The sequence below is a fragment of the Pusillimonas sp. MFBS29 genome (assembly GCF_020687695.1).
Taxonomy (GTDB): Bacteria; Pseudomonadota; Gammaproteobacteria; order Burkholderiales; family Burkholderiaceae_B; genus Pusillimonas_C.
Genome location: NZ_JAJEWL010000007.1, coordinates 55,167 through 110,646, shown reverse-complemented (window position 1 = coordinate 110,646; position 55,480 = coordinate 55,167). Strand labels below are relative to the sequence as shown.

General features: G+C 58.7%; 57 protein-coding genes (2 of these 57 only partly in view). 21 read left to right on the top strand and 36 right to left on the bottom strand.

Annotation, left to right across the window (positions count from 1 at the left end):
* From LKR43_RS11595 to LKR43_RS11575, 5 genes are all read left to right on the top strand, one after another.
* A protein-coding gene (locus LKR43_RS11595) for a CaiB/BaiF CoA-transferase family protein (protein WP_227684225.1) crosses the window boundary here: on the top strand, positions 1 to 164 show its final stretch. Its footprint begins 1,015 nt before the window's first position; only the last 164 of its 1,179 coding nucleotides appear in the window; its start codon lies beyond the left edge, outside the window; the stop codon is at positions 162 to 164.
* A 133-nt stretch (positions 165 to 297) separates the two neighbouring features.
* A complete protein-coding gene (locus tag LKR43_RS11590) occupies positions 298 to 1,731 on the top strand; it encodes a 3-oxoacyl-[acyl-carrier-protein] synthase III C-terminal domain-containing protein (RefSeq protein ID WP_227684224.1) in 1,434 nt (477 codons plus the stop codon).
* Between the two features lie 9 nt (positions 1,732 to 1,740).
* Complete coding sequence (locus LKR43_RS11585; RefSeq protein WP_227684223.1) at positions 1,741 to 2,937, top strand: acetyl-CoA acetyltransferase; 1,197 nt, start codon at positions 1,741 to 1,743, stop codon at positions 2,935 to 2,937.
* A 108-nt stretch (positions 2,938 to 3,045) separates the two neighbouring features.
* Positions 3,046 to 4,365 carry a phenylacetate--CoA ligase family protein gene (locus LKR43_RS11580; protein ID WP_370632113.1) on the top strand — a complete coding sequence of 440 codons (1,320 nt, stop codon included), beginning with the start codon at positions 3,046 to 3,048 and terminating at the stop codon, positions 4,363 to 4,365.
* Positions 4,365 to 5,249 carry an alpha/beta hydrolase gene (locus LKR43_RS11575; protein WP_227684221.1) on the top strand — a complete coding sequence of 295 codons (885 nt, stop codon included), beginning with the start codon at positions 4,365 to 4,367 and terminating at the stop codon, positions 5,247 to 5,249. The genes LKR43_RS11580 and LKR43_RS11575 overlap by 1 nt, the downstream gene beginning before the upstream one ends.
* Positions 5,250 to 5,486: 237 nt before the next feature.
* On the opposite strand, the gene LKR43_RS11570 is transcribed toward LKR43_RS11575, so the two are convergent.
* From LKR43_RS11570 to LKR43_RS11540, 7 genes are all read right to left on the bottom strand, one after another.
* Positions 5,487 to 6,731: a S9 family peptidase gene (locus LKR43_RS11570; RefSeq protein ID WP_227684220.1), complete on the bottom strand. Its 1,245-nt coding sequence runs from the start codon at positions 6,729 to 6,731 to the stop codon at positions 5,487 to 5,489.
* A 113-nt stretch (positions 6,732 to 6,844) separates the two neighbouring features.
* Positions 6,845 to 7,282 (bottom strand): D-aminoacyl-tRNA deacylase, encoded by a 438-nt coding sequence (dtd, locus tag LKR43_RS11565; protein WP_227684219.1) that lies wholly within the window; start codon positions 7,280 to 7,282, stop codon positions 6,845 to 6,847.
* Between the two features lie 135 nt (positions 7,283 to 7,417).
* Positions 7,418 to 9,205 carry a CocE/NonD family hydrolase gene (locus LKR43_RS11560; RefSeq protein WP_227684218.1) on the bottom strand — a complete coding sequence of 596 codons (1,788 nt, stop codon included), beginning with the start codon at positions 9,203 to 9,205 and terminating at the stop codon, positions 7,418 to 7,420.
* Between the two features lie 126 nt (positions 9,206 to 9,331).
* Positions 9,332 to 10,303 carry a nitronate monooxygenase family protein gene (locus tag LKR43_RS11555; RefSeq protein WP_227684217.1) on the bottom strand — a complete coding sequence of 324 codons (972 nt, stop codon included), beginning with the start codon at positions 10,301 to 10,303 and terminating at the stop codon, positions 9,332 to 9,334.
* Positions 10,300 to 11,100, bottom strand: coding sequence for an oxepin-CoA hydrolase, alternative type (locus LKR43_RS11550; RefSeq protein WP_227684216.1), 801 nt, complete (start codon positions 11,098 to 11,100; stop codon positions 10,300 to 10,302). Before LKR43_RS11550 ends, LKR43_RS11555 begins: the two co-directional genes overlap by 4 nt.
* A gap of 12 nt (positions 11,101 to 11,112) precedes the next feature.
* Entirely contained in the window at positions 11,113 to 12,108 is a 996-nt protein-coding gene (locus tag LKR43_RS11545) for a tripartite tricarboxylate transporter substrate binding protein (protein ID WP_227684215.1), read from the bottom strand.
* Between the two features lie 46 nt (positions 12,109 to 12,154).
* Complete coding sequence (locus tag LKR43_RS11540) at positions 12,155 to 13,354, bottom strand: CaiB/BaiF CoA-transferase family protein (protein WP_227684214.1); 1,200 nt, start codon at positions 13,352 to 13,354, stop codon at positions 12,155 to 12,157.
* Positions 13,355 to 13,481: 127 nt separating this feature from the next.
* On the opposite strand from LKR43_RS11540, the gene LKR43_RS11535 reads away from it, so the two are divergent.
* Entirely contained in the window at positions 13,482 to 14,393 is a 912-nt protein-coding gene (locus tag LKR43_RS11535) for a LysR family transcriptional regulator (protein ID WP_227684213.1), read from the top strand.
* 16 nt (positions 14,394 to 14,409) lie between these two features.
* On the opposite strand, the gene LKR43_RS11530 is transcribed toward LKR43_RS11535, so the two are convergent.
* Positions 14,410 to 15,972: a sulfatase-like hydrolase/transferase gene (locus LKR43_RS11530; RefSeq protein WP_227684212.1), complete on the bottom strand. Its 1,563-nt coding sequence runs from the start codon at positions 15,970 to 15,972 to the stop codon at positions 14,410 to 14,412.
* A gap of 23 nt (positions 15,973 to 15,995) precedes the next feature.
* Positions 15,996 to 16,979, bottom strand: coding sequence for a tripartite tricarboxylate transporter substrate-binding protein (locus tag LKR43_RS11525; RefSeq protein ID WP_227684211.1), 984 nt, complete (start codon positions 16,977 to 16,979; stop codon positions 15,996 to 15,998).
* 108 nt (positions 16,980 to 17,087) lie between these two features.
* Here LKR43_RS11525 and LKR43_RS11520 point away from each other — a divergent pair, with 108 nt between their 5' ends.
* The gene (locus tag LKR43_RS11520) at positions 17,088 to 17,666 is read left to right on the top strand and encodes a MarR family winged helix-turn-helix transcriptional regulator (RefSeq protein ID WP_227684210.1); all 579 of its coding nucleotides are present in this window, start codon (positions 17,088 to 17,090) and stop codon (positions 17,664 to 17,666) included.
* A complete protein-coding gene (locus LKR43_RS11515; protein WP_227684209.1) occupies positions 17,663 to 18,400 on the top strand; it encodes an ABC transporter substrate-binding protein in 738 nt (245 codons plus the stop codon). The genes LKR43_RS11520 and LKR43_RS11515 overlap by 4 nt, the downstream gene beginning before the upstream one ends.
* 37 nt (positions 18,401 to 18,437) lie before the next feature.
* Here the strand turns inward: LKR43_RS11515 and LKR43_RS11510 are convergent, their stop codons facing one another.
* Positions 18,438 to 19,097, bottom strand: a complete 660-nt coding sequence (locus LKR43_RS11510; protein ID WP_227684208.1) for a dienelactone hydrolase family protein — start codon at positions 19,095 to 19,097, stop codon at positions 18,438 to 18,440.
* Between the two features lie 164 nt (positions 19,098 to 19,261).
* On the opposite strand from LKR43_RS11510, the gene LKR43_RS11505 reads away from it, so the two are divergent.
* The gene (locus LKR43_RS11505) at positions 19,262 to 20,404 is read left to right on the top strand and encodes a hypothetical protein (protein WP_227684207.1); all 1,143 of its coding nucleotides are present in this window, start codon (positions 19,262 to 19,264) and stop codon (positions 20,402 to 20,404) included.
* 46 nt (positions 20,405 to 20,450) lie between these two features.
* Here the strand turns inward: LKR43_RS11505 and rssA are convergent, their stop codons facing one another.
* The 11 genes from rssA to LKR43_RS11450 form a co-directional block, all read right to left on the bottom strand.
* Positions 20,451 to 21,362 (bottom strand): patatin-like phospholipase RssA, encoded by a 912-nt coding sequence (gene rssA, locus LKR43_RS11500; protein WP_227684206.1) that lies wholly within the window; start codon positions 21,360 to 21,362, stop codon positions 20,451 to 20,453.
* A gap of 48 nt (positions 21,363 to 21,410) precedes the next feature.
* A complete protein-coding gene (locus LKR43_RS11495) occupies positions 21,411 to 22,412 on the bottom strand; it encodes an amidohydrolase family protein (protein ID WP_227684205.1) in 1,002 nt (333 codons plus the stop codon).
* Positions 22,409 to 22,945: a 3-hydroxyanthranilate 3,4-dioxygenase gene (locus tag LKR43_RS11490; RefSeq protein ID WP_227684204.1), complete on the bottom strand. Its 537-nt coding sequence runs from the start codon at positions 22,943 to 22,945 to the stop codon at positions 22,409 to 22,411. The genes LKR43_RS11495 and LKR43_RS11490 overlap by 4 nt, the downstream gene beginning before the upstream one ends.
* Positions 22,946 to 22,988: 43 nt before the next feature.
* The gene (locus LKR43_RS11485) at positions 22,989 to 23,411 is read right to left on the bottom strand and encodes a RidA family protein (RefSeq protein ID WP_227684203.1); all 423 of its coding nucleotides are present in this window, start codon (positions 23,409 to 23,411) and stop codon (positions 22,989 to 22,991) included.
* A gap of 21 nt (positions 23,412 to 23,432) precedes the next feature.
* Positions 23,433 to 24,896: a 2-hydroxymuconic semialdehyde dehydrogenase gene (locus tag LKR43_RS11480; protein WP_227684202.1), complete on the bottom strand. Its 1,464-nt coding sequence runs from the start codon at positions 24,894 to 24,896 to the stop codon at positions 23,433 to 23,435.
* A gap of 69 nt (positions 24,897 to 24,965) precedes the next feature.
* The gene (locus tag LKR43_RS11475; RefSeq protein ID WP_370632103.1) at positions 24,966 to 25,805 is read right to left on the bottom strand and encodes an ABC transporter permease; all 840 of its coding nucleotides are present in this window, start codon (positions 25,803 to 25,805) and stop codon (positions 24,966 to 24,968) included.
* Between the two features lie 22 nt (positions 25,806 to 25,827).
* Complete coding sequence (locus LKR43_RS11470; RefSeq protein ID WP_227684201.1) at positions 25,828 to 27,030, bottom strand: ABC transporter substrate-binding protein; 1,203 nt, start codon at positions 27,028 to 27,030, stop codon at positions 25,828 to 25,830.
* 51 nt (positions 27,031 to 27,081) lie between these two features.
* The gene (locus tag LKR43_RS11465) at positions 27,082 to 27,876 is read right to left on the bottom strand and encodes an ABC transporter ATP-binding protein (protein WP_227684200.1); all 795 of its coding nucleotides are present in this window, start codon (positions 27,874 to 27,876) and stop codon (positions 27,082 to 27,084) included.
* 6 nt (positions 27,877 to 27,882) lie between these two features.
* A complete protein-coding gene (locus LKR43_RS11460) occupies positions 27,883 to 28,050 on the bottom strand; it encodes a rubredoxin (protein WP_227684199.1) in 168 nt (55 codons plus the stop codon).
* A complete protein-coding gene (locus LKR43_RS11455) occupies positions 28,047 to 29,168 on the bottom strand; it encodes an acyl-CoA dehydrogenase family protein (RefSeq protein WP_227684198.1) in 1,122 nt (373 codons plus the stop codon). The genes LKR43_RS11460 and LKR43_RS11455 overlap by 4 nt, the downstream gene beginning before the upstream one ends.
* A gap of 18 nt (positions 29,169 to 29,186) precedes the next feature.
* Positions 29,187 to 29,753, bottom strand: a complete 567-nt coding sequence (locus LKR43_RS11450) for a carboxymuconolactone decarboxylase family protein (RefSeq protein ID WP_227684197.1) — start codon at positions 29,751 to 29,753, stop codon at positions 29,187 to 29,189.
* A gap of 267 nt (positions 29,754 to 30,020) precedes the next feature.
* Here LKR43_RS11450 and LKR43_RS11445 point away from each other — a divergent pair, with 267 nt between their 5' ends.
* The gene (locus LKR43_RS11445) at positions 30,021 to 32,153 is read left to right on the top strand and encodes a TonB-dependent siderophore receptor (protein WP_227684196.1); all 2,133 of its coding nucleotides are present in this window, start codon (positions 30,021 to 30,023) and stop codon (positions 32,151 to 32,153) included.
* A gap of 5 nt (positions 32,154 to 32,158) precedes the next feature.
* Positions 32,159 to 33,211, top strand: coding sequence for a serine hydrolase domain-containing protein (locus tag LKR43_RS11440; RefSeq protein WP_227684195.1), 1,053 nt, complete (start codon positions 32,159 to 32,161; stop codon positions 33,209 to 33,211).
* A gap of 12 nt (positions 33,212 to 33,223) precedes the next feature.
* Here LKR43_RS11440 and LKR43_RS11435 read toward each other — a convergent pair whose 3' ends face one another.
* Genes LKR43_RS11435 through LKR43_RS11415 form a run of 5 tightly spaced genes read right to left on the bottom strand, consistent with a single transcriptional unit; the run spans position 33,224 to position 37,667 of the window.
* Positions 33,224 to 33,883 (bottom strand): thiopurine S-methyltransferase, encoded by a 660-nt coding sequence (locus LKR43_RS11435; protein ID WP_227684194.1) that lies wholly within the window; start codon positions 33,881 to 33,883, stop codon positions 33,224 to 33,226.
* A complete protein-coding gene (lhpI, locus tag LKR43_RS11430; protein ID WP_227684193.1) occupies positions 33,883 to 34,809 on the bottom strand; it encodes a bifunctional Delta(1)-pyrroline-2-carboxylate/Delta(1)-piperideine-2-carboxylate reductase in 927 nt (308 codons plus the stop codon). Before lhpI ends, LKR43_RS11435 begins: the two co-directional genes overlap by 1 nt.
* A complete protein-coding gene (locus tag LKR43_RS11425; RefSeq protein ID WP_227684192.1) occupies positions 34,802 to 36,238 on the bottom strand; it encodes an NAD(P)(+) transhydrogenase (Re/Si-specific) subunit beta in 1,437 nt (478 codons plus the stop codon). Before LKR43_RS11425 ends, lhpI begins: the two co-directional genes overlap by 8 nt.
* On the bottom strand, positions 36,235 to 36,549 hold the full coding sequence (locus LKR43_RS11420) for an NAD(P) transhydrogenase subunit alpha (protein WP_227684191.1): 315 nt from the start codon (positions 36,547 to 36,549) through the stop codon (positions 36,235 to 36,237). Before LKR43_RS11420 ends, LKR43_RS11425 begins: the two co-directional genes overlap by 4 nt.
* Positions 36,549 to 37,667, bottom strand: a complete 1,119-nt coding sequence (locus LKR43_RS11415; protein ID WP_227684190.1) for a Re/Si-specific NAD(P)(+) transhydrogenase subunit alpha — start codon at positions 37,665 to 37,667, stop codon at positions 36,549 to 36,551. The genes LKR43_RS11420 and LKR43_RS11415 overlap by 1 nt, the downstream gene beginning before the upstream one ends.
* 129 nt (positions 37,668 to 37,796) lie before the next feature.
* On the opposite strand from LKR43_RS11415, the gene LKR43_RS11410 reads away from it, so the two are divergent.
* Positions 37,797 to 38,210, top strand: a complete 414-nt coding sequence (locus tag LKR43_RS11410; protein WP_227684189.1) for a YidB family protein — start codon at positions 37,797 to 37,799, stop codon at positions 38,208 to 38,210.
* Positions 38,211 to 38,274: 64 nt separating this feature from the next.
* On the opposite strand, the gene LKR43_RS11405 is transcribed toward LKR43_RS11410, so the two are convergent.
* A complete protein-coding gene (locus tag LKR43_RS11405; RefSeq protein ID WP_227684188.1) occupies positions 38,275 to 39,552 on the bottom strand; it encodes a bifunctional O-acetylhomoserine aminocarboxypropyltransferase/cysteine synthase in 1,278 nt (425 codons plus the stop codon).
* 263 nt (positions 39,553 to 39,815) lie between these two features.
* Between LKR43_RS11405 and LKR43_RS11400 the strand changes: the two genes are divergently transcribed.
* Positions 39,816 to 42,419 carry an AsmA family protein gene (locus tag LKR43_RS11400; protein WP_227684187.1) on the top strand — a complete coding sequence of 868 codons (2,604 nt, stop codon included), beginning with the start codon at positions 39,816 to 39,818 and terminating at the stop codon, positions 42,417 to 42,419.
* Positions 42,416 to 42,802: an MOSC N-terminal beta barrel domain-containing protein gene (locus LKR43_RS11395; protein ID WP_227684186.1), complete on the top strand. Its 387-nt coding sequence runs from the start codon at positions 42,416 to 42,418 to the stop codon at positions 42,800 to 42,802. The genes LKR43_RS11400 and LKR43_RS11395 overlap by 4 nt, the downstream gene beginning before the upstream one ends.
* Before the next feature lie 39 nt (positions 42,803 to 42,841).
* Here the strand turns inward: LKR43_RS11395 and LKR43_RS11390 are convergent, their stop codons facing one another.
* From LKR43_RS11390 to rsmD, 3 genes are all read right to left on the bottom strand, one after another.
* Positions 42,842 to 43,087, bottom strand: coding sequence for a YfhL family 4Fe-4S dicluster ferredoxin (locus LKR43_RS11390; RefSeq protein ID WP_227684185.1), 246 nt, complete (start codon positions 43,085 to 43,087; stop codon positions 42,842 to 42,844).
* 99 nt (positions 43,088 to 43,186) lie between these two features.
* A complete protein-coding gene (coaD, locus tag LKR43_RS11385) occupies positions 43,187 to 43,699 on the bottom strand; it encodes a pantetheine-phosphate adenylyltransferase (protein ID WP_227684184.1) in 513 nt (170 codons plus the stop codon).
* Positions 43,700 to 43,774: 75 nt separating this feature from the next.
* Positions 43,775 to 44,362 (bottom strand): 16S rRNA (guanine(966)-N(2))-methyltransferase RsmD, encoded by a 588-nt coding sequence (gene rsmD, locus LKR43_RS11380; protein WP_227684183.1) that lies wholly within the window; start codon positions 44,360 to 44,362, stop codon positions 43,775 to 43,777.
* A gap of 61 nt (positions 44,363 to 44,423) precedes the next feature.
* Here rsmD and ftsY point away from each other — a divergent pair, with 61 nt between their 5' ends.
* Entirely contained in the window at positions 44,424 to 45,716 is a 1,293-nt protein-coding gene (gene ftsY / locus LKR43_RS11375; protein WP_227684182.1) for a signal recognition particle-docking protein FtsY, read from the top strand.
* A gap of 17 nt (positions 45,717 to 45,733) precedes the next feature.
* Here the strand turns inward: ftsY and LKR43_RS11370 are convergent, their stop codons facing one another.
* From LKR43_RS11370 to LKR43_RS11345, 6 genes are all read right to left on the bottom strand, one after another.
* Positions 45,734 to 46,729, bottom strand: coding sequence for an inorganic triphosphatase (locus LKR43_RS11370; protein WP_227684181.1), 996 nt, complete (start codon positions 46,727 to 46,729; stop codon positions 45,734 to 45,736).
* A 103-nt stretch (positions 46,730 to 46,832) separates the two neighbouring features.
* Positions 46,833 to 47,642 (bottom strand): phosphonate ABC transporter, permease protein PhnE, encoded by an 810-nt coding sequence (phnE, locus tag LKR43_RS11365; RefSeq protein ID WP_227684180.1) that lies wholly within the window; start codon positions 47,640 to 47,642, stop codon positions 46,833 to 46,835.
* On the bottom strand, positions 47,639 to 48,511 hold the full coding sequence (gene phnE / locus LKR43_RS11360; RefSeq protein ID WP_227684355.1) for a phosphonate ABC transporter, permease protein PhnE: 873 nt from the start codon (positions 48,509 to 48,511) through the stop codon (positions 47,639 to 47,641). Before phnE (LKR43_RS11360) ends, phnE (LKR43_RS11365) begins: the two co-directional genes overlap by 4 nt.
* Complete coding sequence (phnC, locus tag LKR43_RS11355) at positions 48,508 to 49,278, bottom strand: phosphonate ABC transporter ATP-binding protein (RefSeq protein WP_227684179.1); 771 nt, start codon at positions 49,276 to 49,278, stop codon at positions 48,508 to 48,510. The genes phnE (LKR43_RS11360) and phnC overlap by 4 nt, the downstream gene beginning before the upstream one ends.
* 5 nt (positions 49,279 to 49,283) lie before the next feature.
* Positions 49,284 to 50,216, bottom strand: a complete 933-nt coding sequence (gene phnD / locus LKR43_RS11350) for a phosphate/phosphite/phosphonate ABC transporter substrate-binding protein (protein ID WP_370632112.1) — start codon at positions 50,214 to 50,216, stop codon at positions 49,284 to 49,286.
* Positions 50,217 to 50,403: 187 nt separating this feature from the next.
* Positions 50,404 to 51,225 (bottom strand): IclR family transcriptional regulator, encoded by an 822-nt coding sequence (locus tag LKR43_RS11345; protein ID WP_227684177.1) that lies wholly within the window; start codon positions 51,223 to 51,225, stop codon positions 50,404 to 50,406.
* Positions 51,226 to 51,354: 129 nt separating this feature from the next.
* Here LKR43_RS11345 and ribBA point away from each other — a divergent pair, with 129 nt between their 5' ends.
* The 6 genes in view from ribBA to LKR43_RS11315 are tightly spaced (at most 19 nt apart) and all read left to right on the top strand, a layout consistent with a single transcriptional unit that may run on beyond the window.
* The gene (ribBA, locus tag LKR43_RS11340) at positions 51,355 to 52,524 is read left to right on the top strand and encodes a bifunctional 3,4-dihydroxy-2-butanone-4-phosphate synthase/GTP cyclohydrolase II (protein WP_227684354.1); all 1,170 of its coding nucleotides are present in this window, start codon (positions 51,355 to 51,357) and stop codon (positions 52,522 to 52,524) included.
* A gap of 15 nt (positions 52,525 to 52,539) precedes the next feature.
* Positions 52,540 to 53,064: a 6,7-dimethyl-8-ribityllumazine synthase gene (ribH, locus tag LKR43_RS11335; protein WP_227684176.1), complete on the top strand. Its 525-nt coding sequence runs from the start codon at positions 52,540 to 52,542 to the stop codon at positions 53,062 to 53,064.
* Positions 53,045 to 53,557 carry a transcription antitermination factor NusB gene (gene nusB, locus LKR43_RS11330; protein WP_370632102.1) on the top strand — a complete coding sequence of 171 codons (513 nt, stop codon included), beginning with the start codon at positions 53,045 to 53,047 and terminating at the stop codon, positions 53,555 to 53,557. Before ribH ends, nusB begins: the two co-directional genes overlap by 20 nt.
* Positions 53,558 to 53,576: 19 nt before the next feature.
* Complete coding sequence (thiL, locus tag LKR43_RS11325; protein WP_227684174.1) at positions 53,577 to 54,545, top strand: thiamine-phosphate kinase; 969 nt, start codon at positions 53,577 to 53,579, stop codon at positions 54,543 to 54,545.
* A gap of 15 nt (positions 54,546 to 54,560) precedes the next feature.
* Entirely contained in the window at positions 54,561 to 55,082 is a 522-nt protein-coding gene (locus LKR43_RS11320; RefSeq protein WP_227684173.1) for a phosphatidylglycerophosphatase A, read from the top strand.
* Position 55,083: 1 nt separating this feature from the next.
* On the top strand, positions 55,084 to 55,480 hold the 5' portion of the coding sequence (locus tag LKR43_RS11315) for a CinA family protein (RefSeq protein WP_227684172.1). Its footprint extends 110 nt past the window's final position; 397 of the gene's 507 nt are visible here — the first part of the coding sequence; its start codon is at positions 55,084 to 55,086; its stop codon lies beyond the right edge, outside the window.

The window sequence follows — 55,480 nt, the reverse complement described above, 5'->3', positions numbered from 1 at the left end:
TCAGTGCGACTCCGGCGCCTATGCCTACGGCCGCGCCCAGGGCGGGGGCGCACTCCTTGGAAACGCTGCATGCTTGGGGCGTGTCAGCGAGACGCATAAGCGACGCGCTCGCGCAGGGTGTGATTGTTCAGGCGGAAAGCGAGGCGAGCCACAGTGAAGCATGAAACGTTAAGCATGAAGGTATTTTTTCAAAACGCGTTTTTCGGTACTATTAATAGACCGATTATTCTAACTATTAAATCGAGTTCTCAGCGGTATGCCGGGTGCCCCGGCTGCACACATGGGAGGAGGTAATTCATGGCCTATATCCAGGCGATTGGAGTATATCTGCCCCGGCTGCGTCTTTCGCGCGCAGCCATGGGAAAGGCGCTCGGCTGGCTTACGCCCGGGGCGGGTTCAGGGGGCAAGGGAAACCGTACCCTGGCTTATTGGGATGAAGACAGCCTAACCATGGCGGTCGCCGCTGCGCGGCGCGCTCTGCCGCGTAGCCGTGGCGTTGATGTCGACACGCTTTACTTTGCCAGCACCTCGCCTCCCTACGCGGAACCGCAGAATGCGGCGTTTGTACGTGCCGCTTTGGGTTTATCGCAGACGGTTCGTACGCAAGATGTACATGGCTCGGTTCGCGCCGGGCTGCTCGCGCTGCATCAGGCGCTGGAAACCGGTGACCGCACCTTGATCACGGCCGGGGAAGTGCCGGTAGCGGTGCCCGGCAGCGTGGCGGAAGGCCGTTCCGGCGACGGCGGCGCAGCCGTGCTGACTGGTGGTGAGCCGGGCATGCTGCGCTACCTCGGGGGCGCGTCGATAAGTGCGCCCTTCACCGATCGCTATCGCGCCGCCGACCACGCGCACCCGCAAGAGTGGGAAGAGCGTTGGGTGCGTGAAGTGGGCTATATGGAACTCGTTCGCGACGCCATCGTTCAGGCGCTCAAGAATGCGCGGGTCACTCCGGCAGACATTGATCATTTCGTGATGCCCTGCGCCATGCCCGGCGTCACCAGGGCGCTCACGGCCAAGTTGGGCTTGGGCGAGGCCAGAGAAACGTCGGCGCTGGTGGAAGGGTGTGGCGACACGGGTGTCGCACATGCGCTCGTCATGTTGGGCCACGCCCTTGAAGGTGGCGAGCCCGGCCAGAAGATTCTGGTGGCGCAGTTCGGGCAAGGCGCAACCGCGCTTGTGTTCGAAGCCGGCGCGTCGGTTGCAGCGCCCACGCCCACCGTGTCGGCGCAGTTACAGCAGGGCGTTGACGAAGACAACTATATGAAGCTGCTGGCGTTTCGCGGCAAGGTCGATTGGGATAGAGGCCTGCGCGGCCGCTACCTGGTAAATGAGGCGCTCAGCACTTCGTGGCGTAACGCTGATACGCTACTGGGTTTTGTGGGGGGGCGCTGCCGCGAGACGGGCCGCGTGCAGTTTCCACCCACCCGATTAGCGGTCGGCCAAGGCTTTCATCTGGATATGCAGGAGCCAGTAGCGCTGGCTGATGAGCCTGCCAGAATCATGACCTTTACGGCAGATAGGCTGGCGTTCTCGCCCTGCCCACCTAACTGTTACGGATTGGTCGACTTCGATTGCGGCGCCCGCGTATTGATGGAGTTCACCGACCCTGAAGCCGATTTACTCGAGCAGGGCGACGCGGTGGGCTTCACATTTCGCATCAAAGATCTCGACCCTACAACGGGTTACCGCCGCTATTTCTGGAAAGCGATCGCAGCCGCAGGCAACACTTAAGGAGCACACATGGTATCAGGACTCAAGGATCGTGTCGCGGTATTGGCAATGGGCTGTTCGCGTTATGGTGAACGCTGGGATGTCGGACAGGAAGAGCTGATGGTCGAAGCCTATGGTGAAGCACTGCAAGCAGCAGGAATCGACCCGACCGACATTGGTGCTGCTTGGTATTCCTCGCATTATGACGATATTGGTGCTGGCAAATCGGGTATGCCCATGGCGCAAGCCCTGCGGCTGCCCGATATCGGTGTGACACGGGTCGAGAACTTTTGCGCCGGAGGCACAGAGGCCTTTCGTGGTGCAGTCTACGCGGTGGCATCAGGCGCAGTCGATATTGCGCTGGCGATGGGCGTGGAGAAGCTCAAGGACACAGGCTTTGCAGGTCTGCCGGCCGCCTCACGTGGCACGCTGGTTCCTCTGTACGCGCCGTTACACAGCAACCCAGGCAACTTCGCGCAATTGGCGCGAGCCTACGAAGCCAAGCACGGCATCGCGCGCGATGATTTGAAGCGCGCCATGGGACATACCTCAGTAAAGAGTCATGCCAACGCCTTGCATAACCCCAAGGCACATCTGCGTAAGGCCATTACCGTTGATCAGGCCTTAAACGCGCCGATGGTAGCAGATCCGCTGGGCTTGCTCGATTGTTGTCCTGTCTCTGATGGTGCGGCTTGCGCCATCGTCACCAGACCAGAAATCGCTAGAAAACTCGGCAAGGGAGCGCTGGTAACGGTCAAGGCCATTCAACTGGTGAGCTCCAATGGTTGGGAGGCACAACAATCGGAATGGGATGGCTCCTACGTACACACTACCCGCGTGGCCGCGCAGCGGGCTTATGCGGAAGCCGGTATTGACAATCCGCGCAAGCAACTTAGCTTCACCGAGCTGCACGACTGCTTTTCGATTACCGAGCTGGTCACGTTGGAGGATATTGGCTTGTCGGAACCCGGTAGGGCCTGGCGCGATATGCTTGATGGCCGTTTCGATGCAGACGGTGTGCTGCCCTGTCAGATCGACGGCGGCCTGAAATGCTTTGGACATCCGGTTGGCGCTTCCGGCTTGCGCATGCTTTACGAAGCTTGGTTGCAACTGGCTGGGCAGGCCGGCAGTCGGCAGCTCGGCTCGCCTTCCTACGCGCTGACGCACAATCTAGGTGGTGCGCCGGCGCAGAACGTAAGTGCCATAACGATACTGGGTGCGGCCTGAATCCATGACGGGTTGAGGAAATATCAACATCAAGAGAGAAGAGAGGAAACAATGTACGCAATCCACACTCCGAAAAAAACTGCTCCTGTCGAAGAGGCGGCTCCCCCAATGCTGAATCCTGAGGTCGAACTACTTGACCGTGACGGCATCCTCAAGCTGCAACAAGAGCGACTCGCTAAGCTCGGCGCGCGTCTTCAAAAGAATGAGCAGTGGTGCGAGCACTTCGCGAAAGCCGGCCTGAAACCATCAGATCTTGCCGCGCCCGACGCGCTGCAGCATGTGCCGTTCCTTGAGAAATCTGACCTGCATAAGTGCTACCCCTACCCATATCTGACAGTACCGTTGGTTGACGTCGAGCGTTTCGTCGCTACCTCTGGTACTACGGGCATGCCCGTGATGTTCGGTCTCACAAAGAATGACCTGAACAACTTGCTGCCTTCCCAGACAGCCCGCTTGCTCACGGCAGCCGGCGTGAGGCCCGGCTCCCGTGCCTATCAGGGCTACGGGTATGGCCTCTGGATCGGTGGCCTCGCGCTTGATCAAGGTTTCAAGGAAATGGGCTGTGTGAATTTTCCCCTTGGCCCGGGCCGAGGTGAATTGGCTGCACGCTGGATGCACGATCACGCCTACGAAGTGGCGTCTATGTCACCGCTCTGGCTGATGAGCCTAGTGCAGCTCGCCCGTTCGCAAGGCATCGATCCTAAGACAGACTGGAAACTGAAAGTCGGTGTCTTGGGCGGTCAATCGGTTTCCGCTGAGTTCCGTAACCAGTTGGAAGCACAACTGCCCGACGGCTTCATGGCGCATAACATATACGGCACGACGGAAGCGGGCGGTCCCATTCTGGCGGTCTCTACTCCTTATACACACGGCGACGATGAGTTGCATCTACTCAACGAAGACACGGTGCTCACAGAGATTCTTGACCCGCAGACTCTCAAGCCGGTGTCGGAAGGCGAGGTTGGGGAGATCGTCATTACGACACTGAGCAAGGAAGCTTCGCCCGTCGTCAGGTGGCGAACCCGCGACCTCGTGCGGCTCTCGCCGCGCCCGTATGACTGCCCATCCGGTCGCCGCGGCATGCGCAAAATCGGACGCATCATCGGGCGTTCCGATGACATGATCAAGTTCAAAGGCGTCATAGTCTTTCCTTCTCAGATCGAAGACATCATTGCAGGTGTGAACGGCGTGGTGAAGGAAGCCTGGCAGATTTATATAGATAAGGAATGCATGACTATTGGGACGCTGACCGTAGCCATCGAAGCATCGGCCCAAGCGGGAGTACCGTTTGAGCAGTTGATCACGCAGGTTTCCCGCGAAATTAACGCGCGCTTCGGTATGAAGGTGAACGTTGAGTGCCATCACGAGGGCACGCTGCCCCGCTATGAGTCGAAGGCGGTGCGTGTGTTGCATCGTCCGGAGTCCTGATGGTCGAAGACCGTCTGGCACTTATCCGTGAGCGACTCAGCGAAGTGTCGATGACGTGGCAGTCAGGGTCTACGTTGGATGAAATTCGCCGCAGTTTCGAGGCCTATCTCGCCGAGGTCGGCCCAAGAGGAGCCGCCATGGCCGAGCCTTGCTGTCAAGCAATACCGCCCGGTATAGATGGCGCATGGATTGGTCAAGGCGAACGCTGCGCCTTGTATTGCCATGGAGGAGGCTTCCAGATCGGTGGCGTCGCCTCGCATGCAAGCCTGATAACAAGGCTCGCTGTCGCCGCGAGCATGCGGATGCTTGCGTTCGATTATCGGCTTGCGCCGGAACATCGGTATCCGGCAGCCATCGAGGATGCTTTCACCGCGTATCAATGGCTGCTCGACATAGGTGAAAAACCGGCCGCTATCGTAGGCGACTCAGCTGGCGGTGCACTGGCCTTGCAAACGGCACAGCGCGCCCGTGACGCCGGGTTGCCATTGCCAAGTCGTATCGTGTTGATCTCGCCTTGGCTCGACCTTTCTATGCAAAGTGATAGCTACATTGAACTGGCTAAAGTCGATCCGTTCTCAAAGCCTGCACAGCTGCGGTTGATGGCCAAGGCCTATGTTGGGCGTGAAGGGCCGGCCCTCGATTCGCCGCTCGTCTCGCCGCTATGGGGTGATTTGTCGGGGTTGCCGCCCATCGTGGCACATTCCGGCGAGGCCGATATTACCGTGGGTGACTCGTTCAAGTTGACCGAGCGGGTGCTAGAGGCGGGTGGGCAGATCGACCTTCAGGTTTTCCCGGGCATGTGCCATCACTTTCAGATTTACGAGGCGCTGCCCGAGGCGAAGGAGTCGATTGATGCACTGGGGCACGCTTTACGGGCTGCCTGACAGCGCATTTTGGGAGGCTTGGTCAGGCGCTGGGCGGAATCGTCCGGCAAACGTATGGTCAGTGTGCTCATTACAGATTCTCCAAACACTGTGCGTAATAACGGCTTGCACTCCACCGGCAATGGCCAGTTCAATGAGATGACTATCGCCTCCGGGCTCTTGTCCATTTTCGAGGTATCAGCACGCTCGTCAAACTCGGCTAATCACACCATTTCAGCCAGTCTTCCCGATTTGAACCTATTGCTCGTCAAACCACTGCTTCCACTGGGGCACGGCAGCGGCGAACGTGCCGCGGTGTGTCGTGGGGCCGGTAGAGATGGCGGACACCTTGGGATTGCCACGGCCCATGGCTTGTTGATAATGCATGGCCAATTGGCCCATACCCGAACTGATGACTTCATCCGCCTCGCCGTAATAGTTGTGTACAGGCGTTTGCACGACCCAGCGATAAGCATGGGTATGAGATGCCAATAAACGTCCATAGGCAGACTCGGCAAAGAATTGCGGATCGAAATACTCGGGGCGCAGGAGCTTTTGCATGGTCATTGGAACATCGGCCTCGTTCACCGGTTCGCGCGCATACACTTTCCGCGAAACCTCATAGACGTCGTCATTGATGACTGAACGCGCCAAGCCAGGCACACTGTAGTAGTTTTCAAAGGCGAAGGCCGACAGGATGATGGTGGTGGTGGCCCAACCTGCGTCAATTTCTCGGGGAAACTGTATCAGGCCGTTCAGGTTCAGCAAGACATCCACGGGTGCGCTGGCTGTTGCGGCGGCATCAACCTTCATGCCGATGCTTTCCAGCTTTTCCAGCATGGCCATGGTGACAAAGCCGCCCTGCGACCAGCCGCTGAGAAAGAGTTTTGTGCCGCTGCGCTTTAGATCACGGAGCACGGCTTGGCTTGCGATCAGCATGTCATGGGTGGCCTGCTGGTGGCTTTGCTTGACCATATAGCCTTCGGGCTCTGTGGATTTCCCCATGCCGAAATAATCAGCTGCAACCAGAATATAGCCTTGGCCGGCAAACTGGGCGATCATGAGCTGGGTTTCATCGGAGTTCTCCGGAAAAGAGGGCACTTGCTGTTTGCCATAGACGGTGCCATGCTGGTAAGACACTATCGGTAAAGACATGTCCGTAACGTCGGGAACGGCGAGCAGACCAGTCGCCGTAATGGGCCTGTTGCCGCGCTCAGGTATTACGGAACTGTAGGTGACCCGGTACAAATCGACGGCGTTATCAGCGGGTGTATAGGCTTGCGTAACGCCAGAAAACGCAGCTGCTCCCGTGGTAAGAATTTGGTCAAGACGGGACTTGTCCCAGCGACCCAGCCATTCATATTGCAGCTGCTGCGATAGCTGGACAGCCACGCCCGGAGAATTGCCGGCGGAGCTTGACGCGTGGGCATTGAAGGGAACGCTGGCAAGCACCAAAGTTATGCAGATTGCCAGCATGATCGCGAATCGTTTGAAGCACGGCATGAAGACTCCCTTTGTTTTGTTTGGTCAAATTTTGTAGCAGCTCTAGAATACCAGTTGTGCAAGTGCCGCTATCGGCGTTGGCTTTTCGTGCCTCATCATGCTGCCGATGGCCGCTACAGCTGGATCGGAATCGTGACGGGTCCGTCGTTGGTCAGGTTGACTTGCATGTCTGCGCCAAAGACACCGGTTTCCACAATCGGATGCAGTTTGCGGGCTGCCTGCACAAAATGGTTGTAGAGTCTTTCTCCGGTTTCAGGGTCGGCCGCACCGCTGAATCCGGGCCTGTTGCCGCTCCAGACGTCGGCGGCCAGCGTGAACTGGCTGACAATCAACAAGCCGCCTTCAACGTCCTGAATGCTGCGGTTCATCTTGCCCGCCTCATCGCTGAAAATTCGCAACTTGAGCAGCTTGGCCAGCAAGCGGTCGGAGGTCGATTCGGTATCTGTCGCTTCAGCACAGATCAGTACCAGCAGTCCATTGCCGATGCGGCCCACGACATGGCCATCAATTGAGACCGAGGCTTGGCTGACACGTTGGATGACTGCTTTCATGGTTATAGATCAGATAAATTAGTCGAGCGTCGCGACCCGGCGCAAGGTGCTATTTTTCGAACTTGGCTCGAGAATCATGTTTTGCCAGCCTTCGCCGGTCGTATTCTGCCGGTGAATAAAGGCATATAAGAAATTCTACGCCACCCGTCTCACCTCAATATAGCTTTCGGGTCCGTAATGAATGGTGTTCCGGGAATAGTAGGGCGGTACCTGCATGTCAAACTGAGCATGATCATGGCTCTGGTCACTGCGCAGCAGGTCAGTACGGCTGCCGATATCAAGCCGCAACTTTTCGCCTGACCCAAGCCGCACTGGCTGAGGCGTGAGGCTGAACTTCAGTGTCACGGCTTTCCCCGGTATCAGTGGCTCGGGCTGGTCGATGTTGATGGCAATCTCGGTTTGGGTGCTGCGTCCGATGTCAATCGTGCGGCAAGCGGGCCGGATTGTTCCGAGTGACAGCAGATGATAGGCCCCGTTTCCATCCACGCGGCCTAGCCGTGCGACCACTTGCGAGTCGATTTCATTGCTGCTGAAAGAAAGGCTTGCTGTCACCGGTCCCGAGAACTCGACATCTTGTGTGATGGTGGTTTCAAAACTCACCAACTGGTTGGCCACTTCATCGAAACCGGGCGTTACGATTGCGCCAAGTGGTACGGCAGCCCAGCGATTTGATCCAGCCTCGCTGGCACTGTCGGTGAGGCGGTGGATCACGTTATCCGCACCGGACGAGGCGAGGTAAAAGCGCACGAGTTTGCTGCCCGGGATGGGAAAGTTGGCGGCGGAACGATACTCGTCCGCGCCTTCCGTCCAATAGCGGACGGACTGCTGTTCCCGGTATCCGTTGTCTGTGCCGAAAAGGATGTGGTCGTAGAAGGCAAGTGCTTCGCTCTGCCAGTGATAGCAGGGCAGTTCGTAGCTCGCCGGCCCGATGATCAGCCATTTGCGATCGGCAGGAGTACCGGCGTTCTCGAATAAATCATATGCGCCGAACTGGTGTAGATTGAAGTGGCCCGGGTTCTGGACAACAACGAATGGTAGGGTGATCTTGTCGAGTTCTCCCGATGGTCCGGCTGACAAAGGACTAGTCGCGCGGGTCTTGCCGTCGAGCGCCATTGCAGCGAACAGCTCGCGTACCGGCTTGGCCGGCATTTTCTTCTGAAAGCCTTTCATGATGCCGCTCATGCGTTTTTTTACCTGCGGCCACCACCAACGCTTGAGAGGCGTATTCAGGATGTTGCTCAGGAGTGCCCGCATCATCGGCGGTACATGAAGCTTGATCTGAAAGGGTGTGAAATTCGCGCCCATCCATAGCGCGAAAAAGTCCGTTTGGGGGCCGCCGCCAAACATTGATATGTGACGGAAGTAATCGGTGCACATTTCTATGGCGAAGAAGCCCTTCAGCGCCGCAGGTTGCTTAATCGCTACCTGTGGCTGTGTCATGCCGTAGTAAGAGGTTCCAAACAATACTACATTGCCGTCGCACCATGGCTGCTGTGCGATCCAGGCGATGATACGGGCATGGTCCTGGACGTCAACGTCGTTGAAAAAGGTATGGCTTTCGCCCTGAGATCGGCCCATACCCCGGCGGGTCACTATGATGTGTGCATAGCCGCGATCGGTGAACACGGGCGGGCTTCCTGTTTCGTTGGTGCCCGTAGGTGCACCGCTTGATTGCAGCTCCTTGCCGTAGGCTGAGAATGCCAGAATGGCCGGATAGCGGCCTGCTGCCTTGGGCGTGTAAACGTCGGCTGCCAACGAGATGCCATCATCGACCTGGATCATCTGGTCGGAATAAAGCCGACAGCCCAATCCCGTCCTGACCGCCGGGCCCGGTGTCCATCCTGCGAGTTGGGGGCCGTGAATGCCTCCCCGCAACGGAACGACATTGTCCCAGAGCTTGGCTTTAAGCGGAGCAGCGTTCATTTGCTTTGTTCCCTTCGTCGAAGGTGGCAATTGAAAGTCTGTCAGTGGTGCAGGCCGGTTTGTGGCCTGGGTGCTTACGTCGGCAGACGATCATGACGGGTTACTGGCCAGACAAAACAGCGGCAGCTAATCAAAAAAACGGGCCCGTTCCTTAAGGGTCTGTTCGCATTCGGCCACCATGCGCTTGATAAGATCGGCGCATGTGGGAATGTCTTTGATCAGGCCGGCTACCTGACTGATCCAGACCAGGCCGTCGTCGATATCGCCCGATTCCAGGGTCACACGGCCACGGGCACCGGCCACCAGATGCTGGATGTCCGAGAACTCACATCCGCCCGGGCGGTTCTCTATTGATACGACTTCATCCGATATCCGGTTTTTCATGACGCGGCCAGTGTTGCGCAGCGTGCGAAATATCAGGTGAGTGTCGCGTTCGGTCGCATCGACGATTGCCTGCTTGATATTCTGGTGAATGGGCGCTTCTGCGGTTGCGCAGAAACGAGTGCCCATATTGATGCCTTCGGCGCCAAGGCACAGAGCGGCCGCAAAGCCGCGACCATCTGCAATGCCGCCCGAGGCCACGATGGGAACCCGGATCTGGTCAGCCGTTACGGGAAATAAAACCAGGCCGCCTACGTCGTCCTCGCCAGGGTGTCCGGCGCATTCGAAGCCGTCGATGGAGACGGCATCAACGCCGTTGCGCTCGGCCGAAAGGGCGTGGCGAACCGAGGTGCATTTGTGAATAATCCTGACCCCTGCGGCGTGGGCCTTTTCGATGAATTCCTTGGGGTTGTTCCCGGCGGTTTCAAGTATGCGTACGCCACTTTCAATAATGGCATCGAGGTAGGCTTCGTACGGTGGGCGTTTTGCGCTGGGAAGAATAGTGAGATTCACGCCAAATGGCTTGTCGGTCATTTCACGGCAGCGCTCGATCTCTTTTTTAAGATCGGCGGGCGTGGGCTGCGTCAAGCCGGTCAGTATGCCCAGACCGCCGGCATTCGACACGGCGGAAGCCAATTCGGCCCGTCCGACCCATTGCATTCCGCCCTGAATGATCGGGTACTCGATGCCCAGCAATTCAGTTATGCGTGTCTTCATTTTGATCGGTAATTTGCCTTTCGTTTTTCCAGGAACGATGCGATGCCTTCGCGCGCCTCACTGCCGGCTTGTGCCTCGATCATGAACTGCGATTCGAGCTGGATCTGCTCGTCAAAGGTATTGCGCTTGGCCGTCGTGCACAACTGCTTGATGCATGCCATGGCCTTTGCCGGTCCATCGGCCAGTTTCGTAGCCAGCTGTATGGCATGTTCAAGCGCCTTGCCCGGCTCGACGCAGTGGTTGATGGCTCCGAGTTGATACATGCGTTCGCCCGTGACCGGTGTGCCGGTCAGGCACAGCTCGGACAGGATGGGACGTGAGAGCGACTCGGCCAGAAAGGATGTAATCCCGCCGTCCGGCGTCAGGCCGACCTTCACATAGGCCACGGAGTAGCGGCTGTCTTGCGCCCCTACCAGAACATCGCATGCAAAGGCGACGGACATGCCTGCACCGGCCACTGCTCCTTCGATGGCGGCGACTACGGGCTTGGGGCAGCTGCGCAGCGCACGAACGACCGTGTTCAGTTGTTCGATGATGGTGCGTCGCTCCAGCGCTGTAAGCGTGTGCCGCGTGGCCAGACGGCGCAGGTCGCCGCCTGCGCAGAAGTGGCCACCTTCACCCGTCAGCACAATGGCGCCGATTCCGTCATCATTGGCGGCATTCTGCAAGGCATCCAACAGTGCCAGATACAGTTCGGGTGACAAGGCATTGCGTGCGTCCGGATTGTCGATCGACAAAACCTGCACGGCGCCTTCGCGGTACATGCGTAATGGCTGGGGGTGGGGCTGACTGTTCATGGTGTCCTGTTATCAGAGGTTCCAGATGTCGATGTCCTTGGCGACCTGGTTCCAACGATCATATTCGTTGTTCAGGCGTGTTGTCATCTCTTCAGCCGTTTGATAGGTTGCGATCGCGCCCAGCTTGATCATGCGTTCCTGCAGCTCGGTGTCGGTCAGCAACTCCTTCAATTCCTTGTTGAGTCGGTCAGAAACCTCTTGCGGGGTGTCGTTAGGAACGATCAGGCCGCTCCAGCTACTGGCCTGGTAGCCAGGGAAGCCTTGCTCGGCCACCGATTTGACCTCAGGCAGGAAGGTTGTGCCACTGTCGGACAGCACGGCGATAGGCTTGACGCTGCCGGATTGAATGTGCGGCATGGCGGCGATCATGTCAGATACCATCATCCCGGTTTGTCCACCGATGAGATCGACGATGGCTGGAGCACTGCCGCTATAGGCGATGTGCTGCATCTCAAATTTGCCCAGTCCTTTCAGTTGCTCCATGGCCATATGACCAATGCTGCCTACACCGGGGCTGGAAAAGTTGATCTCGTTGGTTTTGCTGGCTTCGATCAGCTGCTGGAAGTTTTCGACACCGGGAAGAACGTCTGTGTTAATGATGACGACGTAGGGCAGGTCGTAGACGGTGGATACGCATGTGAAGTCGGTGCGTACGTCGTAAAGACCGTTGCGATGCACTATGGGAGCGATAAGCGCAGGCATGCCGAACATGGAAATCGTATAGCCATCGGGCTTTGAGCGGATGAACTGTGACGTGCCGACCGAGCCCGATGCGCCGGCACGGTTGTCTACCACAATGTGCTGGCCCAGCCTCTCTGACAGTCTTTCGGCAATCACGCGGGCGATGGTGTCGGTCGGGCCACCTGCCGGGAATGCCACAACCATGCGAATGGGTCGGTCAGGCCAGTTCGCTGCAAAGGACGGCATGGGCAATATGGCCGAGCCCAGTGCGGACAAGGCTGATGCTTTGATGAAGGTGCGGCGGTTGATGCTGGATTTAAGAGTCATATACGTCTCCGGTTTTATGTGCTTGCACCGAAAGTGACGAGCACGATCAGATGATGTTGCGGGCCTTCAGTTTCTGCAGTGTTTCGGTATCGATATCCAGAAGCTCCTGCAGAACTTCAGCTGTGTGTTGACCCAGGTGGGGCGGGTTTTGGTGCACCGGGCTGCGTTCGTTATCGATAACGTAGGGCGGTGCATGTATGGCTTGCGGGCCGGCTTCGGAGTCCTCGTAACGATGAACCATCCGGGCCTCTTGGGTTCTGGTTGATTCAAAGGCTTCGAACAAGCCATGTACCTCGCCGCAAGGGATGTTCGCTTCCTGCATGCGCGTAATGAGTTCTGCGCGGGGGTGCTGGCGGATTGCATCTTCCAGCAGCGGAGCCAGGATGTCACGGTGCCTGGATCGGTCGGTGTTTTTCTCGAAGCGGGGGTCGGTTGCCAGGTCGGGGCGAAGAATGACCTTTTCACAGAAGCGCTGGAATTGCGTGTTGTTGCCGACGGCAATAACAAGCGGCCCGTCTTTGGCTTCGTAGACGCCGTAAGGAACGATTGCAGGGTGGGAGTTGCCAAACTTGGCCGGATCCTGGCCTGCCAGTTGTGCGGCCAGACCATAATAGGACGTGATGGCCAGACCATTGTCGTAAAGCGCCATCTGGACGTGGCGACCCTGCCCGGTGGTCACGCGTTCATACAATGTGGCCAGAATGGCCTGGGCTGCATGCATGCCGGTGAACATGTCGACAGCAGCCACGCCGAACTTGAGCGGGCCCTGGCCTTCCTCACCGTTCATGGCCATGATGCCGCTTTCGCCCTGTATCACCAGGTCGTAGCCTGGGCGACCGCTTTCAGGACTGAGCACGGAATAGCCCGAGATCGAGCAATAGACCACACGCGGATTCAGTGAACGAATCTGCTCATAGCCCAGACCGAGTTTTTCGGCGCCGCCTTGTTTAAAGTTTTGAATCACGACATCTGACTTGGCGGCCAGCTCCAGGGCAAGCGCACGGCCTTCTTCGGATTGCAGGTCCAGGCAAATTGAGCGCTTGTTCCGGTTGGCGCTGTTGAAATACGAAGTATTTCTGCTGCCGACACGCACACCCCAGTCGCGGGTATCGTCGCCACGGGTAGGGTGTTCGACTTTGATGACGTCTGCGCCCAAATCGCCCAGGGCCATGCCGCACAAAGGTCCGGCCATGACGCGCGACAGATCCAGTACTCGTACTCCAGCCAGTGGTTTTATACCCAGCACAATGGTGTTCCTACAATGTAAATATGATGACAGGCAGCAAATGTTGCTCATAAATTGTAGAGGTCATACCGTTGTTGACAATCACAATGGATATTGACATGATGTAAAAGAATTTTGAACATGATCCATGAATCTGCTCTCTCTATCCATCTTTGTGGCTATCGTCGATAGCGGCAATCTCAGTCAGGCGGCCCGCGCGTTGAAGATGTCACGCGCCAATGTCAGCTATCACCTGTTTCAGTTGGAAAACGCATTGGGCGCGGAACTGTTGCGCCGAACACCGCAAGGCAACGAGCTGACAGAAGTCGGCGAGCGTATCTATCATCATGCGGCCAATATTGTTAACGAATCAGCGTTGCTGCAAGAGACGGTTCAGTCCGGCGTCGGTGAATTATCCGGCAAGCTCAGCCTGAGCGTTCCTACGGGCTACGGACAACTGGTCGTGGGTCCGTGGCTGATCGAGTTCAAGAAAATTTATCCGGGCATCGTGCTGGAAGTCAGGTTCGACAACTTCGTTGATAACCTTGTGCGCGACGGGGTAGATGTGGCCATCAGTGTCAGGTCCGAGCCGCCGCCCTTGCTGGTCGTGCGCGATCTGGGGCCTTTGCGCTATGTGGTGAGTGCATCCAGCCATTGGGCGGCAGAAAACGCCATGCCGCGCTCCATGCAGGACCTTGCCGATGTCCCGATCGTAACGACTGGTGGTATCACCGGCCGCGCGTACCTGAAGGCCGTGCATAACGACCGGGCAAGTGAAATGCATCTGCATCCCACATTGCTGTCTCGTAATTTTCCCTATTTGCGTGAATGTATCCTGGCGGGAATGGGCGTGGGGATCGTTCCTGATTATGTGGTGAAAGATCTTGTCCATGCCGGCAGCGTTGTCACCAGCATGGACGATCATCTGTTGACACTGGATGCCGGCCAGATGTATCTTTTGTATACACCTAACCGGTATCGGTCACGCGTGTTCAGAACGCTGCTGGATTTTCTGATGGACAAGCTGGAAATTGCCAGGCCAATTCGCAAGGATGTCTAGGGGGGTGTTCCCGCGCTTACCATTGCCCGAGATGCACACCCGCTTTCTTATGGGCGTTGGTCCCGCGCTCTACGGCCTCAAAGTTGACGGTGGTACGCCGCTTCAGGCCTGAGAACCATGCCAATAGCCGTTCGCGGCACTCGGCTCGCACAGAGGCGCAAGCTGGGTCCTGGCCCAGGTCGTGGAATTGGTCCGGATCGGCGTGCAGGTCATAAAGCTGTTCGGGTTCGTCCATCCAGTACACGTAACGCCATCGATCGGTGCGTACAGACCAGGCCCGTGCGTTCTGGGGAGTCTTGCCGGTCAGCAGTCGCGAAAGCCGATAGCTGTAGTCCAGTTCCGAAAAGACACTGTCCCGCCACTTGACCGGCTCGCCATGCAGGACGGGCAACAGGTTGCGCCCCTCCAGGCGATGCATGGGCAGCGGCTGCCCCAGCCATGCCAGAATGGTGGGCAGCACGTCGACGGATTCCACCATTCTTGACTCGATCCGGCCGCGGGTTGCGTCCGCAGCCGCCGATGGATCGACCACGATCATGGGAACGCGTTGAACGGTGTCGTAGAACAGTTCTTTTTCGCCCAGCCAGTGATCACCCAGGAAGTCTCCGTGGTCAGCGGTAAAGATGATCAGCGTGTTCTCCATGAGCCCCGTGCGCTCCATATGGTCGAACAGCCGGCCCAGGTGGTCATCCAGTTGCGTGATCAGGCCCTGATATGCCGGGCGCACCGTGCTTATGCATGCATCCATTGAAAAACTGATGCTTTCCTCGTGCTGTCGATACGCTTGCAATACGGGGTGTGCATTGTGCCGCTCGGCTTCATTGCGTACGACAGGCAGGCATTGGTCGGGCCGGTACATGGCGTGGTAAGGATTAGGGGCAATATAGGGCCAATGTGGCTTTACATAGCTTAAATGCATGACCCAGGGCTGTTCTCCCTGTTGCGCCATGAACTGTAAAGCCTGATCCGTCATGTAGGCAGTTTCCGAGTGCTCTTCCTGCACCCGGGCAGGGTAGCGTGCGTTGCGCATGTGCCAGCCACTGACCGCCTCGCCATTGGGGCCTTGTGCGGAAATAACGAAGTCTGTCCAGGGATCGTCCGAAACATAGCCGTGGCGGCGGAGGTAGGCCGGGTAGCCGCTTTCCTGGCCCGGCTCATGGTGGCCATCGTAGCGATCGATTTCTTCGAAGCCGCCGCTGCTCAGCAGGCGCCCCAGTTCGCTGCCGCCATCCAGCGCCAGGCGTTCCAGGCCGGCGTGGTCTACCATGACATGAGTCTTGCCGGCCAGTACCAGCTTGCGGCCACTTGCACGCAGGTATTCGCCTAACGTTACCTCGCCTACCGATAACGGTACGCGGTTCCAGGTTGCGCCGTGCGTGGAGGGATAGCGCCCGGTGTAGTAACTCATGCGGGACGGGCCGCATACGCCGGAATTCACAAAGGCGCGGTCAAATTGCACGCCCCGCCTGGCCAGCGCATCGATGTTGGGCGTGCGGATATGCGGGTGGCCATAGCATGCCAGATGATCGGCACGCAATTGGTCTGCCATAATGAAAAGAACGTTCTTGGCCTGGCCCATCGATCTCGCCTGATGTTGGTTGACTACTTGGTGACGACGAAGCCCGAGGCCGTTACAACAGGGGCCCACTGAGCACGGAACGCGTCCACCAGCTTGCCGGTTTCCTGTGCATTGGCTGATACGGGGATCAAGTCGCCATCGTGCAGTTTTTTGCGTATGGCCGGGTCGGCCGTGACCGACTTGATGATTTCTCCCAGCATGGCGGCCTTGTCGTCCGGCATGGACGACGAAGCGAAAAAGGTATTCCAGCCGGAGGCCTTCAGATCGATACCGGCTTGCGTGAATGTGGGTACTTCGGGCAATGCTGCTTCGCGAACTTCGCCCGAGGTGGCAAGGATGCGGATGCGTTTGCCCAGATGCTGCTGGGTCAGCGCGTCAAGCGTGTCGATGGCCACCGGCACGGCGCCGCCAATCAAATCGGTGATGACCGGTGCTGAGCCGCGATAGCCGACGATCTGGCCTTCGGTTCCGATTTGATCGGCAAGCATCAAGCCAAAGAAGTGCGGGAGGCTGCCTGTTGCCGGCACCCCTATATTGAATTGCTCGGGATTGGATTTGGCCCAATCCACCAGTGCTTGCATAGTCTTGATCTGGCTGTCGGCCGAAACGGCGACGCCAAATCCATACTCCGTTACCATTGAGACGGGCTGGAAGTCTTTTTGCGCATCGTAGGGTAGACTATCGAAAACCAGGGGGGCCACCACCATCACCGCTGGATTGCCCAGCAGCAGGATATTGTCATCCGGTGCTGCATTTTTAACGTGCTGTGCGGCGATACGCCCGCCCGCACCCGTCCTGTTTTCGATAATGATGGGCACCCCCAGTTTCGACTGCAAGCCGGACGCCACAATGCGTGCGGCCCGATCTGTGGCGCCGCCGGGTGCGTAGCCGACGACGATTGTCACGGGAGAAGACAGCTTGGCTGTGCTGGTTTGGGCCGCGCCAACGGCACAGCTTGCCAGCAGGATGCAAGGCAGCAGGGCTGCTCGAAGTGCGTTCTTGATCATGGGCTTGTCTCCTTGGACTTGATTTATCTTAATATTAGTTGGCAGCTTACCAAGCCAGGCATTAATTGTTCTAATCAACTATCAGACCTTAAGGGGAGGCCTCCACGCATGGACATCAAAACGACCGGCCCCATGAAGTCGATCGATACCGCCGGCTTGCCGGACAGCCTGCCGACACTTGACGATATGTTGATGTTCAAGCTGTATCGTGCCTGGTCGGCAGGAAACCCCATCTTTACGCGATTATGCGAGGGCCGCTTCAATATCACTCGCCGTGAATGGCGTTTGCTGGCAATTGCAGGTCAGTACGACAGCTTGACCTCAACCCGGTTGGCTCATGTGGCCGCCCTTGATGCGCCACGCACGTCGCGGGCCGTGGGTTCTTTGTGCAGGAAAGGCTTGCTCGAGCGCAGGCGGGATCCGGACGACGCGAGAACGGTACATATATCCGTCACGCAGCGGGGGCGAAGCTTGTATCACGAGCTCATGCCGTTGGTCGCCTCGCTGAATGAGGTCATTTTTCAGGACCTGGATTCAGGGGAACTGCAGGCGCTGGGTGCGATGCTGGATCGTATCGTAAGCCGGGCGGCCCAGATGATCGACGATGATCTGATCAAGGAAAGGACACATCGCAGCCGCCCCTCGGGGCGTCATCAATACTATTCAGAAAAGGAAACTGCACAATGAGCACTGGCTTGAGTCTGAGTCATATTCGGGATGAACTGCTTTCCACCGGCAAGCTCAGGGCCGCCATCAACCACGGCAACCCGGTACTGGCCCAGCGTGGGCCGGGGGGTGAACCCCGGGGGGTATCGGTGGCCTTGGCACAAGCTTTGGCCAGTCGGCTGAACGTGGCGCTGGAAGTCGTTCCGTTCGAGGCGGCCGGCAAGGTCGTGGACGCGGCAGGGCAGAATGTCTGGGATGTCGGATTTCTTGCGATTGATCCCATGCGTGCCGACCAGGTCTCGTTCACATCGCCTTATGTGCTGATTGAAGGTACTTATTTGCTGCGTGACGACAGCCGCTTTACCGCAATTGATCAGCTCGATACTGCCGGGGCACGCATTGCCGTGGGTCAGGGCGCTGCGTACGACTTGTTTCTGTCGCGCGCCCTTCAGCATGCGCAACTCGTGCGCGCTCCCACGTCGGCCGCCGCCGTGGATCTTTTTCTTGAACAAGGGCTTGATGCCGCAGCAGGCGTGCGCCAGCCATTGGAAACCGCAGCCCGCCGGCACGCAGGTTTAAAAGTGCTCCCGGGTTATTTCACTGCCATCCGCCAGGCGGTGGCAACGCCGGCAAAGAATGTGGCATCGCTGCCTTTTCTCCAGGCCTTCATTGAAGAAATGAAGGCAAGCGGGTTGGTAGCCCGGGCCTTGCAGGACAGCGGCCAGGGCGAGGCCACCGTGGCGCCGGCTGAGTAGGGCAGTGGCGCGGGGGACGTGGCAGGAAGCGATTAAATTATTGTTTCAATAGTTTGGAGAAGAAGTCCAGCGTACGTTCCCGGGCCAGTGCGGCAGCCGTCGGTTCGAACGAGGCGCGCTGATCGCAACCGAAACCGTGGCCCGCGCCGGCGTAGGTGTGGATTTCGACGTCAGGCTGGGCTTGCCGGATTGCGGCGACGTCTTCCATGGGGATTGAGCCGTCTTCCTCACCGAAATGCATTTGTACCGGCATCAGGTGTTTTGCATCTTTATGCTGGACAATGCCGCCGCCATACCAGCACGAAGCTGCGCTGAGTCGTGTGCTTTGGCACGCCGCCAGCCAGGAAAGCCTGCCGCCCCAGCAATATCCAACGATTCCGATTTTTACATCGGGCGCAAAAGCGGCGGCGCAGGCCTCTATATCCATGAGCGCCTGTGAGTTTTCAATCTTTGCCCGATGAGCCAGGCCTTCCTTTACGTCATCGGCCGCATAGCCCAGTTCGATGCCGGGCTGGACACGATCAAAGAGCGCGGGGCTCATTACGCGGTAGCCTTGTGCGGCAAAAGCATCGGCCACGCTGCGTATGTGACTGTTCACGCCAAAGATTTCCTGGACTACGATCAGGCCCGACCGGGCGTCTTCAGGCCCTGCTGTGTATACGTGAAATTCGTGGCCGTCGCTAGCTGTCAGTTGCATGGATAGGGGTCCTTGATGTTGGGAGAAGAGGCTGACCTTGTCAGCTTGGTCAGCTTCGATGGTAATCCGTCCGGTGCATGGCTGCCAATGCAACGGCGCCTATGTTGTGCCGGCCCTGCGGTCTGCTACAGTAAACCTTCTGTCTGCATACTTTCGGCTTTGCTATGAAAACACTGTTTGTGGCCATTCTGCTTGCCTTTGTGGGCGCGTTGCTGATAGCCGGCTTGTACAAGCCGCAGCCGCTCGAGGCGCAACTGATGCATCTGCAGCTTGAACAAACCTTGCCCGAGGCGGCAGACGAGCTGGCGGGCGAGCAGGCCGAGATCCAGGCGCTCTTTCTGGCCTATGCGGCAGATCCGGTTTTGTCGGCCAAGGCAAGGCTGGCTTTATTGCGGCACCCCGATATGGCCAGAACGGTATTCCTTACATATGGCGCGAGCCCTGCATTTCAGGATGTACTCGCGCGCTACGGTGAAGACGTCGTCCTGCCCATACATTACTTTCTTGATAACGAAGTGTTCACGCTGGAGCTCATGCGTGGACTGAGCGATTCGGCCCGGTCCGCCCTGAGTGCGGTCCGACGGTTATGGGACGAAACGGAGTCTGGTTCCGCCTTGGCAGCCGGCCCCATAACCGCCGAAGAGCGAGGTAGCTACGCCATACAGTTCCTTAGCCTGGAAGGCTATGATTTTCTGGGGCAGTTCGTGCTGAATCAGGCCGGCGAGGTGCGCTGGGTCCAGACGGAACGTGTGCTGGAAGGCTTGAACAGTTTTTTTGCGGGCGGGATAAAAGGGCTGGAAACCCGATTGCGTCGCGAAGAAGAGGTCGGATTGGGTGACGTGGGCTGGGCGGCCATGGACGTTGCCGTTGGTGTTACCGCCTTCAAGTTGTTGCGCATGGGCAGGGGTGCTGCCGCCGGTGCCGGTACCCTGACTTATTCTCAACGCTCCGCCGCGCTGGGGGCCGGCCTGTGGCGCACAAGCGTTGTGGGCGCGAGGCTTGCCAAGTATGGTGCACCCGCGGTGCTTGCCTATATTGCAGTCAGGCATCCCAGCGTGATCAATTCCATGCTGGGCGCGATAGCCGAAAAATTTGATCTGCCGCTGCACCTGGTGCAAGTGGTTGGCTGGACACTGGTGTTGTTGCCCGTCATGTTGTTGCTCCGCCTTTTGCTGGGGCCACTGATTTGGGTGTTGGGCGGTTTGGTCAGGCTGCTCGGCGGTCTGGACCGACTTTGGCGCAAGCGCCGTGCGAACAGCGCTGCCATGTGGTCGCATAATGTCAGGGTAGGGGCGCGCGAAGGTTAAGTGTGCGCCCGTCAGGATAAACGCGAAGGCTGCCTGAGATCAGCGCTCAGGCCCGCCCCAGCAGCTCCTTCAGTTCATTAAGAACCTGTCGGGTTGCGCGTTCGCCCTCGTCTATGGCTTCTGCCGCGCGGTGATAATCCATCAGGGCAAGATTGGCCAGCCGCGGGCGTATCAGTATGTCGGCGGGTTCGCCGGCCAGGCGGCTGCGGGTGATGCGCACCTGCATGATGTTCAGGCTGATGCTTAAAACGTCGAATATGGATGGAATGGGAATGGTGGAAACGGGCCCGTTCTGCTCGCCTTTCAGGCGGCCCAGCTTCAAGGGCAGTTTGTCCAGCATGGACTCCAGCGTACTTGGTTCCTCTGCTGCGGCTGGCGGTTCAACATCGAAACGACGACCGATCAGGTCAGAGTTCAGGTCTACCGCTATCACGATGTCGGCACCCATCGCGCGGCATAGTGAAACCGGCACGGGGTTGACCAAGGCGCCGTCTACAAGCAGGCGCCCGTTCATTTCTATAGGTTTGAACAGGCCGGGCAGGGCGGCCGAAGCCCGTACCGCATCGATAACACTGCCGTCGCGCAACCATACCTCACGGCCTGTAGCGAGCTCTGTTGCGACGGCGCCAAACGTTTTGGACAGTGTGGTGATGTCTTTCTCGGTGAAATGGGTGCGCAGGTAGGCAAACAGTTTTTCACCATGGATCAGGCCACCCGTGATGGTGAAGTCCAGCAGACCCATGACGCTTTGCCAGGTCAGGCCGCGTACCCATTTTTCAAACGGCTTCAGTTGCCCGTCGACATAGGCTGCACCGACCAGCGACCCTATGGAAGTGCCGCACACGATATCAGGTGTTATGCCCGCTTCTTCAAGCACGCGGATAACGCCTATATGCGACCAGCCTCGCGCCGATCCGCTGCCCAGCGCGAGTCCGATCCTGGGTTGGTTCAATTGCATGCTGTTTCTCTGTGGTTTGGGGGCGAACCTGCGCACTATATTACGGAATTACGATTCGACACCGAAAAACTCCTGTGCGTTGCCCGCGTTGATGCGCTGCTTGTCTGTTGCATCCAGCCAGGGGCTGTTCAGTACCAGCTTGCCGATTTCCTGTTCGCCCAGCGGGAACGGATAGTCGGACCCCAGCATGATGCGGTCGGCGCCCATGACCTCGGTCAGCAATCGCAAGGCGCCGGTGTCAAAGACGGCACTGTCTACATAAAACCTGCGAACATAGCTTGATGGTGGATGGGGGCAGTCGGCGCGCACGATGTCGCGGCATTGCCAGGCGTTCTCGACGCGGCCCAGAAGAAAGGCAAAGCTGCCTCCGCCATGGGCGAAGCAGATCTTCAGGCTTTCCGGGATGCGCTCGAATGCACCGGACAGTATCAGTGACAGAATGCCCAGTTGTGTTTCCGCGGGCATGGCAACCAGCCAGGGCAGCATCCATTTTTTCATGCGGCCATCTGTCATCATGTCCCAGGGATGAACCAGCACGGGAATGTTGTCGTTTGCGCAATGAATCAGGAATTGCACCAGGTGCTCGTCGTCCAGGTCACGCGCCCCAAGATGGCTGCCGATCTGTACGCCATGGTGGCCACTGGCCCTGGCTTGCGAGGCCACGCGACAGGCCATATCGAGATCCTGCAGCGGCACTTGCGCAAGCGCCTTGAGTCTGGCCGGGTTCGCTGCGCAGTGTTCCAGCGCCATATCGTTGATGCGCTCGGCCCACGCAGCGGTTTTACCGGCGGGAAACTCGTAGCCGAACATAATGGGCGTGGCACAGATGATCTGCAGGTCTATCCCGTGCCTGTCCATTTCCAGCAAGCGCAATTGTGGATCCCATAAAGCCCTGTACACGGGCCGGAAACGCTGTGCGCCTTTCATGATCTGGCCTGTTTCCCCACTGGCATCGACTGCCAGCCAAGGAGCTTGCGTTGCATCGAGTTCGGCCGCCTGGGCTTGCGAAATGCGCGGGAAGAAGTGCGCATGCATGTCAATTTTCTTCATGCGGCTGTACTCCCCGGATGCAGCTTGCCGCAACCGGGACAACGGCGCTGTTCTTCAGAGATGTAAAAGGCATTGAACAGCGCAGGCAGGTCGCGCACCAGGCTTTGCAGCTGGGTTTCCACCCTGTGCACCAGGTGTCCGCAGCCTTCGTCCGATTCGCAATACCATTCGAAACCATCCTTCATCCCCTCGGGGCGCTGGCGTTCGATGACCAGACAGACGCTGTCGGCCTCGGGCCGTTGCGGTGAATGCCGGACGTGCGGCGGCAACAGAAAGATGTCTCCTTCGTTCAGGTCCACGCGTTCGCGCCTGCCGTCGATCCACAAGTTCAGGTAGGCGTTGCCGCGCAACTGATAGAAGAACTCTTCCAGCGGATCATCGTGATAGTCGGTACGGCTGTTGGGTCCGCCAACGACAGTGACCAGAAAATCGCTGTCTTGCCAGATTTGCTGGTTGCCCACCGGTGGCTTGAGCAGATGTGCGTGTTCGTCTATCCAGCGCTCGAAGTTGAACGGTTTGCCATAGCTAAGCATGCGGGTCTCCGGAGTTGGAACAGATTATGCTGCGTGAGGGCGTTCATGCTGATGCAGGGAAATGGGCGATTGCCTTGATTTCAATGAGCAGGTGGGGGTGGGGCAGCTGATGCACGGCGACCGTGGTGCGGGCCGGGCCGTCAGCCGAGAAATACTCTGCGTAAACTTTGTTATAGCCGTCGAAATCATTCATGTCGACCAGAAAGGTCGAGATTTCGACCAGGTGCTGCAGCCCTGCGCCTTCGCTGGCAAGAATGTCTCGTATGTTTTCGATCACCGCGCGTGTCTGGGCGGCGATATCAAGGGTGACCTTGCCGGTGGCGTCGACCGACGCGCCTTCATAGCTGTTGTCGGGCCTGCGAGAGCTTGTGCCCGAAACGAACAGGAAGTCACCTGCGCGCCTGATGTGGGGAAAGGCGCCGCGGGGCTTGGCTTTACCGGGGACTACACGTGCTGTACTGTTCATATTCCTGGCCTTTTGGAAACCTTAGATCTTGATGCAGATGGTACTGATATCGGAGTAGAAGTCCAGCGAGTAGCGGCCGCCCTCGCGCCCGATGCCTGACAGCTTGCCGCCACCGAAGGGCGTGCGCAGGTCGCGGGTGAACCAGGTGTTGACCCAGACCATGCCGGTTTCAATCTGGCCGGCCACCCGGTGGGCGCGGGAAAGCTCGGTCGTCCAGATACAGGCTGCCAGCCCGTAGTCGCTATCGTTAACGCGTGCAATGACCTCTGCTTCGGTATCAAAGGGCGCTACGTGGCAAACCGGGCCGAAGATTTCTTCCCGCATGCAGCGGGCGCTGTCGGGCAAGCCAGTCAGGATGGTCGGCTGCACATAGGCGCCCTGGTCGCGTTCGTCGCCAAATATGGGTATCCCGCCACCGGTGACGATGCGGGCGCCTTCCTCGCGTGCCAACTGGTAGTACGACAGCACCTTGTCGCGATGCTGCTGTGAAATCAGCGGCCCCATGTCGACGTCTGGATCGTCGGGATAGCTAAGCACCAGTTCTTCGCAGCGGGTCTTGAGCCGGTCGACAAAGCGGTCGAACAGGGGGCGCTCGACATAGACTCGTTCGGAGCACAGGCAGACCTGGCCGGCGTTGGTGAAGCTGGAACGCATGATGCCGCTGATGGCCGCCTCGAAATCGGCGTCGGCAAAGACTACGGCCGCATTTTTTCCGCCCAGTTCAAAGGACACTTCCTTCACGCCTTCGGCAGCCGCTTTCATGATGGCGGACCCTGTGCGTGATTCACCGGTGAAGGTGATGGCAGCGATGTCAGGGTGGGTGCTCAGGAATTCACCGGCGGCGCCCGGGCCAAAACCGTGGATCAGGTTGAATACTCCGCGCGGCAGCCCGGCGCCCTGTATGACTTCGGCCAGCAGCGTGGCGGATGAAGGGGTTTCTTCAGACGGTTTGGCCACCACGCAATTACCCATGGCCAATGCCGGTGCGATCTTCCAGGTAAGCAACAGCAGGGGCAGGTTCCAGGGAGAGATAATGCCTACGATGCCCAAAGGCTTGCGCGTAACGTAGTTCAGGGTTCTGCCCCCGTCGGGGGCGATGCCTTCGAACATCTCGCTGGAAGCCGTTTTGATCAAATCGGCGAAAGTGCGGAAGTTGGCGATGCCGCGTGCCACATCCAGGCTGCGGGCCTGGTGCATGGGCCGGCCAGTATCCATGACTTCAGCCTGCACGAAGTCATCAAAGCGCCGCTCTATGCCATCGGCGATACGATGCAGCAGTGCGGCGCGTTCATTGACGTTGAGGGTTTTCCAGGTATCTTGCGAAGCCCGGTTGGCAGCCTCGACGGCACGCTGTACGACGGACGTATCGGCTGCGCATACCTGGTTGACCAATTGCCCGTTGACCGGATTGATATTGGCAAACCGTTCCGGCGTTTTCAGCCATTGGCCGTCAACGAAGCACCGGAGTAACGGTACGTCGGCCATATTGCCTCCTGATTGTTTTTCTTATTCTATTCTATGCCTTGCAGGAGACTGGCGGCCAGCCGCGTGGTATCAGGCCTGGCGCTGACCCGACCAGCGCTTGTAGGCCTTCTGGGCCAGGCTGTCCAGCAAGAAACCCAGAGCGCCTATCAGCACGATGACTGCCATCAGTTCCGAATAGGCCATGCGGTCGCGCGTATCGAGAATGTAGTAACCCAATCCGGAACTGACGCCCAGCATTTCGCAGGGCACCAGCACAATCCAGATGATGCCGATGGCCAGCCTTGCCCCGGTGAGCACCTGGGCCAGTATGCCAGGCACGATAATACGCAACAGTACCTCGCCACGAGTAGCGCTGAGGCTTTTCGCCAGCATCAACCATTTCGGGTCAAGTTGCCGTACCCCTGAGGCCGTGTTCAGCATAATGGGCCAGACGGCGGCGAACGTCAGCAGGAAATAGATGGGTGCGTCGCCTATGCCAAACACCATTACGGCTATGGGCATCCACGACAGCGGCGATATCATGCGCAGAAATTGAAATGCGGTGCTGCTGGTGTTGTCGAAGCTGCGGGAACCGCCCACGGCCAGGCCAACCGGCACGCCTATCAGCAGCGCCAGCGCCAGTCCAACCAGCACGCGCTGCAAGCTCATCCATGTATGGGTGGTGAGCTCTCCGCTGATAATCAGCTCATACAAGCTTTGCAGGGTGGGTGCAGGCGCCAGCGAGGCGGCCAGAGGAATGCTGCCTTGAAGCAGGGTTGTGCCCAGCGCCCAGAGTGCCACCAGAATGGCAATCCCCATCCAGCCATATAGCACCCGGGTATTGGGTTTGAACCAGCGCTGGAGCTGTGAGGCAGCGCCGCGCGCCTGGCTGGTTCCTGCAATATTCTGTTGGGCAAGGGTAGAGCGCATGAGTAATTCCAACTATGTCGGTTCAGGTGGTAATGGTTTCCTGCCGGCTGAATGAGTCAGGCAAGCCGAAGGCGGCCGGGCCGCCGTTGGCCAGAATCGCCTGCTTCACGTAGCGGTCGTCCACCAGGTCGCGCGCCACAAAGGCCGGGTCCAGGTCGCTCAGGAAGTCGTTGCGGCCGGAAACCAGCGTGGTCTTTAGCTTGCGCACCAGCTCTTCGGTGTAGCTGGGGAAGGGGTAGGGCTGGAAATCTATGCGTTTTTCCTGCCAGTCCTTGTTCACAATCGCACCACTGCTTTCGTACAGCGCAGCGTCCATGCGTTCGGGTTCAAGCACATTGGCCAGGGCTTCGTAGGTATGCGGCGTATATTTTTGCGGGTTCTCGCGCGACAGTATGCGCGCCGTTTCCTGACGGTTGTCCTGTATCCAGGCCTGTGCCTGAACTATGCCGTTCACCACTTGCTGCGACCACTGCGGCCGCTCTTCAAGATCCTGCTCGTGCATGAGCACAACGCAGCAGGCGTGATCCTTCCATACGTCGCCGGTGAAGCGCAGTATCTTGCCTATCTTGAGCACTTCGGCATTGGCATTGAAAGGCTCGGCGACGATATAGCCGGCAATGCTTTTGTTGGCCAGGGCGGGCACCATGTCGGAAGGCGCCATGACAATGAGTTTGACCTGTCTGGGGCCTGGCTCGCCGTCGCTGACGGGTTCCAGCCCCTCGTTCTTGAGCAGGTGTTGCAATACGATGTTATGCAGCGAATACCAGAACGGAATGGCGACGGTGGTGCCGCCCAGGTCGGTCAGGCTGTTTATATTGTGCTGTACCGTCAGGCCTGAGCCCGACATATGGTTCCAGGCCACCACCTTGGCCCGCGATTGGCTGCCATAACGCGCCCAGACTGTCATCGGCGACAGCAGGTGCACGGCATTGACCTGTCCGGCCAGGAAGGCTTCGACAATCTGCGCCCAACTGCGGAACAGACGTGGTTTCTCGACCTTCAGGCCTTGTTTTTCAAACAGGCCGTTATGGTGCGCCACCAGCAATGGCGTGGCGTCGGTAATGGGCAGATAGCCTATGCGCAGGGGCGCATCGGGTTCGGCCGCGCGGGCCGTATTGGCCATTTGCAGCAGGGGCAGTGCGCCGGCCGCCGAGAAAAGGGCCGACAGCTTCAATAATTGACGTCGTGTCTGGCGGGTTGCTTCAAATTCTTCTGTCAGGGCCATTCAGCTTCCTTGGAAATATGTGGCGAGATAACGCTTGCTGTGCTGCCGGCCTTATGCCGCAGCACGCTGGAACTGTCGCAACAGACGCAGTATGTCCAGTCGCATCTGGCTGGGACCGGGAGCCAGCGTGTCGCGCGGGTGCGCGTCGTTGATGATCCATTCCCCGATGGTGCGTCCGGGGCTGTCGCCTATCAGGATGATGCGGTCGGCAAGCGTAAGGGCTTCGTCGATGTCATGCGTGACCAGCACGGCCGATGTGCCGTGGCGCTCGGTGATTGCCTGCAGCAGGATCTGCATGTCGCTGCGAGTGACTTCGTCCAGTGCGCTGAAGGGTTCATCCAGCAGCAGGATCTCCGGTTGTCGTGCCAGGCTGCGGGCAAGCGCAGCGCGTTGCGCCATACCCCCCGACAGTTCGGATGGGTAAAGGCCATGGGCGTTGCCCAGACCGACTTCATCTATGGCGGCACGCACGCGCTTTTGTTTTTCAGCTGGGGCTATGTGGGGCTGATGTTTGAAGCCAAGGCCAAAGGCCACGTTCTCTTCAAGTGTGAGCCAGGGCAGCAGGCAAGGGTCCTGAAACACGAAGCTTGATCGCGGGTGTGGCCCATGCAATAGTTCGCCTTTCAGGTGGACGCTGCCGTGATCGGGCTGCTGCAAGCCCGCAAGTACCCGCAACAATGATGATTTTCCAACTCCGCTGGGGCCCAGGATTGCAACAAGTTCACCGGGCAAGAGGCGCAGCGAGAAGTCACGCAGTACGGTGTTGGGAGGCAGCCCGGGACGCTGATAGCTCAGGCATATGCCGCTGGCTTCCAGCACGGCGTTTTGGTCTGCGGCACTATTCATAAAAAACTAGTCCGGCAACAGGTAGAAGTCGGCCTTGCCCACGCCGCAATCGGGGCACACCCAGTCGTCGGGAATGTCCTCGAAGCGTGTGCCGGGCGCAAGACCATGTTCGGGCATGCCGAGTGCTTCGTCATAGATCATGCCGCAAGGGCCGCACATCCATTGCCGGCTCATGCCGCACGTATCTCGTCTTGTTGTTCGAGTATGTGGATCTCCTTGCGCAAGTGCTTGAGCGCGGGAGTCACAATCGCCACGAATACGGCTTCGCGCTGGCGGCGCTGGGCCGGGTGGCGCATAAGGTAGCCCTTGGCTCCAGCGTGCAGGACCGCTGAATTGGCTGCGCGCAGGGTCAGTTCGGACGTGGCCAGACGCAGGCGCAACACATCCAGCGCAGGGGCTTCGCCCTGGTCAACAAGCCCGGCCAGTGCGTGCACTTTTTGCCGCAGGATTTCAAGTTCCCGCGCCAGTTCGTCATGCTGATCGTCCAGGAACTGGTTGGTCAGGGACGATACGATATTGCTTTCACGGATGGTGCGCAGCGAGGCCTGGATAATGCCCAGTCCCATGCCTGCCTGACCCAGTACAAAGCCTGGCTTGATGCTGGCCAGATAATCCTGAAACTGTTCAGGATGGGCAAGGACGTCTTCATGCGGAATGCGGCTGTCTTTCAGGCGGACATTCAGCGTTTGCGTACCTTCGAGACCCGAAAACTCGGGGCAGGGATGCAGGCTGACACCTTCTGCGTTGCCGCGCACGGCAAGCATCACATAGCCGCCTGTGTCTACGGATGCCGCAACGATGATCAAGTGGTCGCTGCCGATGTTCGATACCCAGGGCAGCGAGCCTGACACCACGTAGCCGTCGTTTTCACGGCGGGCCTTCAGGTGAATGTTTTCGATGCCCGCCAGATGTTTGACGGCATTGGACATGCCCGTGCCGGCCAGAATCCGGCCCCGGCTGACAGCGGCAAGATAGCGGTCGCGGACAGCCGCGTTGGGCGAGCGCTGCAGATAGCCTGCGCAAGCGCTTTGGCACCACACCAGGAATGCGGTCGAGCCGCATTCGCGCGCGACTTGCGTGGTGACTTCGATCTGGCTGGACAGACCCGTGCCCAGGCCTTCGTGGGAAACGGGCACGGCCGCGGCAAAGCCGCCCGCCGCACCCAGCTTGCGCAGAAATTCCAGGGGGTAGCGGCCTTCCTGATCGATTGCGCTGGCAATGGGGGCAAGGTCTGCAGTGATCAGTGCCCCAATCGCCTCGGTGAAGGCATAGGTTTCGTGTGCTGTACTCATGCGTGTTCCCTGCATTGCCTATGCAAATGCGGTGAGCGCCGGGTTTGCGAAAGGCTGAAGTTCGGGATTGATGGGTGTTTGTGCAAGGCTGTTGGCGTAGTTGCACAGAGTGGCCAGGCTGACGCCCAGTACAACTTCCAGTGCCTGCTGATCGTTGTAGCCGGCGGCGCGGAAAGCGGCCAGATCATCGTCGGATGCGGCGCCTTTTTTCTCGATGATGGCCACACTGAACCGGGCCAGCGCATTAAGCTTGGGGTCTTCGATGGCATTGACCGTGCGCAGCGCTTCGATCACGGCCTCGGGCATCTGCAGTTTTTTCAAGGCCAGCTTGGTGTGGCCCGCTACGCAAAAGCCGCAATCATTCAGGGTGGCGGCGGTGATCTGCACGACTTCGCGTTCGGCAGGTGTCAGGCTGGTGCGCCCGTTGATGGCGCCGACGACCTGGTAGGTTTCCAGTGCCGTGGGTGCGTTGGCCAATACGCCTATCAGGTTGGGCAGGAAGCCATTGGCCTTGTGGGCGGACTCAACGCGTTCGCGGGACGCTTCAGGAGCGGTATCTACGGTGTGGATTGTAAGGCGACTCATTTATATGCAATTCGGAAATAAGGAATATGCTGATGAGTCTAGTGGGAACGTGTTTATAACGGAACGATTAAAAATTAATTAGCATATTCTTTTGAGTTTGCAGCCAGGCTGTTGGCGGGTATGGTCAGGCCGATGTCAGTTGTAACAGCTTGCACTTATCGTAATAAACAATAATAATTCTCGTTTGAAGTCGCAATATTGATATGGCGCCGCAGCGCGGCCGGTATCTTTATTCCTTTTTCGAACAATCTTCTACCGGATTCATTTATGCTGAAACGATTTACGCGCACGCAAACCGCGATTGCTTGCGCATTTGCCTTGGCCGTGCTTGGCGTGCAGGTCAAGGCAAATGCGCAATCGACCCAAACACTTGCCCCTATTACCGTACAGGGTGCCGATGAAAGCACCCTGCCGGCAGTGGCGCCTGGCGGGCAAGCGGCAACCGGTGCGCGGCTGGGCATATTGGGCAATGTCGACGTTCTGGATGCGCCCGTCAGCATCAATGCATATACGGCCGAGCTGATACAAGAGCAGCAGGCGCGCACGCTGGCTGATGTATTGCAAAGCGATCCTTCGGTGCGCTTTACGACCAACAGCGGCCACATGCTCGAGCACTTCAGGATTCGAGGCCTGGATGTCAATGGTCCCGGCACCATGCTTAATGGTTTATATGGCATTGCTCCCAAAGGGCATATTCCCACCGAGTTCCTGGAGCGGGTGGAGGTGATACGCGGGCCCAGTGCGCTGCTAAGCGGCATGTCGCCCGATGAAAACATAGGCGGTACGGTCAATCTGGTAACCAAGCGGGCGGGTGCGCAGCCCATTACCACGTTCACCACTTCGTACTCGTCAGACAGCTACTTCCAGGGCCACGTCGATGTAGGCCGCCGTTTCGGCGAAGAAAAGCGACTGGGCATACGGTTCAATGGCGTGTATGGTTCGGGCGACACAGGGGTGGAAGACCAGAAGAAGCAGCGCCGCCTGGGGGCATTGGCCATCGACTATCAGGCTGACAACTGGGGCCTGAAGCTCGACGCCTACAGCAGCCGTGAAAAAATCGAGAACGGCAGCCAGGGTATGTATGGCCTGGCGACAACCCGGCGCAATGTCGTGGGCGTAGGTGAGCTCGTGGATGTGCCCGACAGCGACCTCAATATGTTCAAGGGTACGCACGGCACTTATGAGGACGAAGGCTTCGCTTTGCGTGGTGATTTCAAGCTGAATGACAACTTGAATGCCTATGCTTCGGTCGGTGCTTCGAATAGCGCCGGCAAGGGCCTGATGTTTGGTACACGCGTAATCGTAACCGAGCTCGACGGCACGGCAGCAGGCTACCTGTACAACGTACACACCATAACGCGTGGCCGGGTCGCCGAAGTGGGTCTGGATGGAAAGTTCAACACCGGCAGTGTTTTCCATAACATCAAGGCGTCGGCATCGTGGTTGAACCACAAGGAAGGCACGGCCAACAATCCACTGGAAGGTTGGCCGCAGAACATATACGACCCGCTTGATCCACCAGCCTTCCCGGGTGATCCTGGCGTACCCGATTATTCGATAGACAACATCCTGACTTCGTTTGCCCTGGCCGATACCATGGACATTGCCGACGGCAAGGTGCTGTTGACTCTGGGCGCCCGCTTGCAGCGGGTCAAGCAGACGCTGCAGGACTATGACGAGTCCAGGCTCTCTCCGTCGGTGGGCATAGTGGTCAAGCCATGGGGCGAAAACACATCGCTCTTTGCCAACTACATGGAAGGCTTGTCTCCCGGTGAAACCGTTCCGACCGGCTGGGACTATGTCAACGAAGGAGACTCATTCAAACCCCTGGTCAGCAAACAGGCCGAGTTTGGCCTGAAGCAGCGGCTGGGTACGTTCACGCACACACTCAGCGCATTTCAAATCGACCGACCCACTCTGGTTGATGAAGGGGTCGGTGGCGGCATGTACAGGCTGACTGAAGGCGGCAAGCAACGCCTGCGAGGCATAGAATGGAATATGTTTGGCAAGATAAGCCCTGCCTTGAGTGTGCTGGGCGGCGTGGCCTTTATGGATGCCAAGCAGCGTGATACCGGGCTGGACAGCTATGGCGTGCCCAACTGGACGGCCAATCTGGGGCTGGACTGGGCAACGCCTGTCAATGGCCTGAATGTGGGGGGGCGTGTGGTGTACACCGGCAAGCAATGGGCGGATACGGGCAACACGCTGGAAATGCCTTCGTGGCATCGCTTCGATTTGAATGCGCGCTACGCGACCACGGTCGCCAATACTCCGGTTACATTCAATCTCTATGTCGAGAACGTGACGGGGCGGGAGTACTGGTCCGGTCTGTTCACCAGCGGCTACCTGATGCCGGCGTCGCCGCGCACCGTACGCCTGGCCGCCACGTTCGAGTTTTAAGGTTGGTGCGCAAAGACAAGAGCCGTGCATTGCTGGCTGCGGTGGTGCTGGGGGTTGCGGCATGGCTGACGCCCGGCCACACCCTTGCCGCCGGGCCGGGGATGCCGGGCTGCGCCTGGGAGGTGCATCGCGGCGATCAGGTGCTGCTGCAGGGGGCCTATGGCGTGCGCAGGGTGGGCGCGCCGGCGCCCATAACGGTCGATACGGCTTTCGACATTGCCTCGGTATCCAAGCAGTTCACGGCCTTGTCCATCGTGCAGCTTGCGGCGCAAGGCCGGTTGAGCCTGGACGACCCGGTACGCCGCCATCTGCCTGAATTGCCGGCCTACTTTGACCGCATTCTGGTTCGCCATATGATCTGGCACACCGGTGGTGTGCCGGACTACATCAGGCCTTTGTTCAAGGCCGGGCGCCAGACGGCCCGGGTAAGCTCGCAAGAAGCCCTGCAGATAATCATTAATACCGATAAGCCCGTTTTTGAACCGGGCACGCGCTACAAGTACAGCAACAGCGGCTATTTTCTGCTTGCGCAGATTGTGGAACGGGTCAGCGGACAGTCCATGGCGGCTTATGCGCAGGCGCATATTTTTGGCCCGCTGGGCATGCGCGACACGCGCTACGTCGATCATTATCCCAACCCCGTCGGCCGGCGTGCCAATGGCCATAGAACACTGCCGGACGGAACCGTGCAGGTGGTCGAGATCGAATGGGAGCCCACCGGCGACGGACAGGTTTTCACGACATTGAAGGACCTGCGTCGCTGGATGCAGGTGCTGGCCCATGGCCATCCCGCCATGGATCCCCGGGTTCTGGCAATGATCAAGCAGCCCGGAAGGCTGGATGACGGACAAGCACAGGCCTATGGCTACGGCTTGCAGCACGTCAAGGTGGGGGGCCACGATGTGTTGATGCACGAAGGTGGCTGGAGCGGAACCATCTCGCGCTTTGTGTGGTCGCCGCAAGGCTTTGGCGGCATCATCCTGTGCAACTATTACGAAGCCGATGTAGAGCGGCTGCTCGATCCCTTGCTGCTCAGCCTGGTGGGCGACAAGCCGTAGGCGCCCACGCTCCTAGCGGTCGGCCTCCAGCCGGTAAACCAGCGTGTCCAGCCTTGTAAGACCGCGTTCCTTGAACTTGGGTTCTTTCTCAAGAATGCTGCGCTGGTCTATCAAACGGGCATGGCTGTGGCCGGCATACAAGCCTTGCACTTCCGTGTCGCACACGGCAAAGGGTGGCCCATCCATTTCATTCTGTTCGTAATCCAGCGTGAGCAACAGGCCGCGATAGTCCGGTGCCAACTGACCGTAAACGTGTGTGGCGTAGCGCCGGCGCATGTCGGGCGGCAGGGCCACCAGGGCGGCGCGATCGTAAGCACCCTGGCAGGTGGCCAGGGTCTGTGCCGTAATGCCGAAGATATCGCCGCAGATCAGCTCGATATTTCCGCCGCGGTAATGTGTGCCTTCAGGCGTTTCATGCACCGTTGGCTGCAGATTGTTTTCGGCAAAAAATTGTTCTATGGGCTGTTGGGCCAGCTCTATGCCCAACACCTGATGGCCTTGCTCCGCCAGCCAGATCATGTCCAGCGATTTGCCACACAAGGGCACCAGCACACGGCAGCCTGGAGCCAGCTCCAGTGCGGGCCAATATTTCATCAGCAGGGGAGTCACACGCTGTTGATGAAAACCTGTTTGTTCTTCGCGCCAGCGCGCCAGCCAGAAATCAGCTTCCATTATCTTTCCTTGAATCCATTTATGCTTTGCAGGGCACATCGCGCAGCCGCAAGATCCCATGCGGCGCAGCCCACTGTCTTGAAGACCAGGGGGTGGCCAGGCGGCACGCCGTCAGCCAGGGCGCCGGCAAGGGTACCTACTTGCTGCCAGTCTATGCCTGCCTGTATGAAGTCGCCGGCCTCGTGCTTTGCACCGGCCAGGTCATCGACATACAGACGGCTGGCATGCAGGGTCGCAGGTGCAATCTCAGCCAGATCGGGTTTGAATGCGCCCACACCTATGATGAGCCGGCCTTCGCGGGCGGCTTCGGTGTAGACCGGTGTCGAGCTGGTGGTCAGGGTGAACACGGCCTGTGCCTGTTCGGGCACGTTGGTGCCCGCCGACAGCGACAGCGGTAATTGGCTGTGCCGGGTGATGAATTCCTGTGCCTTGGCCAGGCTGCTGCCGGTTACCGACACGGTCAGTCCGGGATAGAGCGCAGCCAGAGCCTGCACATGGCCATCGGCCTGGCCGCCCGTACCGATCAATGCGACGTGTTGGGGAGCTTGGGGCAGAAAGGTGGCAAGGCCCAGCATCGAGATGGCGGCGGTGCGCCGCGCCGTGACGGTGGGGCCATCGAGCACACACAGCGGTTCTCCGCTGCGGCCTTCGTACACAGCTACCACGCCATTTATGGTAGGCAGTTGGCGCGCACGGTTGGCCGGCACAACATTGACCAGCTTGTGAATGCAGATATCGGCAGCGGATGCCGGCATCGACAGCATGACACCGCCCTGGCCCTCGTGCATGGGAACGACTTGCCGCTCGGGCGCGGTAATCGCGCCGCCGGCCTGTTCCTGTGCTGCATGGGCAAGGCTGGCAACCAGATCGGGAAAGGCAAGCAGCCCGGCGGTTTCCCGGGCTGTGCAAGTCTGCAGCTTACTCAACCGCTTTCACCATATCTTCGATAACTTTCTTGGCGTCACCGAACACCATCATGGTCTTGTCCATGTAGAACAGCTCGTTATCAAGGCCTGCGTAGCCCGCGGCCATGGAGCGCTTGTTGACGATCACGGTGCGTGCCTTGTAGGCCTCGAGGATGGGCATGCCCGCTATCGGGGATTGCGGATCGGTCTTGGCGGCAGGATTGACCACGTCGTTGGCGCCGAGCACCAATACGACATCGGTTTGCGCGAACTCACTGTTTATGTCGTCCATCTCAAAGACCTGATCGTAGGGCACTTCGGCTTCGGCCAGCAGCACGTTCATGTGCCCCGGCATGCGGCCCGCCACGGGGTGGATGGCGTATTTGACGGTAACCCCGTTTGCCGTGAGTTTTTCGGCCAGTTCCTTCAGGGCGTGCTGGGCACGTGCCACCGCCAGGCCGTAGCCCGGTACGATGGTGACGGATTCGGCATTGCTCATGAGGAAGGCCGCGTCATCGGGGCTGCCCGACTTGACGTTGCGCTGGACCTGACCGCCTGCCGCAGCCGCGCCGGGTTCGGCACCGAAACCGCCCAGAATCACGTTGAAGAAAGACCGGTTCATGGCCTTGCACATGATGTAGGACAGGATGGCACCGGAGGAGCCCACCAGCGAACCGGCAATGATCAGCATGGGGTTGTTCAGTGAAAAGCCTATGCCTGCCGCCGCCCAGCCCGAGTAGCTGTTGAGCATGGACACCACTACAGGCATGTCGGCCCCGCCGATCGGGATGATGATCAGCACACCCAGCACAAAGGCCAGTATGGTCATGATGATGAATGGCAGCCAGGCCTGAGTGGCCATGAACCACAGACCGCAGCCCACCATGGCCAGTGCCAGCACCAGGTTCACCATGTGCTGTCCGCTGAATACCACGGGTGCGCCCTGGAACAGGCGGAACTTGTACTTGCCCGACAGCTTGCCAAAGGCGATGACCGAACCCGAGAAGGTGATGGCACCCACAAAAGTACCGATGAACAGTTCAAGGCGGTTGCCCATGGGTATGGGCATGTCGGCCGTGGTAATGCCAAAGGCGTGCGGCTCGGCCACGATGGCTACCGCGATGGCTACCGCTGCCAGACCTATCATGCTGTGCATGAAGGCGACCAGCTCGGGCATTTTGGTCATTTCGACTTTTTTTGCCATGAGTGTGCCGATACTGCCGCCTATGAGCAGGCCCAGTACCACCCACCCCAGACCTATGCCCGCCGTACCTTCGGTGGCAAGGCCCACGATGAGCGCGGCGGTGGTGACGATGGCTATGGCCATGCCCACCATGCCGAAGGCATTGCCCCGACGCGAAGTGGTCGGGTGCGACAGGCCCTTGAGCGCCTGGATGAAGCACACCGAGGCGATCAGATAAAACAGGGTAACCAGGTTGTGCGAGATCATGCCTGGCCTCCGCTGGCTTTCTTGTCTTTCTTCTTGAACATTTCAAGCATGCGCCGGGTGACCAGGAATCCGCCAAATACGTTTACGGCGGCCAGTGCTACGGCAAAGACGCCCATGTAGCGGGCCAGACTGCTTTCGGTCAGGGCCGCAGCGAGCATGGCACCGACAATGACGATAGCTGAAATGGCGTTGGTGACGGCCATGAGCGGCGTGTGCAGCGCGGGTGTTACGTTCCAGACGACATGGAAGCCGACATAAACGGCCAGCACAAAGATAATCAGGTTGATCAGGGTAGGGCTGATAGCTTCCATCAGGCGCTCCTTAGTACAGTGCCGTCCTTGCACATCAGGCAGGCGGTAACGATTTCGTCTTCTTGGGCAATGGCCAGTTCGCCTTCGGCGTTGCTGATCAGTTTCATGAAGTCCAGGATGTTGCGGGCATAGAGCGCCGAGGCATCGTGCGGTACCAGTGCCGGCAAATTGCTGTAGCCGATCAGGGCGACGCCGTGTTTTTCAACAATCTGGTCTTTTTCCGACAGGGGGCAGTTGCCTCCGCGCTCGACAGCCAGGTCAACGATGACCGAGCCTGGTTTCATGGCCTGCACGGTTTCGGCGCTGATCAGTTGGGGGGCGGGGCGCCCGGGAATAAGGGCGGTACTGATGACGATGTCGGCTTGTTTGCAGCGCTCGGCCACCAGCGTAGCCTGGCGCGCCATCCAGGCTGCAGGCATGGGCCGCGCATAACCGCCCACGCCTTGGGCGATTTCGCGCTCTTCATCGGTTTCGAAGGGAACGTCGATGAACTTGGCGCCCAGTGATTCGATTTGTTCCTTGGCTGCCGGACGTACGTCGGAGGCCTCGACCACGGCACCGAGCCGCTTGGCTGTAGCGATGGCTTGCAGCCCGGCCACGCCTGCGCCCAGCACAACAACGCGTGCCGCCTTGAGCGTACCGGCCGCAGTCATCATCATGGGAATGAGGCGCCCGTACTGGTTGGCCGCCAGCAGCACGGCTTTGTAGCCGGCCAGGTTGGCTTGTGAAGACAGCACATCGAGGCTTTGCGCGCGCGTGATGCGCGGAGCGGCCTCGAGGGCGAATGCGGTGAGACCGGCTGCGGCCAGCCGTGCCAGGCCTTCCTGATCAAAGGGGTCGAGCATGCCTATCAGGACGCTGCCGCCTTTCATTTGGGCCAGTTCACCGGCGTCGGGCGCCTTGACCTTCATGACCAGTTCGGCACCCAAGGCCTGGGCAGCGTCGACGATTTGTGCTCCAGCCTGTACATAGGCCTCGTCGGGGAAGTACGCAAGCGCGCCGGCGTCGGATTCGACCAGGACGGTGTGTTTGGCGGCCACGTATTTTTTGACCGTTTCCGGTGTTGCGGCCACGCGTGTTTCGCCCGTGAGGCGTTCACGTGGAATTCCTATTTGCATGTAGCTTCTCCACCTGGGGTATTCATATATTTTCTGGCAGTTACTATACCCGAACTGCTGACAGTTATTTGCAATTTGCCGGCGCTAAATCCGTTAGACTGCGTGTGTAACGATCTTAACGGAGGCAGCATGGGACTACTTGATTCAATTGTGTCCGCCGCGGGCGGTAACGACAACCAGGGTTCAGGGCAGGCAGGCCTCTTGCCGGTACTGATGGAACTGGTGAACAACTATCCCGGCGGGCTGGCCGGGCTACTGCAAAAATTCAAAGATGCCGGCCTGGGCGGCGTGGTGGCATCCTGGATAGGCAATGGCCCGAACGAGGCCGTAACACCCGGTCAATTACAGACTGCTCTGGGCGATGACATGGTCGGGCAGCTGGCACAGCGTTCCGGACAAGACACTGACTCGGTGCTGGGTACCCTGGCAACCTTGTTGCCCAGCCTGGTCGATCAGGCAACACCGAATGGTGAAACCAGCTTGCAGTCTGACCAGAACGGCGGTCTTTTAGGAGGCCTGTCGGGCTTGCTCGGCAAACTTTAATTCTGCCCTGGCGGCAGATTATCAAACAGAGCCCGGTAACGGGCTCTGTTTATTTGTGCAGGGCTTAGGCCTTGCTGGCTTCCAGTGCCTGCTTCAGGTCGTCGAGAATGTCGTCGATATGCTCAAGGCCTATCGATAGCCGTACCATGTCCTGACCAACGCCGGCCGCGGCCAGTTCTTCGGGGCTGAGCTGGCGATGGGTGGTGGAAGCGGGGTGGCAGGCCAGTGATTTGGCGTCACCGATATTGACCAGTCGCAAGACCAATTGCAGGGCATCAATGAAGCGTGCGCCTGCTTCGGCGCCACCCTTGATGCCAAAAGACATGATGCTGGCGGGCTTGCCACCCATGTATTTTTTGGCAAGATTGTGTTCGGGGTGGTCGTCCAGGCCGGCATACTGCACCCACGAGACCTGTTCGTGCTGCTTCAGGAACTGCGCGACTTTAAGGGCATTGTCGGTGTGACGATCCATACGCAGCGACAAGGTTTCGATGCCTTGCAGTATCAGGAAGGCATTGAACGGTGACAGGGCGGCACCGGTATTGCGCAGCGGCACCACGCGGCAGCGGCCTATGAATGCTGCGGGCCCGAAGGCTTCGGTATAGACCACGCCGTGGTAGGACGGATCTGGTTCGTTCAGCATGGGGAAGCGATCCTTGTGTTCGGCCCACGGAAATTTTCCTGAGTCGACCACGGCACCGGCAATGGTCGTGCCATGTCCACCCATATATTTGGTCAGGGCGTGAACAACGATGTCGGCGCCGTGTTCGAACGGCCGGCACAATGCGGGCGAGGCAACGGTGTTATCGACGATCAGGGGCACGCCATGACGGTGCGCGGCGTCGGCCAGTGCCTGGATATCGATGACATTGCCGGCGGGATTGCCGATGGATTCGCAGAATACCGCTTTGGTGTTTTCGTCGATCAGGGCCTCGAGTGCGGCAATGTCGTTATGGGGCGCAAACTTGACGGTTATGCCCTGACGGGGAAAGGTATGGGCAAAGAGGTTGTACGTGCCGCCATAGAGCTTGGCAACCGATACGATATTGTCGCCGGCCTGCGCGATAGTCTGGATGGCATATGAGACCGCGGCCATGCCCGAGGCAACGGCCAGTGCGGCCACACCGCCTTCGAGAGCTGCAACGCGTTCTTCCAGTACCCCGTTGGTGGGGTTCATGATGCGGGTATAGATATTGCCCGGTACTTTCAGGTCGAACAGGTCGGCACCATGCTGGGTGCTGTCGAAGGCGTACGACGTAGTCTGGTAGATTGGAACCGCGACAGACTTGGTGTTGGGATCCGGCTGGTAGCCGGCATGGATGGCGAGTGTCTCGAATTTCATGGCTGCTCTTATGGGTTGAATTGAAGGGCTAGCCTGCTAGCATACCGTTATAGATGGGGCAGGCGTGATTATTGCTAGAACTTTGTTTCATTTTTATATATCCTCCGGCAATAAGCAATCCATGCTGTAGCCGCGCTTTTACTATTTGTAAGCATGCGTCCGCAAAGCCTACTCCAGCCTGAAAATTGCCCGTAACTTGGGTTAGCATAGCTAGTTGTCCGCTCTGACGCCTATTAGGGCGCCCGCAGTTTTAGAGGCTGTAAATGAAAGTTTGGTTGAAACGGGTACTGATCAGTCTCGTTGTGCTGTTTATTGTCGCCGTGGTCGGCATTGCGATTTTTTTGCTGACATTCGACCCGAATGCCTATAAAAACAAGCTGGAAGAAGTTGTCTATAACCGCTATCAACGCAGTTTGACCATCAAGGGCGATATTCAACTGTCCTTGTTTCCACGCATAGGCTTGTCGGTAGAAGATGTCTCGCTGTCAAATCGCAATAGCACCGACACGTTCGCATCGATAGACAGTGCGCGCTTTGCCGTGGCCATCTGGCCCCTGATGTTCAATCGCCTGGTCGTCGACCATGTGGCGGTTACGGGCGTCAAGGCCTGGGTTACGCGCGATGAAAAAGGTCAGTTCAACTTCCGCGATCTGCTCGACCGGCCCGGCGCGATGCTGGGCGCGGCTGCGCCTGTGCTGGGTGCTGCCAGTCTGCTGCCTTCAGCCCCGGCAGAACAAGATGCCGTAACGTTTCCCTTGTCAACGTTTCCGGCCGCCTATGCTGCCAACTCGGTACAAGGCACCGACTTGCAGATAGACATCGCCGGCCTGACCCTGAAGAACGGTGAAATTCATTTCTATGACCATGTAAGCGGCGCCATCGGACGCATCGAAGCCCTGGATGTGAATACCGGCCGGATGACGGCCAATCAGGCTTTTGACGTGGCTCTTAAAGGCAAGCTTGTTGGCGAGTATCCGGTTGCCGACACCAGCTTCGACGGGCAGGCGCTGGTGTTGTTCAATCCCGACCAGCGTTCTTATTCGGCGCAAAAGATCAACGTGGTTGCCAACGGTCTGCTGGGGCCGCTGGCCGCGAAATCAGTCACTTTGCGAGGCAACCTGGCATACAGCGCCTATTCCCAGATGCTCAGTGCCAGCAATCTTGAACTGTTGGTACAGGGTGATATCAAAGGCCCGACGCCAGTAAAAGGATTCGAGACCACGTTGAGCGTGCCTCAGTTGATGGCCGATCGCAGCCAGGCTGAACTCAAGCTTGAAAAGCTGGCTTACCGCGCCAAGGGCAATTTGCCCGACCAGGCCTTCGAAGTGGCGTTCGATGCGCCACGCCTGGCCATTTCCCCCGAGTCGGCAGCAGGCGAACCGATTGCGGGCGCAGTCAAGCTCAGCAAACCCGATAGCGTATTGGGCATTACGCTGGCCATGAATGGTATCAGCGGCAATGCCAGCAAGCTGGCCCTGAAAGAGCTCAAGATAGACGCCGGGCTTAAAGAGGGCAGCAGGCTGGTTCAGCTGAACATGACGACGCCGGCCCACTGGGATGTCTTCGGCAAGCTGGGCGGCTTGTCCGCCATGCGCGGTGATGTCCGTATTGAAGATCCGGCCTTGCCGGCCGGCAACTTCGAGTTCCCTTTTATCGGCAGTGTGCAGGCCGATCTTACGAAAGATGAGCTGCTCAGTGAAATTGACGCGGTGCTGAGCGGCAGCAAGCTGAACTTCAGTCTGAAGGCTACGCAGCTCAATGACCCCAAAGTGGTTTTTGACCTGGAAGCCGACAAGCTTGATTTCAATACCCTGTTCCCGCCGGGGCCCGCAGCGGCGCCTGCTGTGTCCGACAAGAAATCGGGTTCGGGCGATGCTGCTCAAGATTCCGCGCCGGCACCGGCCAAGAAGAAGCCAGATACCTTCCCCATGCCCGCCCTGCAGTTTCTTGATGCTGTCGATCTGACCGGTACGATTGCGATCGCAGACCTTAAGGTCAAGCAGATTGAGGCCAAGGCGTTGGCCGCCAAGATTCGCGCCATACAAGGCAAGCTGCAAGTTACCGGCATCAAGGCCGACCTGTACGACGGCAAGCTCAGTGGCACACTGACCGCTACGTCGAAGAACGAAGTGTCTGCTGATATGTCGCTGACCAAAGTCAGCATGGGGCCGTTGCTTCAAGCGGTTGCCAACGAAGACCGCTTGTCCGGACAAGGCACAATAAAGCTCAAGCTGGCCAGCCAGGGTTCGACGGGGGCGGCACTGGAAGCAGGTCTGAACGGAACGACACAAGTCAGTATTCGCAATGGCATGATTACCGGTATTGATGTCGCGCGAACCTTGCGTGAAGCCAATGAAATCGTACGCAATATGTTCAGCGGGCAGGTTCCTTCCATTGCCACCCGTTTTGATCCGGGTCGCAAGACTGACTTCACTTCCTTCGACGCCATGCTTGCTTTCGACCACGGCCAGGGTACGGTCAAGGCACTGAAGGTGGCCAGCCCCCTGCTGCGCATTACACAGGGCAGTCCGGCCTCGCTGGACCTGGTCAATGACCAGCTCGATGTCATGCTGAACGTGAACGTGGTCAATACCCGCACAGGGCAGGATGGCAAGGCGCTGGCCGACTTGAAAGGTGTGACGGTGCCGGTACGCATATCGGGGCATTTCAGCGATCCCGGCTATCAGGTTCAATGGAAGGAAGTCACCAGCGAAACGGTCAAGGATGCCGTCAAGGGTGGCTTGATGGATCTGCTCTCCAACAAGGAAGGTGCTCAGCCGGCGGCCAATGCCGAAAGCGCCCCGGCCAAGCCGGCCGATGCGGTCAAGAGCATCGGAGAAACACTAAAAGGATTGCTGGGCAAATGACCTCTCTTTATTTTCCTGTCGTCGCCTGTGGCGGCACCGCGGCTTCAGCGGCCGAGCCCTATGACAAGCGCTGGCTGGTGGTAGACGCGACCGGCCACTGGCTGTCGCAAAGCCATAGTGAACGGCTGGCTGATATTCAGGTTGAATTGCGCATGGGTTATCTGGTGTTGCGCGCGCCAGGCATGCTCAGACTCGATATTCCTCTGGATGTTATTGAAGATGATGACAGCGTGCGCGGTGTGGCCAATATAGGCACGCAGCAGATTGATGTCGTGGACGAAGGAGAGCTTGCCGCTGCGTGGGTCACGCAGTTTCTTGGCCAGCCCTGCAAGCTGGTCAAGGTTCATCCGGAGGCGGGAAGGGTGCTTTGGCCCGAGCTTTAAGCTTTTGCTGGCGTGCGGTTCAGGCATGCCAGACTGCATTCAGGCGGTAAGGGCCTTGTACTTGGCCATGAGCTGATCGTGATCTTCGGGGTGGTCAAGATCAAAAACAATACATTCGACCGGGCAGACAACCTGACATTGCGGCTCATCGAAGTGGCCCACGCACTCGGTGCATTTTGCCGGTTCTATTTCGTAAATTTCCGCGCCCATGTATATGGCATTGTTGGGGCATTGCGGCTCGCAAACATCACAATTGATGCATTCTTCGGTAATGCGCAGCGCCATGGCGAATCCTGCCTAAAGCAAACAAAAAGAAAACAAATACGCCCCGCCTGTAAGGGCAGGGCAAGCGCAGTGTAATGTAGTTTGGCTGCTGCCGGGGTATTAACCCTGTTGGCGTTGTTCCGTCTGGTCGCGCCGGTTCTTGGCTTTGCTGTGCAGCCACCGCTCTACCGACGGGAACACAAATTTGCTGACGTCACCACCCAGTATGGCAATTTCACGCACGATGGTGCCTGAAATGAACTGGTATTGATCGGAAGGCGTCATGAACAGAGTCTCGACTTCGGGCAGAAGATGACGATTCATGCCCGCCATCTGGAATTCGTACTCGAAATCGGACACCGCCCGCAGGCCCCTGACTATGACTCGCCCATTCTGCTCGCGCACGAAGTCCTTGAGCAGACCGGCAAAGCTCTTGACTTCGACATTGGAGTAATGGCCCAACACTTCCTGGGCAATTTCAACACGCTCCTCGACACTGAAGAAAGGCTTTTTGGCCTGGCTGTGGGCGACACCGACCACAACGTGGTCAAACAGGCCGGCTGCGCGACGCACCAGATCTTCGTGTCCGCGGGTCAGGGGGTCGAATGTTCCGGGATAGACTGCAGTAATCATGCAAATTCCGAGTTTTGAAAAATTAAAAGGAGTGCCAGCAGTATTTGAGTTATTGGGCTGACTAAAAATAATGCATTATATTTCCGCATTATTGACTGTTTTTTGCGTTGCAGCAAATCTTAGCAGATGAAAGTGCACGTGTCCTGCCTTGCCTTGCCGCAGGATTTCGAAGCCGGCGGGAGGATCCACGGCGGCTTCGGCTTCAATATACAGCAAGCCGGCAGGCGTGAGAACCGCAGGCAGCAAGTTCCACAGGCGTTCCAGCCAGTCTTGGTCGAACGGGGGATCCACCATGATCAGATCGAAGGATTCCGGGCTCATGCGCTTCAGTGCCACCAGCGCGTCGCCTGCATGAATGCGGATGTGATGGGCCTTCAGGCGGTCCCGCAGGGTGCGCAGTGCGGACAGCGCGGCGGGGCTGGTTTCCACCATCTGCACATGGGCTACACCGCGCGAGGCCGCTTCAAAGCCAAGCGCACCGGTGCCGGCGAAAAGGTCAAGCACCCGCTTTTGTGCGAACTCGCCGTCCCAAAAGTAGTGCAGCCAGTTGAACAGGGTTTCGCGAACGCGGTCAGGCGTTGGGCGCAGTCCTTTGGAGTCAATGACAGGAATAGGTGTTTTGCGGTAATCACCGCCTACAATACGTACAACGTGTTTCTTCATGCAAGATCCGGAGTGTCGGAATTTTGTGTGGACCCATTCTATTTTGAATAGTGTAAATCGTATGTTCAGCTTTTTTAGAAAGAAAAATCAGAAGCCGGCGCAAGAGGCCGGACAACCGGCCGAGGAAGAGAAGCTTGGGCAGGATGCGGGGCAGGCCTCCGAAGCTCCGTCCGACAGTGCGCAGGCGGTTGCTGCACCGGTGGCCGATGAGCTTGTTTTGTCTGAACCCGAGCCCGTGGTGGAGCAGCAGCCGGAACCCGAGCCAGAGCCTGAAATCCAGCCGCAGCCTGAACCAGAACCGGAGCCAGAGGCTGAACCAGAGCCAGAGGCTGAACCAGAGGCTGAACCTGAGCCAGAGCCTGAGCCAGAGCCTGAGCCAGAGCCAGAGCCAGAGCCTGAGCCAGAGCCTGAGACGGTTGAGCCCGCCGCTGCGCCTGTCGAGAAGGGCTCCTGGCTGGCACGACTGAAAAAAGGTCTGGCGCGCACGGGACAAAGCCTGGGCGGCCTATTTGTTGGCGTAAAGGTCGATGAGTCGCTGTTTGAGGAACTCGAGACTGCGCTGATTATGGCGGATGCAGGTGTCGAAGCCACCGAGAAACTGCTTGCCGCTTTACGTGCCCGGGTGCGCAAAGAGCGTCTGGATGACGCGTCACAGGTCAAGGCGGCGCTACGCGATATTCTGGCCGATCACCTGGCACCACTGGAAAAACAGTTTCCTCTGGGCAAGACAGCCCCGCTGGTGGTCATGATCGCCGGTGTTAATGGCGCAGGAAAGACCACGTCCATAGGCAAGCTGGCCAATCACTTCCAGGCCCAGGGCGCCAAGGTGTTGCTGGCTGCGGGGGATACCTTCCGTGCCGCTGCGCGTGAGCAATTGGTGGAATGGGGAGCACGCAACAATGTAGCGGTCATCGCGCAGGACGGCGGTGATCCGGCTGCAGTTGCGTTCGATGCAGTCAACGCAGGGCGCGCCCGTGAGGCCGGTGTCGTCATGATCGATACGGCCGGTCGTTTGCCGACGCAGCTGCATCTGATGGAGGAGCTCAAGAAGATTAAAAGAGTCATCGGTAAGGCTGACGCCGCGGCACCGCACGAGGTGCTGCTGGTGATAGACGGCAATACCGGACAGAATGCCATCGCTCAGATACGTGCTTTCGACGCCGCCCTGGACCTGACGGGACTGGTGGTTACCAAGCTTGACGGTACGGCCAAGGGCGGGACGCTGGCAGCAGTGGCGGCCGGCAGCCAGGGCGTGCGCCCTGTGCCCGTTTATTGGATAGGCGTAGGCGAAAGCCTGAATGATTTGCAGCCTTTCGTGGCCAAGGAGTTTGCGTCCGCCTTGCTCGGAGATTAGCCCTGGGTTCGGCCCGCCTAAGCGAGGGCTGCCTGCTCCACCAGATGCTGCAGTATCCCCAGCAGGCAGCCCTGGAATGGCACACTGGCAGCCAATGCCTGGGTGGCTTGCGGATCGGTCGCCCCCGATAAAGCCTCAAGCCTGGCATCGAGCCCCATTGGATCGATGTCTGTGTGGGCCAAGCAGAGCGACCAGGATGATTGCAGGCGCTGCATGCCTGCGTGCATCTGGCGTGCGTATTCGGCGCCCAGAGCGCTCTGCCCGTCTGTGTGTTCTGCAGCCAGGGGCATGGCATTGCGCACAATCTGATTCAGGCAGTCGTTGGCGTATTCCAGATAAGCCTGGCGCAGTGTCATGTCGGCGCGCAGGACCATTGCCTTGGGTTCCCGTGGAGGAAAGGGCGGCACAGAGCGGTCTGTGGGATTTCCCTGGTGGACGATATTGGCCAGGTGCCCGCCCCGTTCTGCCTTGCTGCGAAAATCCAGCACCAGCCCGTAGCGTTCCAGCCAATGCCGGCCCAGCTCGAAAAGATGAGCGATGCTGCAGCCCATTTGCTCGAGTTCCAGTTCGCATACCTCTATCGTTGCCTGGCCTGAGCGGATGCAGCCCTGGTCATAGGCAAACTCGACCGCACCTCCTCCGCCTTCGTGGCGCAGCACCAGCCGGGTAATATCGGTTTCATAGCGCATCAGCAGCGTTTGGCCCAGGTCGGCAAAGATGGACTGCAGTGCGGTGTCGCGGTACAGCGAGATATCGAGCACGGGCTCGGCGCGCGGGTGGTTGATTTCAGTGCGGCTCAGCTCGTCCGGTCCGGGTGCCTTCACGGTTTGCACCCACTGTTCGCCTTCCAGGCGCAGGCGCAGGGCAACTCCGGCGCGGGCGAGTGCCTGATCCGGGGTATCGAAGTAACGGGCACGCAAGACTAGCGGTTGCGCACCGGCCTGGCGCAGCTCGGCCTCAAGCGCCTGCCGGGCGGCGGGCGGGACAAAAAATTTCAGTTCTCGTTCGAGCATCGGTAACCCCGGAAAGGTAATGGTCAAATATTACCTTTTTGCCCGGGATACCGCTTTCACAGTGCAGCATGGCGCGGGCCACTGCTGCACTGTTTTTTGCTGATCAGAGCAGCGTCTTGCGGGCGCGAGTGATGACGACCTCGGCCACGATGACAATGGCAAAGATAAGCAGCAGGATAAGGGAGACCTTGTCCCATTGGAAAAGATCCATGGCGCTGTTCAGGGCCATGCCTATACCGCCTGCGCCAACCAGGCCGAGCACTGCCGATTCGCGTACGTTGATGTCCCAGCGCAGCAGCACTATGGACCAAAACGCAGGGCGTATCTGCGGCCAGTAGCCGTAGGCGATGATGGACCCTTTGCTGGCCCCGGTGGCAGTCAGGGCTTCGATAGGCCCGCGATGGGCATCTTCTATGGCTTCGCCCAGCAGCTTGCCTATGAAGCCTATGGACCGGAAGGCAATGGCAATCGTGCCCGCCAGTGGCCCGGGGCCGAATATGGCAATGAACAGCAACGCCCAGACCAGCGAGTTGATGGATCGGCTGGACACCAGGATGAAGCGCGCAACGAAGTTGACGGCCCGGTTGGGTGTCAGGTTATTGGCAACAGCGAGCCCCACCGGAACGGCCAGAATGACCGCCAGGATGGTGCCCATGGTGGCCATGTGCAGCGTTTCTATCAAGGCCTTCTGGATGGACCCGGGGAAGCTGCGCCACGATACCGGCCACATCCGCTGAAGCAGATCGCCCATTTGCGCGGGCGCATCGTAGAGGAACTCCGGTATGACGTCGATGCTGCGCAGGGACTGGACGATTGCGAGCACAAAAAGCAGGTACAGCGCGAAGCGCAGCAGACGCTGGCCTGGCGTGTAGCGTACCCAGGTGCCGGGAAAAGATTGCAGGTTGGTGCTCATGCATCCTCCTCGAGGGAGTGTGATGCGCGTGCAGGGCCCTGTGCCTTCTTCGCGAAAATCGATCCCAGTGATACGTTGTCGAGCAAGATGGCGCGTACGACGCCAGCCAGCAGTTCGCCTACCATGATGATGGCGATGATGGTGGCCAGTATGGTGCAGACGAAATCGTAGTCGAAGCGCTGGAAGGCCGAGAACAGTGTGCCGCCAATACCGCCGGCGCCCACGATGCCGACCATGGTGGAGTTACGCAGGTTCGAGTCCATCTGGTAGGTGGAAAACCCGACGAAACGGGCAAACACCTGAGGCAACACCGCGAAAATGATGACGTTGATAAACGATGCACCAGTGGCGCGAACGGCCTCTACTTGCTTGAGTGAAATTTCTTCTATGGACTCGGTGAACAGCTTGCCGATGAAACCAATGGAGGCCACTGTAAGTGCAAGCACGCCGGCCAGCGCACCAAAGCCCACGGCCTTCACGAAGATGATGGCCACAATGACCGGGTGCAGCGCACGGCACAAGGACACCACCGCTCGTGCCGGCCAGGTTGCCCATACCGGCATCAGGTTACGTGCACCCAGCAGGCTGAGCGGCAGCGACAGAATGATTCCAAGGGTGGTGGACAGTACCGCGATTTCCAGACTTTCGGCTATGCCCTTCCATAAGACATCGAGGCGATCGACGCTGGGCGGGAACATGCGTGCCAGGAATTTTGCGCCGTGGCCCAGACCAGCCTCGAAGCGGTCCCAGGAGAACCCGAGTTGCGTGGCAGCGAAAACGGTGTAGAGCACGATAAGCAAAATGCCCCATTTGACCTTCGGTGACAGCGCAAATGGTTTCACTTGTGGCCCGGATACAGGTGCAACTATTGGAGCCACGACTCGCCCCCATAGATTTCCTTGAGTACCTCGGTGCTCAGGCCATCGGCCTGGCCATCGTAGACAACGTGGCCGCCCGACATGCCAACGATGCGCGAGGCATAGCGTTTGGCCAGCTCGACGTCGTGAATGTTGACGATGACGGGGATACCGAACGCCTTGCCCTGGTCGATGAGCAGCTCCATGATCTCGACCGAGGTTTTCGGGTCGAGCGATGAAGTAGGTTCATCGGCCAGCAGCAGCTGAGGGCGTTGCATAAGCGCACGGGCAATGCCCACACGCTGACGCTGTCCACCGGACAGTGCGTCGGCACGTTGATTGGCGAAACCGCCCAGACCGACGGTTTCGAGCAGGCTGTGTGCGTACTGGATGTCTTCGGGTTCGAAGCGCCGCCGCCAGGCATTCATGGGCGAGGTATAGCCCAGACGGCCTGTGAGCAGGTTCTCCATGACGGTCAGGCGCTCGACCAGGTTGTATTCCTGGAACACCATGCCTATGCGCCGGCGGGCCTGCCGCAAGGCGGCACCCCTGACCTTGGCCAGATCGATGCGTTTGCCGTTTTCCTCGAGGATGATGGATCCGGCAGAGGGATCAATGAGCCGGTTTATGCAACGCAGCAGCGTGCTTTTGCCGGTCCCTGACGGGCCGATGATGGCCGTCAGGCCCTCACCGGTGATGTCAAGGTTGATGTTTTTGAGTACCGGCTGGTTGGCACGGTACTCTTTGACCAAACTGTTGATGCTAAGTGATGCCCCCATGTTGATTAGTTCTTCTTGCTTGCTTTGTCGTAGGCTGAACGGGTGAAGCTTTCGCCACCGGCTTTGGCAACGTCACGAACAATGGCCCAGTCTTTTTTGTAGGTGACAGGGTAGAAGCGATCGGCGCCGTCAAAGGCTTCCTGCATTTCAGCAGGGAAGCGGTAGTCGTAGAAGCACTTGAGCATTTGGTCGCGGAACTTGGGCTCAAGGTCGTAGGCATAGGCGAACGACGACGTGGGGAATTTTTCGCTGGTGTACAGAATGCGGAAGTCGTCGGCATCGACCTGGCCGCGTTCGGCCATGCGGTTGAATACGTCGGAGGCCACGGCGGCTGCGTCGTAGTCGCCGGAGTTCACGCCCATGACGGACTGGTCATGTTTGCCCGAATACAGGAATTCATAGTCTTTGCCCGGTACCAGGCCTTCTGCGGGGAACAGGGCAATAGGTGCCATATTGCCCGAGTTGGAAGAGGGCGAAGTGTGGGCAACCTTCTTGCCTTTCAGATCGGCCAGGCTTTTGAATGGGCTGTCTTTCTTGACGATAAGGATGAGGTTGTAGCCCTGGAAGCCGTTTGCATCCCCTTTGACGGCGAACGGTACGGCACCTGCCAGGTTAACGGCGAAGTTGGTGGGGCCGGTGGAGAAACCACCCACGTGCAGCCGGTTCGAGCGCATGGCTTCGATTTCGGCGGCATTGCTTTGCACCTGATAGAAGACCACTTTGCGGTCGACGCACTCAGACAAGTATTTGGTGAAAGGCGAGAAGATCTCGGCATAAACGGCCGGGTCTTCGACGGGGGTATAGGTAAATACCACGGTTGAAGGCGTTTTGAGCTGGGCTGGATCGGTGGGTGTATCGGCGACCAGGTCGTTGTTCGCATCGCAGTACATGGTGTCGAGATCGCCACGGTTCGGGCAGTTATCTTGAGCGTAGGCCATTTGGGTGGAGCCGAAAATGGCAAATATTGCGCCTGCGACCAGCGCGGTTGAATGCTTCATGGTTATCTCCGGAATGCGACTTAAATGCGCGTGAAGGGGCTGTTTATACACCAATCATATGTGTATATGACAAGTAGTAATATTGTCATTATTCTTGATGGCGTGAGTTTGCTTTTTGTAGTAGTGGCTAAACTCGTGTGTCGAGGGTGTATCCCAGCTGTCTGGATATCTCGGCAGCGCATTGCTTGAGCGCCGCGGCAATAGGCCCGTGCGGCGAAGCATCGAACAGTGTGCTTGGCCCCAGGCTGGTCAGTGCCAGCGCGATGTTGCCCGAGTGATCGAATACCGGCACAGACAGGGCGTCGATGCCGGGCAGGGGGTTGCCCAGCGCAACGGCCAATCCCGCTTGCCTGAGTTCTTCCACCATCTTGCGCAGTGCGGCGGCATTTGGTTGTGCCGGTGTGTTGCTGGTCACCACCGCCAGGTCGCCCAGTTCGCGCTTGATGTAGTGCTGGGCGACCTGGGGCGGCAGCCATGCCACAAAGACACGCCCGGTGGCCGTGTTCAACATAGACATCACCGTGCCGTTGCGCATGTTCACATGAACGGGGTAGCTGGCTTGCGAGATATGTATCATGGTTGGACCATGCGATCCCAGTACGGCAATCGCCAGGGTATGCCCGATTTTTCCGGCCAGCTGATTTACATGGGGCAGGGCCAGGCGGACCGGGTCGAGGCGCTGCAGGCTGACCAATCCCATTTGCAGCGCAAAAGGTCCCAGTTCGTATTGGCCGGTGACGCTGTCCTGCTTGACCAGGCCGACCCGCACGAAGCTGACCAGATAAGGATGAGCCTTGGCCGATGTCATGCCTGCGCGGCTGGCCAGATCCCGCAGATTCAGCGGCAGGCCTGCGTCGACCAAGGCTGCGAGCAGCGGAAAACCGGTTTCTACCGATTGAATGCTGCGTCGTCCGTCGTTGGCAGAGGCCGGTGTGGTGTTTTCAGACATAGTAAATCTTGACCTTGCATGGGCTTTCAGCGCGATATTACCCGGCTTTGCGGGTGCGGGTTGACCGGCGGCGGCCATTTCATGCTTTCAGGCGTTAAAATGGGCAAACTTTCAATAGGGCCAACAAACATGAGCAACACCCGCGATGCGGATCTGGATGCAGCGGCGTCCTCCGGTATCTCTCCCGTACCTGAAATTGTCGCCGAGCTGCGTGCCGGGCGCATGGTCATCCTGGTCGACGAAGAAGACCGTGAAAACGAAGGCGACCTGGTCATGGCTGCCGAGCACGTCACGCCCGAGGCCATCAATTTCATGGTTACGCATGCACGCGGCCTGGTCTGCCTGACCCTTACTGAAGAGCGTTGCACCCAGCTCGAGCTGCCCCTGATGGCCAGCCGCAATGGCACACGTTTCGGCACCAACTTCACAATGTCCATCGAGGCTGCCGAAGGCGTCGATACCGGTATTTCTGCAGCCGATCGCGCCCGCACCATACAGGTGGCGGTGGCGCGCGACACCACGCCTGCCGATCTGGTACAGCCTGGCCACATATTTCCGCTGCAGGCGGTGCGCGGTGGCGTGCTGGTTCGCGCCGGGCACACCGAGGCAGGCTGCGACCTTACAGCGCTGGCCGGCCTGACCCCTGCCGCAGCCATCTGCGAAATTCTGAAACCCGACGGTACCATGGCCAGGCTGCCTGATCTGAAAGTGTTCGCGCGTGAACACGGCCTGAAAATCGGTACCATCGCCGACCTGATCCAGTATCGCAGCGAACATGAATCCATGGTCGAGCGGATTGCCGCCCGCCAGGTCCAGACCCCCTGGGGTGAGTTCCAGGCCGTGGCCTATCGTGATCTGGCTTCTGGTGCATTGCACCTGGCACTGGTGCATGGTCATATCACACCTGAAGCCGAAGCCCTGGTCAGGGTTCACGAACCCACCAGCATGCTTGATGTCCTGTTCCAGGATGCCACCACGCACAGCTGGAGCGTGGCCGACGCCCTCAAGGCCATAGTGGCCTCGCCGGCAGGCGTGCTTATTATGCTTAATTGCCAGAGCTCGCCCGAAATGCTCTTTGGGCAGTTCGAGGCCTGGGCTCAACCTTTGTCCGAACAGGCACCGGCATCCGACCGCGAAAGCCGCTACGGCCTGCGTACTTACGGTATAGGCGCACAAATCATGCGCGACCTGAATGTGGGCAAGGCCCGTCTTTTGGCCAAACCCAGAAAAATGCCCAGCATGGCAGGTTTTTCCTTAACGATAACGGGTTACGATAGCGAACCCCCTTCCACACCCTAACAGGAATTATTGACTATGAACCCTTATACCTTGTCTCCCGATCTGAACGGGGAAGGCTTGCATATTGGTATCGTGCGGGCTCGTTTCAATGAAGAGATTGGTCAGGCCGAGCTGGAGTCCTGCCTGGCCGAGCTGGCCGAGCTGGGCGTAGATGAACGCGACGTCATGGTGGTCACCGTGCCGGGCGCCCTTGAAATGGGCGTCACGTTGGCACAAATGGCAGAAACCTTTGAATTCGATGCCCTGATCGCACTGGGTGCCGTTATTCGTGGTGAAACCTACCATTTCGAAATCGTCAGCAATGAAAGCGCCGCGGCGATCAGTCGTGTCGCCCTGGAAACCGGTATTCCGGTTGCCAATGGCGTTCTCACCACCGAGAACGAAGAGCAGGCCGAGGTGCGCGCCGAGGAAAAAGGCCGTGATTGCGCACGTGCTGCCGTAGAAATGGCGAACCTGGTTGCAGCGCTTGAGCCCGAGTACGACGAAGACGACGACGATGACGACTTCGACGACGAGGATGATGAAGACGACGAGGACTAAGATTTTGACAACAAGTAGAACTCAGGGGGCGGGCGCCCGCAGCAATGCACGTAGCGCGCGCCGCCGTGCGCGCGAATTTGCCTTGCAGGGCGTTTACGCCTGGCTGGTACGTGGCGATGCCGGGTTGCAGGATGCCGGCGAAATCGATGCCCATATCCGTGACGACGAAGAATTCAGCGATGCCGATGCAACGTGGTTCAAGACCTTGCTGCATGGCGCGCTGCGCGAAGCCCCTGCGTTGCGCGAACGCTTCATGCCTTACGTAGATCGTCCGCTCGAAGAGCTTTCGCCCATCGAGCACGGTATTTTGCTGATAGGCAGCTTTGAACTCATCCATCACCTCGAGGTCCCCTACAAGGTTGCCATCAACGAAGCGGTCGAACTGGCCAAATCATTCGGTGGCACTGACGGCTTCAAGTTCGTCAATGGCGTGCTCGATAAAATGGCCGCCGATGTCCGGCCCCAAGAGGTCCAGGCTGCTGTTCGGCGTTAGCCGGCACCTGGTTGCATAAGTGTCCGCCGGCCCCAAAGAGTTCGATCTCATTGCCCGTTATTTCACACGCCCGGCGCCATCGGGCTTCCTGGGCGTGGGTGATGACTGTGCTCTTTTTGCTGTGGCGGCCGGCCATCATCTGGCCACAAGCACCGACCTTCTGATTGAGGGCCGGCACTTTTTCTCCGATGTCGATCCCAGGGCATTGGGTCACAAGGCGCTGGCCGTCAATGTTTCAGATCTGGCCGCCATGGGCGCGCAACCCCTGGGCTGTCTGCTTAGCCTGTCACTGCCTGATGTGAACGAAACCTGGTTGCAGGCCTTCTCTGAAGGGTTTTATGCATTGGCCGAGCGTGCCGGCTGTCCCTTGATAGGTGGTGACACCACGCGCAGCACCAGCGGCATAATCATCAACGTGACGGTCATGGGGCAGGTCAGGCCCGGGCAGGCCCTGCTGCGTTCAGCGGCCCAGGTAGATGACGATATCTGGGTAACGGGCAATCTGGGCGCTGCCGATATTGCCCTGCGTTTGCTGCAAGGGCGGCTGCCCGCCAATGAGCGCCTGCTGGCGGCAACGCGCAGCGCGCTGGAATGGCCTGAACCTCCGTGGACCTTTGGTCAGACCCTGGCAGGCGTCGCACATGCCGCGCTCGATATTTCCGACGGCCTGGCACAGGATCTGGGGCATATACTCAAGGCCAGCTCTTGTGGTGCCATACTGGATTACAGCACGCTCCCCTTGCATCCTGCGCTGCAGGGGCTTGATCCCCGACTGGTACAGGAAGCCGCTTTGGCTGGCGGAGACGTGTATCAGCTATGCTTCACCGCTGCGCAAGACCAAAGAGCTCGTATACAGGAGCTGGCTGATCAGGCAAAATGTGCTGTTGCCCGGATAGGCAGCATCGTGGCCGAGCCAGGTTTGCGTGTGTCGGGCCCAGGCGCAAGCCTGATTCGGCCGCATACCGCCGGCTTTGACCATTTTTCGTGACTATACGCGCGCCCCATGCCTCCCATAGACCCCGCTTTGAACAACGACACCGCGCAGCAACCTACGCCGTCGTGGGTGTTCAAGTCTGTGCCCAGAATCATTGCCTTTGGGCTGGGCAGTGGGCTGATCAGGCCCGCGCCGGGCACCTGGGGCACCCTGATGGGCTGGCTGCTGTGGGTACTGGTGGTGGGGCGCCTGTCCGATGCCACCATTGCCGTCGTGATCGTGGCCGGTTTTTTGCTGGGATGCTGGGCCTGCCAGCGCACCGGCACCGAACTGGGGCGTCCCGACGATGGCGGCATGGTCTGGGACGAAATAATAGCCTTCTGGCTGGTGTTGTGGCTGACGCCTGCAGGGTGGGGCGCGCAGCTGCTTGCGTTTGTTATTTTCCGTTGTTTCGACATCATCAAACCACCGCCCATACATTTCTTTGACGGCCGATTCAAGAATGGTTTCGGCGTCATGTGGGACGACATCCTGGCGGCGGCATACAGCCTGCTGCTGATCGCCGTTCTGGTCAGACTCGAGGTGCTTTAGCATGAACCATGATGCCTTAGCGGTATACGCGCCCAACCTGGGGCGACTGCTGATTGAACGCGGCTGGATGTTCGCCTGCGCCGAGTCGTGCACCGGAGGGCTGCTGGCAGCGGCCATGACGGATACGCCAGGATCCAGTGCTTGGTTCGATCGGGGTTTCGTCACGTACAGCAATCAGGCAAAGATCGAGCAGCTGCGCGTCAGCGAAGACACACTCGAGCGTTTTGGTGCGGTCAGCGAAGAAACTGCCATGGAGATGGCGGCAGGCGTGCTGGCCGCCTCCAGCCTGGCTCAACTGGCCATTTCCACCACCGGCATCGCCGGGCCTGGGGGCGGTACACCAGGCAAGCCGGTTGGCATGGTCTGTTTTGGTTTTGGTCAGCGCGCAGGCCAGGGTG

Coding starts and splice junctions, on each gene's coding strand:
- ribH (WP_227684176.1), top strand. CDS start 52,540: ATGAACCCTTATACCTTGTCTCCCGATCTGAACGGGGAAGGCTTGCAT.
- LKR43_RS11480 (WP_227684202.1), bottom strand. CDS start 24,896: ATGGCCGACGTACCGTTACTCCGGTGCTTCGTTGACGGCCAATGGCTG.
- nusB (WP_370632102.1), top strand. CDS start 53,045: ATGAAGACGACGAGGACTAAGATTTTGACAACAAGTAGAACTCAGGGG.
- rsmD (WP_227684183.1), bottom strand. CDS start 44,362: ATGAAGAAACACGTTGTACGTATTGTAGGCGGTGATTACCGCAAAACA.
- LKR43_RS11390 (WP_227684185.1), bottom strand. CDS start 43,087: ATGGCGCTGCGCATTACCGAAGAATGCATCAATTGTGATGTTTGCGAG.
- LKR43_RS11395 (WP_227684186.1), top strand. CDS start 42,416: ATGACCTCTCTTTATTTTCCTGTCGTCGCCTGTGGCGGCACCGCGGCT.
- LKR43_RS11320 (WP_227684173.1), top strand. CDS start 54,561: ATGCCTCCCATAGACCCCGCTTTGAACAACGACACCGCGCAGCAACCT.
- LKR43_RS11560 (WP_227684218.1), bottom strand. CDS start 9,205: ATGAACGCTGCTCCGCTTAAAGCCAAGCTCTGGGACAATGTCGTTCCG.
- LKR43_RS11405 (WP_227684188.1), bottom strand. CDS start 39,552: ATGAAATTCGAGACACTCGCCATCCATGCCGGCTACCAGCCGGATCCC.
- ftsY (WP_227684182.1), top strand. CDS start 44,424: ATGTTCAGCTTTTTTAGAAAGAAAAATCAGAAGCCGGCGCAAGAGGCC.
- dtd (WP_227684219.1), bottom strand. CDS start 7,282: ATGAAAGCAGTCATCCAACGTGTCAGCCAAGCCTCGGTCTCAATTGAT.
- LKR43_RS11415 (WP_227684190.1), bottom strand. CDS start 37,667: ATGCAAATAGGAATTCCACGTGAACGCCTCACGGGCGAAACACGCGTG.
- LKR43_RS11400 (WP_227684187.1), top strand. CDS start 39,816: ATGAAAGTTTGGTTGAAACGGGTACTGATCAGTCTCGTTGTGCTGTTT.
- LKR43_RS11505 (WP_227684207.1), top strand. CDS start 19,262: ATGAAAACACTGTTTGTGGCCATTCTGCTTGCCTTTGTGGGCGCGTTG.
- LKR43_RS11420 (WP_227684191.1), bottom strand. CDS start 36,549: ATGGAAGCTATCAGCCCTACCCTGATCAACCTGATTATCTTTGTGCTG.
- LKR43_RS11475 (WP_370632103.1), bottom strand. CDS start 25,805: ATGCGCTCTACCCTTGCCCAACAGAATATTGCAGGAACCAGCCAGGCG.
- LKR43_RS11585 (WP_227684223.1), top strand. CDS start 1,741: ATGGTATCAGGACTCAAGGATCGTGTCGCGGTATTGGCAATGGGCTGT.
- LKR43_RS11515 (WP_227684209.1), top strand. CDS start 17,663: ATGAGCACTGGCTTGAGTCTGAGTCATATTCGGGATGAACTGCTTTCC.
- LKR43_RS11550 (WP_227684216.1), bottom strand. CDS start 11,100: ATGAACAGTCAGCCCCACCCCCAGCCATTACGCATGTACCGCGAAGGC.
- LKR43_RS11545 (WP_227684215.1), bottom strand. CDS start 12,108: ATGACTCTTAAATCCAGCATCAACCGCCGCACCTTCATCAAAGCATCA.
- LKR43_RS11410 (WP_227684189.1), top strand. CDS start 37,797: ATGGGACTACTTGATTCAATTGTGTCCGCCGCGGGCGGTAACGACAAC.
- LKR43_RS11450 (WP_227684197.1), bottom strand. CDS start 29,753: ATGAGTCGCCTTACAATCCACACCGTAGATACCGCTCCTGAAGCGTCC.
- LKR43_RS11575 (WP_227684221.1), top strand. CDS start 4,365: ATGGTCGAAGACCGTCTGGCACTTATCCGTGAGCGACTCAGCGAAGTG.
- LKR43_RS11470 (WP_227684201.1), bottom strand. CDS start 27,030: ATGGCCCTGACAGAAGAATTTGAAGCAACCCGCCAGACACGACGTCAA.
- LKR43_RS11490 (WP_227684204.1), bottom strand. CDS start 22,945: ATGCTTAGCTATGGCAAACCGTTCAACTTCGAGCGCTGGATAGACGAA.
- LKR43_RS11590 (WP_227684224.1), top strand. CDS start 298: ATGGCCTATATCCAGGCGATTGGAGTATATCTGCCCCGGCTGCGTCTT.
- rssA (WP_227684206.1), bottom strand. CDS start 21,362: ATGCAATTGAACCAACCCAGGATCGGACTCGCGCTGGGCAGCGGATCG.
- phnD (WP_370632112.1), bottom strand. CDS start 50,216: ATGGCCTACGCTCAAGATAACTGCCCGAACCGTGGCGATCTCGACACC.
- LKR43_RS11435 (WP_227684194.1), bottom strand. CDS start 33,883: ATGGAAGCTGATTTCTGGCTGGCGCGCTGGCGCGAAGAACAAACAGGT.
- LKR43_RS11530 (WP_227684212.1), bottom strand. CDS start 15,972: ATGGGCCAGGCCAAGAACGTTCTTTTCATTATGGCAGACCAATTGCGT.
- LKR43_RS11525 (WP_227684211.1), bottom strand. CDS start 16,979: ATGATCAAGAACGCACTTCGAGCAGCCCTGCTGCCTTGCATCCTGCTG.
- LKR43_RS11460 (WP_227684199.1), bottom strand. CDS start 28,050: ATGAGCCGGCAATGGATGTGCGGCCCTTGCGGCATGATCTATGACGAA.
- LKR43_RS11455 (WP_227684198.1), bottom strand. CDS start 29,168: ATGAGTACAGCACACGAAACCTATGCCTTCACCGAGGCGATTGGGGCA.
- coaD (WP_227684184.1), bottom strand. CDS start 43,699: ATGATTACTGCAGTCTATCCCGGAACATTCGACCCCCTGACCCGCGGA.
- LKR43_RS11570 (WP_227684220.1), bottom strand. CDS start 6,731: ATGCCGTGCTTCAAACGATTCGCGATCATGCTGGCAATCTGCATAACT.
- LKR43_RS11445 (WP_227684196.1), top strand. CDS start 30,021: ATGCTGAAACGATTTACGCGCACGCAAACCGCGATTGCTTGCGCATTT.
- LKR43_RS11555 (WP_227684217.1), bottom strand. CDS start 10,303: ATGAAGACACGCATAACTGAATTGCTGGGCATCGAGTACCCGATCATT.
- LKR43_RS11485 (WP_227684203.1), bottom strand. CDS start 23,411: ATGAACAGTACAGCACGTGTAGTCCCCGGTAAAGCCAAGCCCCGCGGC.
- LKR43_RS11520 (WP_227684210.1), top strand. CDS start 17,088: ATGGACATCAAAACGACCGGCCCCATGAAGTCGATCGATACCGCCGGC.
- ribBA (WP_227684354.1), top strand. CDS start 51,355: ATGAGCAACACCCGCGATGCGGATCTGGATGCAGCGGCGTCCTCCGGT.
- LKR43_RS11495 (WP_227684205.1), bottom strand. CDS start 22,412: ATGAAGAAAATTGACATGCATGCGCACTTCTTCCCGCGCATTTCGCAA.
- LKR43_RS11345 (WP_227684177.1), bottom strand. CDS start 51,225: ATGTCTGAAAACACCACACCGGCCTCTGCCAACGACGGACGACGCAGC.
- LKR43_RS11535 (WP_227684213.1), top strand. CDS start 13,482: ATGAATCTGCTCTCTCTATCCATCTTTGTGGCTATCGTCGATAGCGGC.
- LKR43_RS11370 (WP_227684181.1), bottom strand. CDS start 46,729: ATGCTCGAACGAGAACTGAAATTTTTTGTCCCGCCCGCCGCCCGGCAG.
- phnC (WP_227684179.1), bottom strand. CDS start 49,278: ATGGGGGCATCACTTAGCATCAACAGTTTGGTCAAAGAGTACCGTGCC.
- LKR43_RS11465 (WP_227684200.1), bottom strand. CDS start 27,876: ATGAATAGTGCCGCAGACCAAAACGCCGTGCTGGAAGCCAGCGGCATA.
- LKR43_RS11510 (WP_227684208.1), bottom strand. CDS start 19,097: ATGCAACTGACAGCTAGCGACGGCCACGAATTTCACGTATACACAGCA.
- phnE (WP_227684180.1), bottom strand. CDS start 47,642: ATGAGCACCAACCTGCAATCTTTTCCCGGCACCTGGGTACGCTACACG.
- LKR43_RS11425 (WP_227684192.1), bottom strand. CDS start 36,238: ATGATCTCGCACAACCTGGTTACCCTGTTTTATCTGATCGCCTCGGTG.
- LKR43_RS11580 (WP_370632113.1), top strand. CDS start 3,046: ATGCTGAATCCTGAGGTCGAACTACTTGACCGTGACGGCATCCTCAAG.